The organism is Vibrio toranzoniae, from assembly GCF_024347655.1.
Taxonomy (GTDB): domain Bacteria; phylum Pseudomonadota; class Gammaproteobacteria; order Enterobacterales; family Vibrionaceae; genus Vibrio; species Vibrio toranzoniae.
On record NZ_AP025514.1, the window covers coordinates 2,883,020 to 2,940,690 of the forward strand.

Annotated in this window: 51 protein-coding genes (2 of these 51 running past the window's edge); 34 read left to right on the forward strand and 17 right to left on the reverse strand. The window is 45.3% G+C overall.

The window, feature by feature from the left end; genetic code table 11:
* From OCU50_RS13135 to argC, 3 genes are all read right to left on the reverse strand, one after another.
* Nucleotides 1–902 carry the 5' portion of an argininosuccinate synthase gene (locus tag OCU50_RS13135; RefSeq protein ID WP_060468751.1) on the reverse strand. Its footprint begins 310 nt before the window's first position, so only the first 902 of its 1,212 coding nucleotides appear in the window; the start codon lies at nt 900–902; its stop codon lies off the left edge, out of view.
* Between the two features lie 113 nt (nt 903–1,015).
* Entirely contained in the window at nt 1,016–1,804 is a 789-nt protein-coding gene (gene argB, locus OCU50_RS13140; protein WP_060468752.1) for an acetylglutamate kinase, read from the reverse strand.
* 12 nt (nt 1,805–1,816) lie between these two features.
* On the reverse strand, nt 1,817–2,821 hold the full coding sequence (argC, locus tag OCU50_RS13145) for an N-acetyl-gamma-glutamyl-phosphate reductase (protein ID WP_060468753.1): 1,005 nt from the start codon (nt 2,819–2,821) through the stop codon (nt 1,817–1,819).
* A gap of 153 nt (nt 2,822–2,974) precedes the next feature.
* Between argC and argE the strand changes: the two genes are divergently transcribed.
* From argE to OCU50_RS13160, 3 genes are all read left to right on the forward strand, one after another.
* Nucleotides 2,975–4,111: an acetylornithine deacetylase gene (gene argE / locus OCU50_RS13150; protein WP_060468754.1), complete on the forward strand. Its 1,137-nt coding sequence runs from the start codon at nt 2,975–2,977 to the stop codon at nt 4,109–4,111.
* A 252-nt stretch (nt 4,112–4,363) separates the two neighbouring features.
* On the forward strand, nt 4,364–7,000 hold the full coding sequence (gene ppc, locus OCU50_RS13155) for a phosphoenolpyruvate carboxylase (protein ID WP_201023953.1): 2,637 nt from the start codon (nt 4,364–4,366) through the stop codon (nt 6,998–7,000).
* A 350-nt stretch (nt 7,001–7,350) separates the two neighbouring features.
* Entirely contained in the window at nt 7,351–7,890 is a 540-nt protein-coding gene (locus tag OCU50_RS13160; RefSeq protein WP_017055849.1) for a PadR family transcriptional regulator, read from the forward strand.
* A gap of 135 nt (nt 7,891–8,025) precedes the next feature.
* Here the strand turns inward: OCU50_RS13160 and metF are convergent, their stop codons facing one another.
* The 3 genes from metF to OCU50_RS13175 all read right to left on the reverse strand — a co-directional run bounded on the left by metF (nt 8,026) and on the right by OCU50_RS13175 (nt 12,797).
* Nucleotides 8,026–8,925, reverse strand: coding sequence for a methylenetetrahydrofolate reductase (gene metF / locus OCU50_RS13165; protein WP_060468755.1), 900 nt, complete (start codon nt 8,923–8,925; stop codon nt 8,026–8,028).
* Between the two features lie 276 nt (nt 8,926–9,201).
* Complete coding sequence (locus OCU50_RS13170) at nt 9,202–11,613, reverse strand: bifunctional aspartate kinase/homoserine dehydrogenase II (RefSeq protein WP_060468756.1); 2,412 nt, start codon at nt 11,611–11,613, stop codon at nt 9,202–9,204.
* A gap of 2 nt (nt 11,614–11,615) precedes the next feature.
* Nucleotides 11,616–12,797: an O-succinylhomoserine (thiol)-lyase gene (locus OCU50_RS13175; protein WP_060468757.1), complete on the reverse strand. Its 1,182-nt coding sequence runs from the start codon at nt 12,795–12,797 to the stop codon at nt 11,616–11,618.
* 208 nt (nt 12,798–13,005) lie between these two features.
* Here OCU50_RS13175 and metJ point away from each other — a divergent pair, with 208 nt between their 5' ends.
* A complete protein-coding gene (gene metJ, locus OCU50_RS13180) occupies nt 13,006–13,323 on the forward strand; it encodes a met regulon transcriptional regulator MetJ (protein ID WP_017055853.1) in 318 nt (105 codons plus the stop codon).
* Between the two features lie 188 nt (nt 13,324–13,511).
* On the opposite strand, the gene OCU50_RS13185 is transcribed toward metJ, so the two are convergent.
* The gene (locus OCU50_RS13185; protein ID WP_060468758.1) at nt 13,512–14,801 is read right to left on the reverse strand and encodes a malic enzyme-like NAD(P)-binding protein; all 1,290 of its coding nucleotides are present in this window, start codon (nt 14,799–14,801) and stop codon (nt 13,512–13,514) included.
* 349 nt (nt 14,802–15,150) lie between these two features.
* The gene (rpmE, locus tag OCU50_RS13190; protein ID WP_017055855.1) at nt 15,151–15,369 is read right to left on the reverse strand and encodes a 50S ribosomal protein L31; all 219 of its coding nucleotides are present in this window, start codon (nt 15,367–15,369) and stop codon (nt 15,151–15,153) included.
* A gap of 342 nt (nt 15,370–15,711) precedes the next feature.
* Here rpmE and priA point away from each other — a divergent pair, with 342 nt between their 5' ends.
* The 7 genes from priA to rraA all read left to right on the forward strand — a co-directional run bounded on the left by priA (nt 15,712) and on the right by rraA (nt 23,681).
* Nucleotides 15,712–17,913, forward strand: a complete 2,202-nt coding sequence (gene priA / locus OCU50_RS13195) for a primosomal protein N' (RefSeq protein WP_060468759.1) — start codon at nt 15,712–15,714, stop codon at nt 17,911–17,913.
* Nucleotides 17,914–18,153: 240 nt separating this feature from the next.
* On the forward strand, nt 18,154–19,158 hold the full coding sequence (gene cytR, locus OCU50_RS13200; RefSeq protein ID WP_017055857.1) for a DNA-binding transcriptional regulator CytR: 1,005 nt from the start codon (nt 18,154–18,156) through the stop codon (nt 19,156–19,158).
* A 122-nt stretch (nt 19,159–19,280) separates the two neighbouring features.
* Nucleotides 19,281–19,814, forward strand: a complete 534-nt coding sequence (ftsN, locus tag OCU50_RS13205) for a cell division protein FtsN (RefSeq protein ID WP_060468760.1) — start codon at nt 19,281–19,283, stop codon at nt 19,812–19,814.
* A 223-nt stretch (nt 19,815–20,037) separates the two neighbouring features.
* Nucleotides 20,038–20,586 (forward strand): ATP-dependent protease subunit HslV, encoded by a 549-nt coding sequence (gene hslV, locus OCU50_RS13210; RefSeq protein ID WP_017055859.1) that lies wholly within the window; start codon nt 20,038–20,040, stop codon nt 20,584–20,586.
* Nucleotides 20,587–20,644: 58 nt separating this feature from the next.
* Nucleotides 20,645–21,985: an HslU--HslV peptidase ATPase subunit gene (hslU, locus tag OCU50_RS13215; RefSeq protein ID WP_060468761.1), complete on the forward strand. Its 1,341-nt coding sequence runs from the start codon at nt 20,645–20,647 to the stop codon at nt 21,983–21,985.
* Nucleotides 21,986–22,174: 189 nt separating this feature from the next.
* Complete coding sequence (locus OCU50_RS13220; RefSeq protein ID WP_060468762.1) at nt 22,175–23,092, forward strand: 1,4-dihydroxy-2-naphthoate polyprenyltransferase; 918 nt, start codon at nt 22,175–22,177, stop codon at nt 23,090–23,092.
* Between the two features lie 73 nt (nt 23,093–23,165).
* Nucleotides 23,166–23,681 (forward strand): ribonuclease E activity regulator RraA, encoded by a 516-nt coding sequence (gene rraA, locus OCU50_RS13225; protein ID WP_017055862.1) that lies wholly within the window; start codon nt 23,166–23,168, stop codon nt 23,679–23,681.
* A gap of 89 nt (nt 23,682–23,770) precedes the next feature.
* Here the strand turns inward: rraA and zapB are convergent, their stop codons facing one another.
* Nucleotides 23,771–24,013 carry a cell division protein ZapB gene (gene zapB / locus OCU50_RS13230; RefSeq protein ID WP_009848877.1) on the reverse strand — a complete coding sequence of 81 codons (243 nt, stop codon included), beginning with the start codon at nt 24,011–24,013 and terminating at the stop codon, nt 23,771–23,773.
* A gap of 325 nt (nt 24,014–24,338) precedes the next feature.
* Between zapB and glpX the strand changes: the two genes are divergently transcribed.
* The 3 genes from glpX to OCU50_RS13245 all read left to right on the forward strand — a co-directional run bounded on the left by glpX (nt 24,339) and on the right by OCU50_RS13245 (nt 26,631).
* On the forward strand, nt 24,339–25,346 hold the full coding sequence (gene glpX / locus OCU50_RS13235; protein WP_060468763.1) for a class II fructose-bisphosphatase: 1,008 nt from the start codon (nt 24,339–24,341) through the stop codon (nt 25,344–25,346).
* 174 nt (nt 25,347–25,520) lie between these two features.
* Nucleotides 25,521–26,147 (forward strand): helix-turn-helix transcriptional regulator, encoded by a 627-nt coding sequence (locus OCU50_RS13240; RefSeq protein WP_060468764.1) that lies wholly within the window; start codon nt 25,521–25,523, stop codon nt 26,145–26,147.
* 136 nt (nt 26,148–26,283) lie between these two features.
* A complete protein-coding gene (locus tag OCU50_RS13245) occupies nt 26,284–26,631 on the forward strand; it encodes a DUF3135 domain-containing protein (protein ID WP_060468765.1) in 348 nt (115 codons plus the stop codon).
* A 95-nt stretch (nt 26,632–26,726) separates the two neighbouring features.
* Here OCU50_RS13245 and OCU50_RS13250 read toward each other — a convergent pair whose 3' ends face one another.
* Both OCU50_RS13250 and OCU50_RS13255 read right to left on the reverse strand, forming a co-directional pair.
* Complete coding sequence (locus tag OCU50_RS13250) at nt 26,727–27,149, reverse strand: DUF805 domain-containing protein (protein WP_060468766.1); 423 nt, start codon at nt 27,147–27,149, stop codon at nt 26,727–26,729.
* A gap of 68 nt (nt 27,150–27,217) precedes the next feature.
* Nucleotides 27,218–27,565, reverse strand: a complete 348-nt coding sequence (locus OCU50_RS13255; protein WP_060468767.1) for a 5-carboxymethyl-2-hydroxymuconate Delta-isomerase — start codon at nt 27,563–27,565, stop codon at nt 27,218–27,220.
* A 249-nt stretch (nt 27,566–27,814) separates the two neighbouring features.
* Here OCU50_RS13255 and tpiA point away from each other — a divergent pair, with 249 nt between their 5' ends.
* Entirely contained in the window at nt 27,815–28,585 is a 771-nt protein-coding gene (gene tpiA / locus OCU50_RS13260; RefSeq protein ID WP_060468768.1) for a triose-phosphate isomerase, read from the forward strand.
* 159 nt (nt 28,586–28,744) lie between these two features.
* Here tpiA and pfkA read toward each other — a convergent pair whose 3' ends face one another.
* From pfkA to OCU50_RS13275, 3 genes are all read right to left on the reverse strand, one after another.
* Nucleotides 28,745–29,707: a 6-phosphofructokinase gene (gene pfkA / locus OCU50_RS13265; protein WP_060468769.1), complete on the reverse strand. Its 963-nt coding sequence runs from the start codon at nt 29,705–29,707 to the stop codon at nt 28,745–28,747.
* 315 nt (nt 29,708–30,022) lie between these two features.
* A complete protein-coding gene (gene fieF, locus OCU50_RS13270) occupies nt 30,023–30,931 on the reverse strand; it encodes a CDF family cation-efflux transporter FieF (RefSeq protein ID WP_060468770.1) in 909 nt (302 codons plus the stop codon).
* A gap of 164 nt (nt 30,932–31,095) precedes the next feature.
* Nucleotides 31,096–31,605 (reverse strand): CpxP family protein, encoded by a 510-nt coding sequence (locus tag OCU50_RS13275; RefSeq protein ID WP_060468771.1) that lies wholly within the window; start codon nt 31,603–31,605, stop codon nt 31,096–31,098.
* A 178-nt stretch (nt 31,606–31,783) separates the two neighbouring features.
* Between OCU50_RS13275 and OCU50_RS13280 the strand changes: the two genes are divergently transcribed.
* The 4 genes from OCU50_RS13280 (at nt 31,784) to trmL (ending at nt 35,106) form a co-directional block, all read left to right on the forward strand.
* A complete protein-coding gene (locus OCU50_RS13280) occupies nt 31,784–32,473 on the forward strand; it encodes a response regulator (RefSeq protein WP_060468772.1) in 690 nt (229 codons plus the stop codon).
* Nucleotides 32,473–33,855, forward strand: coding sequence for an envelope stress sensor histidine kinase CpxA (gene cpxA / locus OCU50_RS13285; protein ID WP_060468773.1), 1,383 nt, complete (start codon nt 32,473–32,475; stop codon nt 33,853–33,855). Before OCU50_RS13280 ends, cpxA begins: the two co-directional genes overlap by 1 nt.
* Nucleotides 33,856–33,931: 76 nt before the next feature.
* Nucleotides 33,932–34,549: a superoxide dismutase gene (locus tag OCU50_RS13290; RefSeq protein ID WP_060468774.1), complete on the forward strand. Its 618-nt coding sequence runs from the start codon at nt 33,932–33,934 to the stop codon at nt 34,547–34,549.
* A 77-nt stretch (nt 34,550–34,626) separates the two neighbouring features.
* A complete protein-coding gene (trmL, locus tag OCU50_RS13295) occupies nt 34,627–35,106 on the forward strand; it encodes a tRNA (uridine(34)/cytosine(34)/5-carboxymethylaminomethyluridine(34)-2'-O)-methyltransferase TrmL (RefSeq protein ID WP_009844716.1) in 480 nt (159 codons plus the stop codon).
* 159 nt (nt 35,107–35,265) lie between these two features.
* Here the strand turns inward: trmL and OCU50_RS13300 are convergent, their stop codons facing one another.
* Nucleotides 35,266–35,790, reverse strand: a complete 525-nt coding sequence (locus tag OCU50_RS13300) for an FxsA family protein (RefSeq protein ID WP_060468775.1) — start codon at nt 35,788–35,790, stop codon at nt 35,266–35,268.
* A gap of 284 nt (nt 35,791–36,074) precedes the next feature.
* Here OCU50_RS13300 and aspA point away from each other — a divergent pair, with 284 nt between their 5' ends.
* The 11 genes from aspA to OCU50_RS13355 all read left to right on the forward strand — a co-directional run bounded on the left by aspA (nt 36,075) and on the right by OCU50_RS13355 (nt 50,822).
* Nucleotides 36,075–37,526, forward strand: coding sequence for an aspartate ammonia-lyase (gene aspA / locus OCU50_RS13305; protein ID WP_060468776.1), 1,452 nt, complete (start codon nt 36,075–36,077; stop codon nt 37,524–37,526).
* An 86-nt stretch (nt 37,527–37,612) separates the two neighbouring features.
* The gene (locus tag OCU50_RS13310; RefSeq protein ID WP_060468777.1) at nt 37,613–38,926 is read left to right on the forward strand and encodes an anaerobic C4-dicarboxylate transporter family protein; all 1,314 of its coding nucleotides are present in this window, start codon (nt 37,613–37,615) and stop codon (nt 38,924–38,926) included.
* Nucleotides 38,927–39,542: 616 nt separating this feature from the next.
* Nucleotides 39,543–40,988: a YfcC family protein gene (locus tag OCU50_RS13315; RefSeq protein WP_060468778.1), complete on the forward strand. Its 1,446-nt coding sequence runs from the start codon at nt 39,543–39,545 to the stop codon at nt 40,986–40,988.
* Between the two features lie 810 nt (nt 40,989–41,798).
* Entirely contained in the window at nt 41,799–43,022 is a 1,224-nt protein-coding gene (gene arcA, locus OCU50_RS13320; protein WP_017055880.1) for an arginine deiminase, read from the forward strand.
* A gap of 83 nt (nt 43,023–43,105) precedes the next feature.
* Entirely contained in the window at nt 43,106–44,017 is a 912-nt protein-coding gene (gene arcC / locus OCU50_RS13325; RefSeq protein ID WP_017055881.1) for a carbamate kinase, read from the forward strand.
* A 195-nt stretch (nt 44,018–44,212) separates the two neighbouring features.
* Nucleotides 44,213–45,223 (forward strand): ornithine carbamoyltransferase, encoded by a 1,011-nt coding sequence (argF, locus tag OCU50_RS13330; protein ID WP_060468779.1) that lies wholly within the window; start codon nt 44,213–44,215, stop codon nt 45,221–45,223.
* Nucleotides 45,224–45,721: 498 nt separating this feature from the next.
* A complete protein-coding gene (gene pyrB, locus OCU50_RS13335) occupies nt 45,722–46,651 on the forward strand; it encodes an aspartate carbamoyltransferase (protein ID WP_060468780.1) in 930 nt (309 codons plus the stop codon).
* A 15-nt stretch (nt 46,652–46,666) separates the two neighbouring features.
* Nucleotides 46,667–47,131, forward strand: a complete 465-nt coding sequence (pyrI, locus tag OCU50_RS13340; protein ID WP_004729721.1) for an aspartate carbamoyltransferase regulatory subunit — start codon at nt 46,667–46,669, stop codon at nt 47,129–47,131.
* A gap of 329 nt (nt 47,132–47,460) precedes the next feature.
* Nucleotides 47,461–47,949: an arginine repressor gene (locus OCU50_RS13345; RefSeq protein WP_017055885.1), complete on the forward strand. Its 489-nt coding sequence runs from the start codon at nt 47,461–47,463 to the stop codon at nt 47,947–47,949.
* A 171-nt stretch (nt 47,950–48,120) separates the two neighbouring features.
* Nucleotides 48,121–49,980, forward strand: coding sequence for a protein-disulfide reductase DsbD (locus OCU50_RS13350; RefSeq protein WP_060468781.1), 1,860 nt, complete (start codon nt 48,121–48,123; stop codon nt 49,978–49,980).
* Nucleotides 49,981–50,192: 212 nt separating this feature from the next.
* A complete protein-coding gene (locus tag OCU50_RS13355; RefSeq protein WP_046225019.1) occupies nt 50,193–50,822 on the forward strand; it encodes a response regulator transcription factor in 630 nt (209 codons plus the stop codon).
* Here OCU50_RS13355 and OCU50_RS13360 read toward each other — a convergent pair.
* Nucleotides 50,819–52,570 carry a potassium/proton antiporter gene (locus OCU50_RS13360; RefSeq protein WP_060468782.1) on the reverse strand — a complete coding sequence of 584 codons (1,752 nt, stop codon included), beginning with the start codon at nt 52,568–52,570 and terminating at the stop codon, nt 50,819–50,821. The two genes, OCU50_RS13355 and OCU50_RS13360, sit on opposite strands and share 4 nt — an antisense overlap.
* A gap of 415 nt (nt 52,571–52,985) precedes the next feature.
* Between OCU50_RS13360 and OCU50_RS13365 the strand changes: the two genes are divergently transcribed.
* From OCU50_RS13365 to OCU50_RS13380, 4 genes are all read left to right on the forward strand, one after another.
* The gene (locus OCU50_RS13365; protein WP_017055889.1) at nt 52,986–53,252 is read left to right on the forward strand and encodes a DUF4212 domain-containing protein; all 267 of its coding nucleotides are present in this window, start codon (nt 52,986–52,988) and stop codon (nt 53,250–53,252) included.
* A 10-nt stretch (nt 53,253–53,262) separates the two neighbouring features.
* Nucleotides 53,263–54,966 (forward strand): sodium:solute symporter family protein, encoded by a 1,704-nt coding sequence (locus tag OCU50_RS13370; RefSeq protein ID WP_060468783.1) that lies wholly within the window; start codon nt 53,263–53,265, stop codon nt 54,964–54,966.
* A gap of 208 nt (nt 54,967–55,174) precedes the next feature.
* Nucleotides 55,175–55,561, forward strand: coding sequence for a hypothetical protein (locus tag OCU50_RS13375; RefSeq protein ID WP_082710361.1), 387 nt, complete (start codon nt 55,175–55,177; stop codon nt 55,559–55,561).
* A 12-nt stretch (nt 55,562–55,573) separates the two neighbouring features.
* The gene (locus OCU50_RS13380) at nt 55,574–56,959 is read left to right on the forward strand and encodes a class II fumarate hydratase (protein WP_060468784.1); all 1,386 of its coding nucleotides are present in this window, start codon (nt 55,574–55,576) and stop codon (nt 56,957–56,959) included.
* 98 nt (nt 56,960–57,057) lie between these two features.
* Here the strand turns inward: OCU50_RS13380 and OCU50_RS13385 are convergent, their stop codons facing one another.
* Nucleotides 57,058–57,671: the 3' portion of a hybrid sensor histidine kinase/response regulator gene (locus OCU50_RS13385; protein WP_167346766.1), read on the reverse strand. It continues 2,818 nt past the right edge of the window; the window shows 614 of its 3,432 coding nt (coding positions 2,819–3,432); its start codon lies beyond the right edge, outside the window — the gene reads right to left on this strand; it ends in the stop codon at nt 57,058–57,060.

A 57,671-nucleotide genomic window follows, 5' to 3' on the forward strand; every position in this document is an offset into this window, starting at 1 on the left:
GCTGCTTTATCAAGAACCAGTTGCTCGACTGCACGCAGTGCTTCCATCATGATTGTGCCACCTGGGGTTTCGTAACAACCACGAGACTTCATACCAACCAGACGGTTTTCTACGATATCGATACGACCAACACCGTGCTTCGCCCCCTTCTCGTTTAGGTAAACCAGCGCGTTGTATGGTGTCATTGCTTCGCCATCTACCGCTACCACTTCGCCTTTTTCAACTTTAAGCGTGACGGTTTCAGATTCGTTTGGCGCTTGCTCTGGATCTACCGTCCAAGCCCAGCAATCTTCATCAGGTGCGTTCCATGTATTTTCTAGAACGCCACCTTCTGTAGAGATGTGCCATGCGTTTGCATCACGCGAGTAAATCTTAGTAAGAGAGGCAGTACAAGGGATGTTACGCTCTGCTAGGTAATCTAGACACTCTTCACGGCTCACTAGATCCCACTCACGCCATGGTGCAATGACGTGTAGGTCTGGTGCTAGTGCTGCGAATGCACCTTCAAAACGAACTTGGTCATTACCTTTACCTGTACAGCCGTGACACAGTGCGTCTGCACCTACTTTACGTGCTACTTCAACCTGCGCTTTCGCGATGATTGGACGAGCCATAGAAGTACCTAGTAGGTATTTGCCTTCGTAGTAAGCGCCCGTTTTTAGCGTTGGGTAGATGTAATCTGCCACCATCTCTTCTTTAAGGTCAGCGATGTAACACTCAGAAGCACCAGAAGCTTTCGCTTTCTCTTCGATACCAATCAACTCTTCGTCGCCTTGACCAACATCCGCGACAAACGCAACCACTTCACAGTCATAGTTCTCTTTCAACCATGGGATGATTACTGATGTGTCTAGACCGCCAGAGTAGGCTACTACAACTTTCTTTACGTTAACTTTGCTCATTTTCTTTCTCCTAGTTTCCATACTGCACATGGCGGTCAGCGTTGGAAATGACTTCATAATTATATGTTTATTTAATTTGTCTAAATTCTTTAAGTAGTGACTCGTTGTGAGAACTACTGAGGTAAAAACTGTGTTCCTATGCTTTTACCTGAAAACAGTTGTGTTAGCTTTTCTGGGTATCGCCAAGTCGCCACTTCGATTGGTCGTCCGAGCTCGTTAGCGGCTTCTAGTGCGGCTTGAACCTTAACGATCATGCCATCAGTAATCACTTTGCCTGCAATAAGGTCATCGGCTTGTTGTTGATTAAGGCTTGGAATGAGGTGGCCTTTGCCATCCAACACACCACTTACATCAGAAAGAAGTACTAGCTCAGCATCAAGTGCGCCAGCAACGGCAACCGCAGCTTGGTCGGCATTGACGTTCATCAGTTGGCCTTGCTCAGTTAGACCAATCGAGCTAATGATTGGCAGTGCGCCAACATTAAGAATCGCTTGCAGGACGGTTGAGTCGCCCGGTTCCGCTTTTCCTACCGCACCCAGTTCAGGGTTCAGTTCGCTCACTTTGCATAAACCACCATCTGCTAGGCTCAAACCAACGGCATTGATACCGTCTTTAATCGCCTGACCTTGAAGTAATTTATTCGCCGTACCCGCTAGTGCACCTGCAATCACAGGGATCTGATCATAAGGAGTAACACGTAGCCCCTCTTTCTTAACCGTTTCGAGATTCAGATTGTTCATCAAATCATCAACTAGGTAACCACCGCCGTGAACAATCACGATTGGTCGCTGTGCCTGTTGTTGGTAGGTAGAGATAGCACCAAATAACTTGCTAAGTGTTTCACCACAAGATAGCGCAGCACCACCTAACTTTATGATTAATGGTTGATTATTAAGGCTCATATCTAGATTCCTTTACACTAATGCAGTTAATGGCGCAAAACCATAACGTAAATTTAAACACTGCATCGCTTGGCTAGATGCACCCTTTAATAAGTTATCGATCGCTGCAACAACGATGATATGTTGCCCCTGAACCTTCCAACCTAAATCGCAGAAAGGCGTCTGTTCTACATCTTGAATTCTTGGCAATGTCTCTTCGAGTAACCTCACGGCTGGCTTACCTTGATAAGCTTGCTCGAAGGCATCTTGTATCTGTTGCTCCGTCACACCTTCAGCCAGTTTCATGGTGATGGTCGCTAAAATACCACGCTTAAAATTGCCGAGGTGCGGTGTGAAAATCACGTCACGTCCGAGATGAGCAACCATTTCAGGTTGGTGGCGGTGACTGAACACACCATAAGCCTGCAAACTCACTTCACAGAAGCTGTTAACCATGCTTGCTTTGCGACCGGCACCAGTCACGCCACTGGTTGCGTTGATCACTGGCCATTGGGTTTCATCTAATAACTTGCTTTCAACTAAAGGCTTAATCGCCAATTGAGAAGCGGTTGGGTAACAACCCGCAACTGCCACCAGTTGAGCTTTTTTAATGTCTTGCTCATTCCACTCAGCTAAACCATAAGCGGCTTTATCAAGCCATTGTTCATGTTGATGTTCAAAACCGTAAAACTCTTGGTAAAAGTTTTCGCCCTTAACTCTAAAGGCACCGGATAGGTCGAACACTTGGCAATCGTTCTCAAGAAAGATTGGTGCTAGGTCATGACTGACCTCGTGTGCCGTGGCTAAGAAAATCACATCAGACTGTTTAGCCACTTGTTCTGGATTCGTTAATGGCTGTACTGGCATATCAATCAAGCCAGCTAACTTACCGTGCAGTGCCGCAATAGGTTTACCAGCGTCTACACTATTGGCGGAGACATATAAACCTGATAGCGTGAGATCAGGGTGTCTGTTTATCATTAGAGCCAGTTCTGCTCCTGTGTAGCCGCTTGCGCCAATGATCGTGGTTTTCAACATCTCAACACATCCATTTCTGAGGTAAGTTACATTTCAAATTTGACTATTCATACTTAATTTTTAGCTTTATTTGATTTCTTATGCATTAAATATGATTTAATATGTGTTTTACCGACTTATGGTTTTCCTGTCAATAGTAGAAGTGAAGTTATTATGCAATTACCGAGTTTTCTTGAGGTCTACAAAGGCCTAATTTCCACCGACTCCATTAGCTCAACCGATCCAAGCTGGGATCATGGCAACGAGAAAGTGATCGAAAAAATGGCTCAATGGTTTAAAGACTTGGGCTTTAATGTTGAAGTCGTGGAGGTCGAGCCCGGCAAGCATAATATGGTCGCAAAGATGGGCTCTGGAGAAGGAGGCTTATTACTTGCTGGACACAGCGATACGGTGCCATTTGATGAAGGGCGTTGGAACTTCGATCCTCACGCACTGACCGAACACAATAACCGCTTCTACGGATTAGGCACCGCCGATATGAAAGGCTTTTTTGCCTTCGTTTATGAAGCGGCAAAGAAGACGGATTGGAGCAAGCAGGCAAAACCACTTTATGTATTAGCAACCTGCGATGAAGAGACCACCATGCTTGGTGCTCGTCACTTCACGGAGAATGCACCATTTAAACCGGACTACTGCATCATTGGTGAGCCAACTAGCCTAGTGCCGATTCGAGGGCACAAGGGCCACGTGGCAAATGCGGTGCGCGTAACGGGTAAATCAGGTCACTCTTCCGATCCTGCCTTAGGCGTCAATGCTATCGAGATCATGCATGAAGTGTTGTTTGCTTTAATGCAGTTACGTGACAAATTAGTCAAAGAGTATCACCACCCAGGTTTTGCGATTCCAAGCCCGACCCTAAACCTTGGTCATATTCACGGTGGCGACAGTGCTAACCGTATCTGTGGTTGTTGTGAGCTGCACTACGATGTGCGTCCTTTACCGGGTATCAGCTTAGATGGCTTGAATAACATGCTGCGCAGCGCACTCAAAGAAGTGGAAGCAAAATGGCCGGACAGAATTGAAATTACGCCACTGCATGAGCCAATTCCGGGTTACGAGTGCCAACATGACCATCCATTTATTGGCGGTATGGAATCCGTTTGCGAAACTGAATCGCAAACTGTGAACTACTGTACCGAGGCGCCTTTCCTTCAAGAACTTTGCCCAACCTTAGTATTGGGCCCAGGTTCGATTGACCAAGCTCACCAACCGGATGAGTTCTTGAGCTTCGATTTTATCGATCCAACGATTGATGTTCTGAGGAAATCGATCCGTAAATACTGCTTCTAGCTATTACTACCCATTCGATATTTTCCAATAAAAGCCACCTTAAAACGTGGCTTTTATTCTGTTATCCCTGATTTGGACTCAATCTTGTAATTAAATTTCACTTTATTCCGAAGTATTGGAAAATTTACTTCTCCCGCATTTCGAAAGCTAATAATTGCAAACTTAGAATGCTTTATTTGACTAGATACAGCAGTTTTCGCTAGATTGTGTACTTAACAAGGAACAATGGATGTAATTTTTTTACGAGGCAGGATGACAATGAACGAGAAATACGCCGCTCTCAAGAGTAACGTAAGCATGCTGGGACGCTTGCTAGGTAACACAATCCAAGATGCACATGGTGACGTTATCTTAGAGAAAGTGGAAACTATCCGTAAACTTTCCAAATCCGCCCGCGCAGGTAACAAAGCTGACCGTGACAGCCTAGTTGAAGAGATCAAAAACCTGCCGAACGAACAACTCACTCCTGTTGCTCGTGCATTTAACCAATTTCTCAACCTCACCAACATGGCAGAGCAGTACCACACCATCTCTCGCCACTGTGAAGAGCATGTTTGCGAACCAGACGTTCTGCAATCTCTATTTTCCAAATTAAGCCAGAATAACATCAGTAAGCTAGACGCGGCTCAAGCCGTTCGCGACCTGAACATTGAACTCGTTCTGACCGCTCACCCAACAGAAATCACTCGTCGCACCATGATCAACAAACTGGTTAAGATCAACGAGTGTCTGTCTAAATTAGAGTTAAGCGACCTATCACACAAAGAACGCGTAAAAACAGAACGCCGCCTAGAGCAGCTTATCGCTCAAGGTTGGCACTCTGATGTGATTCGTCAGCAACGTCCAACACCACTTGATGAAGCTAAGTGGGGCTTTGCAGTTGTTGAAAACTCGCTATGGGAAGCGGTACCTGACTTCCTACGCGAAATGGATGGCCGACTTAAAAGCTACCTTGGCGAAGGCCTACCGATTGATGCACGCCCAGTGCATTTCTCATCTTGGATGGGTGGCGACCGTGATGGAAACCCTTTCGTCACGCACACCATCACTAAAGAAGTACTACGACTTTCTCGCTGGAAAGCCGCTGACCTTTATCTAGCTGACGTAAACGAGCTGATTACTGAACTGTCGATGACTAAGTGCAATGATCAGGTGCGTGAACTCGCGGGTGATGAACACGAAGCTTACCGCGCGATCCTCAAAAGCCTACGCACCCTGCTTGGAAACACACTAGAAGTCTTAGATGCTGAGCTCAAAGATGTAGAAGTCCCTAAGAAAGAAACACTACAGAACATCGATCAACTATGGACACCGCTTTATGCGTGTTACCAATCACTGCACGAATGTGGCATGGGCGTAATCGCAGACGGTTCTCTACTCGATACCCTGCGTCGCCTAAAAGCATTCGGTGTGCATTTGGTTCGTCTCGATGTTCGTCAAGAAAGTACTCGTCACTCGGATGTGCTATCTGAATTGACTCGCTACCTAGGCATTGGTGATTATGACCAGTGGAGTGAGCAAGACAAAATTGCTTTCTTAACCAATGAATTAAGCTCAAAACGCCCACTACTGCCACGCGACTGGGAGCCATCTGAACAGGTTAAAGAAGTTTTAGACACCTGTAAGGTCATTGCCGCTCAACCTCGTGAAGCCTTCGGCGCTTACGTGATTTCTATGGCTCGTACTGCGTCAGATGTACTGGCTGTTCACTTGCTTCTGCAAGAGTGTGGTTGCCCATACCGCATGGACGTTTGTCCATTGTTCGAAACACTAGACGATTTGAACAACTCAGAAGCAGTAATGAAGCAGCTAATGAGCATCGATTTGTACCGTGGCTTTATCCAGAACCACCAAATGGTGATGATTGGATACTCTGACTCAGCCAAAGATGCTGGCGTAATGTCTGCCGGCTGGGCTCAGTATGATGCGATGGACAAACTGGTTAAGGTTTGCGACGAAGAAGGCATTGAGCTGACCCTCTTCCACGGTCGTGGCGGTACCGTCGGTCGTGGTGGTGCGCCTGCACATGCTGCGCTTCTTTCTCAGCCACCTAAGAGCTTAAAAGGCGGTTTACGTGTAACTGAGCAAGGCGAGATGATCCGCTTTAAACTGGGCTTGCCAGATGTTGCGGTAAACAGCTTCAACCTTTACGCAAGTGCGATTCTAGAAGCGAACCTTCTACCGCCACCAGAGCCTAAACAAGAATGGCGCGACCTAATGGAAGTGCTGTCTCAAGTATCTTGTGAGGCTTACCGTAAGGTAGTTCGTGGTGAAGAGAAGTTTGTCCCTTACTTCCGTCAAGCGACGCCTGAACTAGAGCTAGGCAAACTGCCACTTGGCTCTCGCCCTGCGAAACGTAACCCGAACGGCGGCGTAGAAAGCCTACGTGCGATTCCATGGATTTTCTCTTGGAGCCAAAACCGCTTGGTACTTCCTGCATGGTTAGGCGCTGGTGAAGCGATTCAGTATTCAGTAGACCAAGGCCATCAAGCGCTACTTGAAGAGATGTGTCGCGAATGGCCATTCTTCTCAACCCGCTTGGGTATGTTGGAAATGGTGTACTCGAAATGCAACATGGAAATCGCTAAGTACTACGACCAGCGTCTTGTTGACGAAGAGCTACTACCGTTAGGTGAATTACTGCGTGAACAGCTGCAAAAAGACATCAAAGCAGTTCTTAATGTAGAAAACAACGAAAACTTGATGCAGAGCGACCCTTGGGGGCTTGAATCGATTCGTCTACGTAACATCTACGTTGAGCCATTGAACATGCTTCAAGCTGAACTACTTTACCGTACTCGTAAGAGTGAAACACCACCAGAAGAGCTAGAAGAAGCGCTCATGGTGACGATTGCGGGCATCGCGGCAGGTATGCGAAACACTGGATAACCAGTTATTAAAACCAAAAAAGGAACAAAAGGTCACTACAAGTGGCCTTTTTATTTTAATAAATCCAATTATTTTAGTTTTTTGTAAGTTTTTTGGGTTATTTTGTCCATGTATTCTACTTTATGCTTATTATTTAGATATACTACTGCTCCGCTGCAGAAATACTCCAACATAATAATCTGCAGCAGCTTGGCCAATATACTGGTCGACCTAGGTGATAAACGGCTTTATAAGGTGACATAACCAACGACTAAGTTGGTGCTACTTAAACATAACCAATATAACGTGCCACAAGAAGCACACTTGATGTTTAGGTATTTTGTTTACTGTTTACCATTTGGATCTCAGACATGTCATTACCACACGTAATTCTAACCGTTTTAAGTACACGCGATGCTACTGGTTACGATATCACAAAAGAATTCTCAGCAAGCATTGGTTACTTCTGGAAAGCTAGCCACCAACAAGTTTACCGCGAGCTAAATAAAATGGCTCAAAACGACCAGGTAACTTGTGTGCTTGAACCTCAAGAAGGCAAACCTGATCGTAAGGTTTATTCTATCACTGACGCTGGACGTAGCGCTCTAGGTGAATGGTTTGAACAACCAACTGCACACCCAACCGTTCGTGACGAGTTCTCAGCTAAACTAATGGCTTGTGCTGTACAACCTTGTGACGCATACCGTGTACAACTTGCCGAGTTAGTAGAAGAGTCTCGCAAACTGGTTTCTCATTACAAAGAAATCGAAGCGGCTTACTACGCAACGCCATCAACGCTAGACAAGCAAGCTCGTTTAGAACGTCTAACGCTTCGTCGTAACCTACTTCTTCGTGAAGCATGGATAGTGTGGGCTGAAGAGGTATTGTTAGAGCTTGGTACTATCGCTTAAGCTAAAAGCTAGAAGCTAGAAGCTAGAAGCTAGAAGCTAGAAAAGTAAAAGGCTTGAACTCTTAGAGTCCAAGCCTTTTTTGTATCTATAGGATTTGAGATTCTATCGCCGATGGCGTTTTATCAAGAGCTTCAACTACAGCGTAACCACTTGCGGGCGAACACCTAACGTATGGCAAAGTGCGTAGGTCATTTCTGCACGGTTTAGTGTGTAGAAGTGGAAGTCTTTCACACCTTCACGGCTCAGGGTGCGGACCATATCAATTGCTTGGCTAGCACCAACTAACTGACGAGTCGTTGGATCATCGTCCAAGCCTTCAAATTGCTTCGCCATCCAGCCCGGCACTTTAACGTTGTTCATTGCAGCAAAGCGAGACGCTTGCTTGAAATTAGAAACTGGTAAGATACCCGGTACAATCTCAACATCAACGCCCGCCGCCACACAGCGATCACGAAAGCGTAGGTAGCTTTCTACATCGAAGAAGAACTGAGTGATGGCACGGTTAGCACCGGCATCCACTTTACGTTTTAGATTAATAAGATCCGATTGAGCGCTTTTTGCTTCAGGGTGAACTTCTGGGAATGCCGCGACTGAGATATCAAAATCATGGCGCGATTTAAGCAGTTCAACTAGGTCAGAAGCATACATATCTGGCGCACCGCCGCCTGCTGGAATATCACCACGTAGAGCAACAATGCTCTCGATACCATTCGCCCAGTAATCGTCGGCGATTTGAATAAGTTCTTCACGGCTAGCATCAATGCACGTTAGGTGTGGCGCTGCTACTAAGCCTGTTTGGTTTTTGATTTCTTTAATGATTGAGTGGGTACGATCACGTTCACCCGAGTTTGCACCATAGGTTACCGATACAAATTTTGGTTGAAGTGTTTTAAGACGGTGGACAGAGTTCCACAGGGTCTCTTCCATCTTCTCACTGCTTGGCGGAAAAAATTCAAATGACACATTAATGTTGTCAGAAAGCTCTGCGATATTCTGATTTAAAGCGTCGATATGGCCTGCGTATGTGTATCCCATCTTACTCTCCCTGTGGCAAAAGCAACCACTAAAAACTCAAATCCCTAAACGACGTTTAGACGTCTATATGTCTGTAGGATGTATTGAATACGATTTAATGTCAACAGATCGATTATGAATTTTTCTCAAGTAGATCGTGAGTAAAACTCAAGTAGTTAGATGGGTCGCAAAGCAGAAATAAGGTAGAAAAAAGGCTGAAAAACACATCGTGCTTTCAGCCTTATCTATCTTAGTGGATAGTATGCTATTTAGACACTAAACCAACCGATCTGAGTATCAGAACAGGCTAGACATTCTGTTCAGGTCAGATTGAATTGCGCCCGCTGTTACTTCACGGCCCGCACCTGGACCACGAATAACTAGTGGATTATCTTTGTACCATTTGCTCTCAATCGCAAAGATGTTATCGCAAGGCAGCAAGTTCGCTAGAGCGTGTTCTTTAGATAGAGCTTCAACTCCTACGGTTGCCTTACCATTCTTCTCTAAACGCGCTACGTAACGCAGAACCTTTTGTTGCGAATGTGCTTTCTCTAAGCGCTCAGCCAACTCTTCGCTCAGCACTGAGGCCTTATCAAAGAAGTCATCCACCGACAGGTCTTGCAGTTCTACTGGCACCAGTGATTCCACTTTTACGCTTTCAGGTTCAATGTCTAAACCCGATTCACGCGCCAGAATGACCAACTTACGCATCACATCTGACCCATCTAGATCCGCACGAGGATCCGGTTCTGTGAGGCCTTGTTGCCATGCTAAGTCAACCAACTCGCTAAATGGTACTGTGCCATCGAACTGTTGGAACAACCAAGACAGTGTGCCCGAAAAGATACCTGACAATGCAATAATGTCATCGCCACTTTCACGCAGGTCACGTACCGTGTGGTTAATCGGTAAGCCTGCACCAACCGTCGCGTTGTACAACCAATGACGACTGATCTTAGCGAAAGCATCTTTGACTTGATGGTAATACTCACTTGATGCAGAACCTGCGACCTTGTTCGCCGAGATCAGGTGGATACCTTGCTGTGCGATTTGCAGATATTTTGCTGCAAGTACCGGGCTCGCAGTAACATCAAGAACAACCGCTTCGTCATAACCTTGAATAGAACCCAAACGCTCTAACCAGTCGTTACCATTATTGGCAATCGCTTCGTCATCAAAGCGCTTACCTACCGAAGTCGCATCAATACCTTGATCGTCGAACCAATAGGTTTGGCTATCAACCACCGCAACCAATTCAAAGTTCATTCCACGACGCTTTTCAAGTTCCGCTTTTTGCTCTGCGAACAGTCTTAACCAGCTTGAACCGATATTGCCTTTGCCACATAAAGCAATCGCAACACGCTTCTGTGCTTGGAACAGTTGGGAGTGAATGCCTTTCACTAGGCTTGAGGTTTCACTCTTACGAATGACAGCCACTAAGCTCAAGCCTGAGTTTGCTTCTGAGATGAACTCAACCGGCGAGCTCTTGAGTTGTTGATAGAAACCGTAGCAATGGTTCGGGTTCTTAGTCACACCCGCGCCCACCGCCGCGATCAGAGAGAACCCCTCTTTAAGTTTAATCTCAGCTTCAATCGCGTGATCTTGCAGATATTCTAGAGCGCCACCAGCAATCTCTTCGGTGTAAGCAAGGCGCAAACAGTGTTGATCGGGTTCAAGTTCATAAGCAAGTGGCTCGAGTTGAGCGCGCTTAAGCCCTTCAAGCACTTCACTCTCGAGACGGTCGAAATCATGGCCGTGACCAAACGTCAGCTGCACGATAAGCACTTCATCTAAAGAGGTAATAATTTTTGCGCCACGACCCGATGCCAGTACACGCTCAATCTGTGTGGAGCCCGCTTCTGGCTGATAGCTGCAGCGTAAACTTAAATCCATAGCACTTTGAGCCACCGGCTGTAGCGTTCGGCTGTGAAGCACTGGCGCCGCCAGACGAGCTAACTCACTTGCTTCATCAAGGCGAAGCAGAGGCAATAGACACGCATCCAAAACCAAACGAGGATCTGCGCTGTATACGCCTGCCACATCACTCCAAATCGTCACGCGTTCAACTTCAGCCAATGCACCAATCACGGTAGCTGAATAATCCGAACCATTCCGACCAAGCAATACGGTTTCGCCGTCGCTGTTCTGAGCCATAAAACCAGTAATCACCACGCGACAGTGTGCATGCTGCGCCAAGGCTTCTTTAATGAGAGGATAAGAACGTGCTCGGTCAACCTCAGGTTGAGCGCCCACTTCTGCACGCAAAAAGGCGCGCGCATCTTGAGCTACCGCTTGTAAATCATGTTGGCACAACAAAGCGGCTAGCAGACGCGAAGACCAAACCTCACCGTGTCCTAGCACCTGTGCTTTTTGCGCTTCGCTCAAGGGAGCAGTTAGCTCACCCAAAGCGGTAAATTCTTGTTGAATAGTGGCCGTAAGTTGCGCTGCCGACTCACCTTCAAGCAGCGCTTCAATCAGCTCAAGTTGAAACTGACGAAGGGTTTGTAGGCATTCATGAGCAATACGACCATCTTTGTCGAGCGCTTCAACAAATTCAATCAAACGGTTGGTTGTTTTACCCGCTGCCGATACCACAACCAAGTCAGTGGTAGATGAGTATTCTCTAAGAATGTTGACCACGCGCTGGTAGCACTCAGGGTTGGCTAAACTGCTACCACCAAATTTATGTAGCTGGCGAAAGGTTGCCATTATTAACCCTCCCCTTCTACGATAAAGTGTTGTGTTTTTTCAAACGCTTGCTTGAGGTCATCAATCAAATCTTCTGCATCTTCAAGGCCAACAGAAAGACGCAGTAACTGTTGCGAAACCCCCGCTTCTGCTAATGCTTCTTCACCCATGGCACGGTGAGTCATCGACGCAGGGTGACAAATCAAGCTTTCCACACCGCCTAGTGATTCCGCCAAAGAAAATAACTCTAACTTATCGACAAAATATTTAAGTGCTTCAAAAGAGCCCGAAAACTCAAAGCTCAGCATTGAGCCAAAGCCCGATTGCTGCTTCTTCGCGATATCATGCCCCGGATGCTTAGAAAGGCTTGGGTGGTAAATAGTGCCCACCAGATCTTGTTGTTGCAGAGAAGCCAGGATTTCACGTGAACTCTCTTCGTGAACTCGCATACGCGCACCTAGCGTACGAATGCCACGTAGAGTCATGTAGCTATCAAATGGTGTGCCGGTCGCACCAATACAGTTTCCCCACCATGCTAGTTCTTCAGCGTGCTCTTCTGTTTTTGTAACTATAACGCCACCAATAACGTCCGAGTGTCCGTTGATGTACTTAGTGGTAGAGTGAATAACAAAGTCAGCTCCCAGCTCTAAAGGCTTTTGGAATACAGGCGTCAAAAACGTGTTGTCGACAGCAACCATAGCGCCCACTTCTTTCGCTTTACGACAAGTTTCTGCAATATCAACCACGCGAACCAATGGATTCGATGGTGTTTCGATTAAGATCAACTTTGGCTTAAGCGCGATCGCCGCGTCCAGTGCCGATTGATCCGATTGATCAACAAACAGAACTTTGAAGTCACCTTTTAGCGAGCGTGTATTGAATAGACGATAAGTACCGCCGTAGCAGTCGTGTGGTGCGATAATAAGATCATCGCCGCCTAAGAAAGCAGAAACCCATAAGTTTAGCGCCGAGGTACCACAGTTGGTGACAACCGCGCCTTTGCCCGATTCAAGCTCAAACAGTGCCGTCTCTAATAAACCTCGATTGGGGTTACCTGAACGAGTGTAATCGTACTTTGGCACTTCACCAAAAGCGGGAAACCCATAATTAGTCGAAAGGTAAATAGGTGGGACAACGGCATGGTGTTGCGTGTCTGACTCGATACCAGTACGTACTGCAATTGTTGCTGGCTTCCGGCTGCTCATAGGTGCTTCCTTACAAGTTTTGCGTCTGAGAATCACAGCTGCTTGTCGGCATTTTTCGGCTGTGTTAGATATATGTAATTCACTTTACTTTCATAAACGTGAGACGTCAACACTTCTAGACGTCCGTATGTCTTTGCTTATGGCAGTAAATCCCGCTAAAATCACCACTATTAATTTATTCTAACAACTAAAGTGATGAAGGTACGCAATGGCCGACTGGAATGGTGAATACATAAGCCCATATGCTGAGCATGGAAAGAAAAGCGAACAAGTAAAGAAAATTACAGTTTCTATCCCTCTAAAAGTGTTAAAGGTTCTCACTGACGAGCGTACTCGCCGCCAGATTAATAACCTGCGCCATGCAACAAACAGTGAGCTACTGTGCGAAGCCTTTCTACATGCGTACACAGGCCAACCACTACCAACGGATGAAGATCTCCGTAAAGACCGTCCAGACGATATCCCTACTGAAGTAAAAAGGCTGATGACAGAGATGGGGATCGAATTCGAAGCGTTTGACGAATAATAAAAACAACTCAGTCACCGCCTTTACTACTGATTCGTTATAGCGGCCCCTATTCATAACATCACTCACTATACTGCTTGCGAGTGGGCTGTGAGTGATAGATATAAAAAAACCGACTCCTAATGAGTCGGTTTTTATTATTCTTGCCCATAGCGAAACCGCTACAGAGAATCCACCACAGCGGGCTATTACGCCATATAGTTAGCTGGCATATCAATACGCGCAACGCCAGATTCAACGGCCGCTTCCGCTACCGCTTTTGCTACTCGAGGAAGCAGACGCGGGTCCATTGGCTTAGGAATGATATAGCTCTTACCAAACTCCAGCGCCGTCTCACCTGCTGCCGCTAATACTTCAGCTGGCACTTCTTCTTTCGCCAGTTCACGAATAGCATGAACCGCCGCCAGTTTCATCTCATCATTAATTTCGCTCGCACGCACATCTAGCGCACCACGGAAAATGAATGGGAAACAAAGTACGTTGTTAACTTGGTTCGGGTAATCACTGCGGCCTGTACCCATAATAAGGTCTTTTCGAACTTCATGAGCAAGATCTGGTTTGATTTCTGGATCTGGGTTTGAACATGCAAACACAATCGGCTTATCAGCCATTAGTGTTAGTGCTTCAGCTGGTAGTAAGTTAGGGCCAGACACACCCAAGAATAGATCCGCATCTTCGATAACATCTTCAAGAGTACGTTTGTCAGTGTTGTTTGCGAATAGTTCTTTGTACTCATTAAGGTCATCACGACGAGTGTGGATTACCCCCTTACGGTCCAGCATGTAGATCTTCTCACGCTGGGCGCCACACTTAATCAGCAGTTCCATACAAGCAACCGCTGCTGCGCCTGCACCTAAACAAACGATCTTACATTCTTCTAGTTTCTTACCTTGAAGTTCAATTGCGTTCAGCATACCAGCTGCTGTTACAATCGCAGTACCGTGTTGGTCATCGTGGAATACTGGAACATCACAACGTTCAATCAGGCGACGTTCAATCTCAAAACAATCTGGTGCTTTGATGTCTTCTAGGTTAATACCACCGAATGTATCTGCGATATTGGCAACGGTATCTACAAACTCATCGATTGTGCGGTGTTTCACTTCAATATCAATAGAATCTAAACCTGCAAAGCGCTTAAACAGTAACGCTTTACCTTCCATTACCGGCTTAGAAGCAATAGGGCCAAGATTTCCAAGACCAAGAATCGCCGTACCGTTAGAGATAACTGCAACCATGTTGCCTTTACCCGTGTATTTATAAACGTTATCTACGTTTTGTGCGATTTCGCGAACAGGTTCAGCCACGCCAGGGCTGTATGCAAGTGCTAGATCTTCTGCAGAATCTGCAGGCTTTGTCAGTTCTACGGCAATTTTGCCTGGAATTGGGAACTCATGATAATCAAGAGCTTGCTGACGAAATTGTTCTTGAGGCGATAACTCTTGAGAGGATTGGTCTTGTCGGCTGTCTTCAGACATAGGTGTAGGTTCCTAGGTTATTATTATTTGGGGGTCTTGTTCATGTTAATGGATGTACTTCAAAGTTCCTAGGTAGTTAAAGCCTCTGTCTCATTAAAAAACGAGATTTAACTACTAATAAGACCAGTGAGCAGTGGAAATTACTATTGCCTGTTGAACTTTCAAGCGAATTTCTAAATAGAAGTAGCGGAACGACCGTTGTGGAAAATTCGGATCAACGACCTATCATTTGTATTAATTGCCTACCTATTGAATAACTAGATAGCAGAGCAGTATCCATCATTTACTCAAATTATAGGCAACAAAAAAGGACACCTAAGTGTCCTTTTTCATGTCTAAATAGCGAGAATTACTTCTTGCTAGAAAGAGCACCGAAACGCTTGTTAAAGCGATCTACACGGCCGCCTGTATCTACGATACGTTGCTTACCTGTGTAGAATGGGTGACATTTGTCACATACATCTAGGTGAATACCATCTTTACCTAGAGTAGAGTTGAATTCGAATGTGTTGCCGCAAGAACAAGTTGCTGTTACTGCTTTGTATTCTGGGTGGATTCCAGCTTTCATGGGATAACCTCAAGTAGGCCGTGTCGCTATACGATTCTAAGCCGCACACCACACGTAGTTTAAAAAAGAAATAAAGACACCGCATTCGTACAAAAAAGTGACGAAGCCATACCTTTAAGGCGCAGTATAGTAATGAATCTATAAGACAGGATCAACCGATTTGATACATTTTTCGCCAATAGTGTCTTTATTTCTTTTGTTAACTGGCATGTTGGTTGAAATTCAAGAGCTCTAGTGACCTTCATTCGTTAACTCACCTCTTTCACCTCAACTGCTCCTCGAATTTAACCGCCTTATCATTTAGACTGTTCGCTCTCCTCAACTCAGTAAAGCCGTCACTTTATGCGTCCAATGATTGCCCGTGTGGCCCTGCCTGTTCCACTCGACAAGCAGTTCGATTACAAGATTCCTAACCACCTCTTTCCGGTTATTGGTGGACGAGTTTCTGTGCCTTTTGGACGCCAAACCTTAACTGGGATTGTTACGGCTCTGGTTAACGAATCTGAATTCGAGCTAGACAAACTCAAGCCGATTAAAACCTTATTAGATAACCAACCCGTTTGGCCAGAGTCGGTCTACTCACTCTTGATGTGGTGTAGTCAATTCTATCAATACCCGCTTGGCGAAACCTTTGCTAACGCCCTACCGAGCGCCCTAAGAAAAGGCAAAGCCGCCGACTTCGCAACGCTTATCGAATGGCAGTTAACATCGTCAGGCAGAGATCAACTGATGCAAGGCTTTGGTCGCGCCATCAAACAAGCCAAAGTGATGCATATGCTTGAAAATGGCGCAGTTCCTCATCAAGAATTCATTGATGAAGAAGTGGGTAGCACAGTACTTAAGACACTGGAAGAGAAAGGTTGGATTGAATCGGTAGAGAAAAAACCGCAGCGCAAACCATGGCCAGTTGAACTCGAAAACGAACAAGACAAGCCAAAACTCAATGCAGAGCAAGCCATCGCAATCGCAACAGTCAATAGCCAGACCAACTTTGGCTGTTTTCTACTAGAGGGCGTTACCGGATCAGGTAAGACAGAAGTCTATCTGAATATGATCAAGCCGATTCTTGACCAGGGTAAACAGGCACTAGTTTTGGTGCCTGAAATAGGCCTCACTCCTCAAACCATTAACCGCTTTAAGCGACGCTTTAATGTGCCTGTTGAGGTTATCCACTCTGGTTTAAACGATTCAGAGCGACTGAATGCGTGGCTCTCTGCACGCGACAATATTGCAGGCATCGTAATTGGTACTCGTTCGGCTCTATTCACGCCTTTCGCTGATCTAGGCATTATCATTGTCGATGAAGAACATGACGCCTCCTATAAACAGCAAGACAGCCTGCGCTACCACGCACGTGATGTCGCCATTATGCGCGCTCATAAAGCGCAAGTTCCGGTCGTTCTTGGGTCAGCAACTCCGGCTTTTGAAACACTGCACAACGCTCAGATAGGCAAATACAGCTACCTTACCCTCACCTCACGTGCAGGTGTCGCATTGCCGACCACTAATAAAGTGTTGGATGTGAAAGGCGAATACCTGGAAAGCGGTTTGTCTGCGTCGTTAATTGCTGAGATGCAAAGACACCTGAAAGCGGGCAACCAAGTGATGTTGTTCCTCAACCGACGCGGGTTCTCTCCGGCATTAATGTGTCACGACTGTGGTTGGACTGCCGAGTGTAAGCGCTGTGATGCTTACTACACCTATCACCAATACAGCAATGAAATGCGTTGCCACCACTGTGGTTCACAACACCATATCGTTCACCATTGCCAAGGCTGCGGTTCAGCGAATTTAGTGACAGTGGGTGTCGGTACCGAACAGCTCGAAGCACAACTTGGTCAACTCTTTCCAGAATATAAAACCATTCGTATTGACCGCGACAGCACCCGTCGTAAGGGTAGCTTAGAAAGCGCATTAGAGTCGATTCGCCAGGGTGAATACCAAATTCTTATTGGCACCCAGATGCTGGCTAAAGGTCACCACTTCCCTGACGTGACACTTGTGGCGTTATTGGATGTGGATGGCTCTTTATATAGCAGTGACTTCCGAGCGCCTGAACGCCTTGCTCAGCTCTTTATCCAAGTCGCAGGGCGCGCAGGTCGTGCCAGTAAACCCGGCGAAGTGATCTTACAAACGCACCATCCAGAACATGGTTTGCTACAAGCATTGCTGCACAAAGACTATAACCACTTCGCTCAGACGGCCTTAGCCGAACGTAAACAGGCGATGTTGCCGCCTTACACCTTTATGACTCTGTTTAGAGCAGAAGCGAACGACACGCGCTTGGTGGAAGAGTTCTTACGTCAAGTTCGTCACACACTGGAGTCACATCCATTGTTTGACCAATATTGCATGGTGTTAGGACCAACGCCTGCACCACTAGCCAAACGTGCAGGCAAATCTCGCTGGCAATTGATCTTGCAAACCCAAACTCGTTCATTGATGCAGAAGCTATTAATGAGCGCCAAGCCGGCCATCAATATGTTACCTGCTGCGAAAAAAGTTCGCTGGTCACTCGATATTGAGCCGCAAGATTTAAGCTAAACCCACCTGGGTTAAAACTAATGATAAGTTTGTTCACAAATATTTCATATTTCTCGTGAGCAACATCACACTAGTCATGCGATTTTTGTTAATCTAGCCGTAACTTTACACGGATGAAACAAATAGAATATTGCAATAAAAAAAGTGTTAGCAACACTTTCATTATGTCTATTTGATTGTATTAATTATTCACGCCTTAGATACTTAGGCAACAAAGGAACTTAAAAGAGGGTTTAATTTATGGCGACAATGAAGGATGTTGCCCAGCTAGCAGGCGTCTCAACCGCAACGGTATCACGTGCATTGATGACCCCAGAAAAAGTCTCAGTTTCTACTCGCAAACGAGTAGAGGCAGCAGTACTTGAAGCTGGATACTCACCCAATACATTAGCTCGAAACTTACGTCGCAACGAATCAAAAACCATCATTACTATCGTTCCTGATATCTGTGACCCTTATTTCGCCGAAATCATTCGTGGTATCGAAGATGCAGCTGTAGAAAATGATTACCTAGTTCTGCTTGGCGACAGTGGTCAACAGAAGAAACGTGAATCATCATTTGTAAACTTGGTGTTCACCAAACAGGCTGATGGCATGCTACTGCTTGGCACCGACCACCCATTTGATGTCAGTAAATCTGAACAGAAGAACTTACCACCTATGGTGATGGCATGTGAGTTTGCACCTGAACTTGAGTTACCAACGGTACACATCGATAACTTGACGTCTGCATTTGAAGCCGTCAACTATCTAGCTCAGTTAGGTCACAAGCGCATCGCACAAATATCTGGCCCAACCTCCGCCACTCTATGTAAGTTCCGTCAACAAGGCTACCAACAGGCATTACGCCGAGCTGGTGTATCAATGAACCCAGCTTACAGTACTGTTGGTGATTTTACCTTTGAAGCTGGAACAAAAGCCGTTCGTCAATTATTAGCACTACCGGAACAACCAACCGCAATTTTCTGTCATAACGATTCAATGGCAATTGGCGCTATTCAAGAAGCAAAAAAATTAGGTTTGCGTGTTCCTCAAGACCTCTCCATTGTTGGTTTTGATGACATCCAATTCGCTCAATACTGCGATCCACCACTAACGACCATTTCTCAGCCTCGTTACGAAATCGGACGCCAAGCGATGCTGATGATGCTCGACCTACTTAAAGGTAACGATGTTCAAACAGGTTCACGTCTACTTGAAGCTAAACTCGTGGTTCGTGGCAGTACAGCGCCACCTCGAATTTAGACAAGGTAAATACCCAAACAAACCGGCGGCACATTTTGATGTGCCGCTTCAATTTCTGCACTATTATCCTCACGCAATCTGGATTACCATGAGAGCAGAACTATCAACTATTGAATTGTCTTGTGGCTAATAGAGATTATGTAAAGCGCGGTCGTGGCACAAAAAAAACGACCAACAAACAAGCCCCTCGCCGTAAACCTTGGCGCAGTGGTCTTTTGGCGATCCTCCTTGTTGGTGGTTTTGGTTACGGGCTTTACTTATTAAGTAATGATCCTGAGCCACCAGCGCCAGCTCCTGTGGTGAACAAGTCGAAACCTAAGCCAGCAAAAGTCATTCCGCCGCCTCCAACAGAGAAATGGGACTACGTCGAAACGCTGCCAAGTCGCGAGATTGAAATAAAAGCCAAAGAGCAACAGATCTCGAAAATCCCTTACATCATGCAATGTGGCGCTTACAAAACCTCAGCACAGGCAGAAACACGTAAGTTGGACATTGCCTTCCAAGGTATCTCGAGTGAGATCCGCAAGAAAGAAGGCAGTAGCTGGTACCGTGTGGTTCTAGGACCTTATAAATTTAAACGTGATGCCGAACGAGATCGCCACAAACTACAACGCGCAAAAATCGAACCTTGTGCTATTTGGAAAGACACCGAGTAGTGATAAGCGACAGCGCAGTTGTGTAACCGCTAGAGTCGCAGCAAAGACAAACCCGAAAGCCTCCCATTGTGGAGGTTTTCTTTTATTTAGTCCCCTTAACCAAATTTCCTTACCACTTCCACTAATAAGTTGCTCGACATCACTCATGGTTCCTTGAATTACCCGAGTGTCATCCTCATATACTTTTTATACCCAAGGATAAGAATATAAAGAGGCCCTACTCGTGACTACCATTGTATCTGTACGTCGTAATAATAAAGTCGTCATCGCGGGTGATGGACAAGTATCTCTAGGCAATACTGTAATGAAGGGTAATGCCCGCAAAGTACGTCGCCTATATAACAACAAAGTACTGGCAGGTTTTGCTGGCGGTACGGCTGACGCTTTCACGCTATTCGAAAAATTTGAAAGCAAACTGCAAATGCACCAAGGTCACCTAACCAAAGCGGCCGTTGAGCTGGCAAAGGATTGGCGTAGCGACCGTGCTCTACGTAAATTAGAAGCACTGCTTGCCGTAGCGGATGAAACCGCTTCACTGATCATCACTGGTAACGGTGACGTCGTTCAACCAGAGAATGACCTGATTGCTATTGGCTCTGGTGGTAACTTCGCTCAAGCAGCGGCAACGGCCCTACTAGAAAATACTGATTTAGATGCACGTGAAATCGCAGAAAAGTCGCTGAGCATTGCTGGCGATATCTGTGTCTTCACCAACCATCAACACACTGTTGAAGAGCTAGATAGCACCGTTGAACTGCCAAAACCAGAATAACGACCTCCTCTATCCATAACGTTGTATTCAACAGTGATTAAAGAATTAAGGAAAAAACATGTCTGAGATGACTCCTCGCGAAATTGTTCATGAACTCAATCGCCACATTATCGGCCAAGACAACGCTAAGCGTTCAGTAGCGATTGCATTGCGTAACCGCTGGCGTCGTATGCAGCTCGAAGAAAGCCTGCGTGTTGAAGTTTCGCCAAAAAACATCCTGATGATTGGCCCAACGGGTGTGGGTAAAACTGAAATAGCTCGTCGTCTAGCAAAACTCGCGAACGCGCCTTTCATCAAAGTGGAAGCAACCAAGTTCACTGAAGTGGGTTATGTAGGTAAAGAAGTTGAAACCATCATCCGTGATCTAACCGATGTTGCGATCAAGATGACACATCAACAAGCGATGGAAAAGGTGCAATACCGCGCTGAAGAGCAAGCCGAAGAACGTATTCTTGATGCCCTTCTGCCGCCAGCTCGTGATGCTTGGGGCCAGAATGAACAGACAACTGATGACACAACATCTTCGAATACTCGCCAGGTTTTCCGCAAAAAACTGCGCGAAGGTAAGATGGATGACAAAGAGATTGAAATTGATATTGCAGCACCACAAATGGGTGTTGAAATCATGGCTCCTCCTGGCATGGAAGAGATGACAAACCAGTTACAAGGTATGTTCCAAAACCTAGCTGGCGACACCAAGAAAAAGCGCAAGATTAAAATCAAGGATGCATTCAAAGCACTAACTGAAGAAGAAGCCGCTAAGCTTGTAAACCAAGAAGAGCTAAAAGAGAATGCGATCTTCAACGCTGAAAACAACGGTATCGTATTCATCGATGAGATCGACAAAATCTGTAAACGTGGCGACAGTTCAGGTCCAGATGTATCTCGTGAAGGTGTTCAACGTGATCTACTGCCTCTTATCGAAGGCAGCACAGTTTCAACCAAACATGGTATGGTTAGAACTGACCACATCTTGTTTATCACATCAGGCGCATTCCAAGTGGCTAAGCCATCTGACCTAATCCCTGAGCTGCAAGGTCGTTTGCCAATCCGCGTAGAGCTGGAAGCACTATCAGCGAACGACTTTAAACGTATCCTGACTGAGCCAAAAGCGTCTCTAACAGAGCAGTACATTGCTCTAATGAAAACAGAAGACGTCAGCATTGAGTTTACTGAAGATGGCATCAACCAAATAGCTGACGCGGCATGGCGTGTTAACGAAACCACTGAAAACATCGGTGCACGTCGTCTACACACAGTAATGGAGCGCTTAATGGATGAGATTTCATTCGACGCAACAGACAGAGCCGGCAGCAAACTAGTGATTGACGAAGCTTACGTAACATCAAAGTTAGGTGAATTCGTGGAAGACGAAGATCTGAGCCGCTTCATTCTGTAGCACATTAAACTCCAACTTATTGCTCTATCTCAAAGAAATAGCAGCTAATAGACGAATTCAAGGCCCACTATAAAGTGGGCTTTTTATTACCTAAAAAATGGGCGTATACTCGAATTACTGTATGACACGATATACCGACCACTAGCGTACTAACGACAAAAGTGCACTTACAATGAAAATAGACTTACGATGAAACAATCTTTACTGATCTGGCTTGATGCCGCGCGACCAAAAACTCTGCCCCTCGCACTTGTCTCCATTCTTACAGGGAGTAGTTTGGCGTTCGCTAGCAATCATTTTTCTTTATCGATAGCGCTGCTGGCTTTTTTAACCGCCACTCTATTACAGATTCTATCGAACCTAGCCAACGACTATGGCGATGCCGTCAAAGGCACCGACAACGAGAAGCGTTTAGGCCCAATACGCGCGATGCAGTCTGGTACAGTCAACGCGAAGACCATGAAGCAAGCTATCATCCTCAACATCGTATTGACGGTAATAGCTGGATTGGTTCTTATTTTTTATGCACTAAGCTCGATTGAGAGTATCTTGTCGTTCATCGCTCTTGGTGTTCTGGCGATTGCGGCTGCTATTGCATACACAGTTGGTAACAAGCCCTATGGTTATATCGGCCTTGGCGACTTATCAGTGTTTATCTTCTTTGGATTGCTAGGCGTGTCTGGAACGTACTTCTTGCATACTGGCCACGTTGAGCCTAGCCTATTTCTTCCCGCTTTAGGTTGTGGATTAATGGCAGTGGCAGTTCTCAATATCAACAACATGCGTGATATCGAAAACGATAGCGAATGTGGTAAGCGCACTATGGCCGTTCGCTTAGGGCAGCGCAAAGCCAAGCACTATCATTTCTTGTTACTTGGTTTCGCCCTTGCATCTTTCGCGCTATACCTACTGATTCAGGAGAAACCCGTTTGGATTAGCCTGCCATTCTTGTTCAGTATCATTGTTGTTTACAAGCATGGTAAAGCCGTATGGAAAACCGATAAACCAGCTCAGATTGCACCAATGATGCCCGTTATTGTGAAATGCTCCCTGGTCACTAACTTATTGTTTGCAGGGGTTGTCGTAGCTCAAACTCTATTGAGTTAATTGAGACTAATCATTGCAAAGGGATCAGGCACCGATATACTCAGAGTAAGTTCATTGTTCAAAAGGTAAACGAATGGAATACAACACTTCAGCACTGTGCGACATCTACATAGATCAAGTTGATGTCGTGGAGCCAATGTTCAGCAACTTCGGTGGACGAGCATCCTTCGCAGGACAGGTCACAACATTAAAGTGTTTTGAAGACAACGCTTTGATTCGCTCTGTATTGGAGCAAGATGGGTTAGGTCGAGTGCTGCTAATCGATGGTGGTGGCTCATTACGAAAAGCGCTGATCGATGCTGAAATCGCCCTGCTTGCCGAAGACAATGAGTGGGAAGGTATTGTGGTTTATGGCTGTGTACGTGAAGTCGATGAATTAGAAGATATGAACCTCGGCATTCAAGCTTTAGCATCCATTCCCGTCGGAGCTAGCCAAGAGAGCATTGGCGAGGTTGATGTTCCAGTCAATTTTGGCAGCGTGACTTTTTTACCTGAAGATTACCTTTACGCGGATAATACAGGCATCATTCTCTCTGCTGAGCCGTTAGATGTTGAACTCGACCTTGATGTCGAAGAAGAATCAGATTAAGTATCTCTAACAAAGCTCCAGCCAATTAGAACAACGAACAAAAACGCCCGCTACTCAGTAGCGGGCGTTTTTTTAATCTGAAGAGTCAATTACTCAACGTCATCCATTTTACCTAGAAGGTTACGGATGCGATCTTGCCATGCTGAATGCTCTTCCTGCATTTGCTGAGTTTTTTGCTCTAGCTCGTGACGGCTTGCTTTTAGCTCACCAGCTTCTGTCGCTAGTGCTTGTTTCTCTTCTTTAAGCTCTTCCACTTCCATTTGAAGAAGTGCAATTGTATCTACTGCTGTTTGAATTTTTGCTTCTAGCTGCTCTAGTACTTCAAAAGACATTCTGGCCTACCTTTAGTTATCCATTTAATGGTGAAGGTTCACTCCACTTATTTCCCCATTCTACTCAGCAGAGCAAGGATAAACACTCAATATATTCGATAATTTGCACCATTCGATGAAAAAAACAGCGCTTTTTACCGAATATTGACGCGAATGATTATCTCCACATCCACAGGCTGATTATTTTGATGAAGATTTATTGTTTTCTACTGCAAATTGATCGAGAGCAATCCCCAAAAACAAAAAGGCAAACGTTTTCTTTTGGATATGGTAAAATCCGCCGCAAAATTTATCTTCCCTCCCCTTTAAAAGTTTTGGAGTTCGCATGAAACGCGATTTAGCAATGTCATTTTCTCGTGTCACTGAAGGTGCAGCACTAGCTGGTTACAAATGGCTTGGCCGTGGCGATAAAAACGCTGCGGATGGCGCTGCTGTAGAAGTCATGCGTAGTCTACTAAACAAAACCGAAATCAGCGGTGAGATTGTTATTGGTGAAGGTGAAATTGATGATGCACCTATGCTCTACATCGGTGAGCAAGTAGGTGTGGGCGGTGATGCTGTCGACATTGCCGTTGACCCAATAGAAGGGACACGCATGACAGCAATGGGCCAATCAAACGCATTGGCGGTATTGGCGGCAGGCGAAAAAGGCAGCTTCCTTAAAGCGCCTGATATGTACATGGAAAAATTGGTTGTTGGCCCTGGCGCAAAAGGCGCGATTGACCTAGAACTACCATTGACAGAAAACCTAGAAAACATTGCGAAAGCACTAGGTAAAACGCTGGATACATTAGTTGTAACGACACTGGCTAAGCCACGTCACGATCAAGTCATCGCCGACATGCAAGCAATGGGCGTTCGCGTATTCGCAGTGCCAGACGGTGATGTTGCTGCTTCTATCCTAACTTGTATGCCCGACAGCGAAGTAGACGTCATGTACTGCATCGGTGGCGCGCCTGAAGGTGTCGTTTCTGCGGCGGTTATTCGCGCACTAGATGGTGACATGCACGGTCGTCTTCTCCCTCGTTACGAGGTGAAAGGCGATACCGCAGAAAACCGTAAGCACGGTGAGCTTGAGCTAGAACGTTGCGCTGAAATGGGCGTAACGGCGGGTATAGTGTTGAAGATGGAAGACATGGCGCGCAGCGACAACGTAGTATTCTCAGCAACCGGCATCACCAAAGGTGATTTGCTAGAAGGCATTACTCGTACAGGTAATATCGCAACCACAGAAACACTACTTATCCGTGGTCGCTGCCGCACGATTCGTCGCATCAAATCAATCCACTACCTAGAACGTAAAGACCCAGAAGTAATTGGTCACATTCTGTAAACCTAAGTTAAACAGAACAACAAAGGCTGATACCACGTATCAGCCTTTTGTTTTATTGGCCTGTGCCAAGCACACCATATGCTAGCAATAGCGTGAACGGCGGCCAATATAGTAAATGGTTTGCTTTATAAACACCTTGCCTCATAATAGTAAGGTTCATGAGGTAGGGATAATATGAAAACAAGCGACAAAATCTTACAAACCATTAAGCGCCAAGGAGCGGTAACCGCGAAGCAACTGTCAGAAGAATTTGACATGACGACAATGGGGGCAAGGCAACATCTGCAAAGCCTGGAAGATGACGGTATTCTTGCGTTTCATGACGTTAAAGTAAAAGTGGGACGTCCTACCCGCCATTGGTCACTGACTCAACAAGGCCATAGCCAATTCTCAGACCGACACGGTGAGCTGACGATTCAAGTGATTGATGCCGTAGAGAACCTATTTGGCCCAGAGGGGCTAGCTAAGGTTGCTGCCGAGCGTGAACAACATACTTTAAAGCAGTATCAAACCGCTCTATCTGGCTGTGATAACCTGATCAGTAAACTTGAAAAGCTCACTCAACTTCGTGAAGAAGAAGGTTACATGGCAGAGCTTCAAGAGCATGACGATCATTACATCTTGATAGAGAACCACTGCCCTATCTGTAAGGCTGCGACTCGTTGCCCTAGCCTATGCCAGTCAGAACTCAATGTTTTCACCGAACTGCTCAAAGGCGAGTGCCATGTAAGCCGTACTGAACACATTATTGCTGGCGAGCGACGTTGCACTTACACCCTAACACCCACACCTTCATCGTAATACTCAGTGCTTGAGCTTTGCGCCAAACGACTGGTCTCGTCTCAATATTGAGAAAACCACAATAGAACAAAATTTGTACAGAATTCTTTCTTAAGCTTAAAGCATATGAAACATACTTAATGCTAAGGAAGGAATGATGGCACATCCACAACCCGACCAAAAACTGCCACCCTTTGATGAACTGGCCCAACTCGCGAAAAGCGATCCTAAAGCATTCAATCAATTCAAACGCGAGATGTGTGAGCAAATGATCTGTTCTGCCTCTCAAGTGATGCAAGACAGGCTTCGAGCTCAGCAAAGTCACATCGATTTAGTCGTTAGCCGCTGCAAAAACCCTCACCATACCAATGTCGTACTGATGCAAGAGTTGCGCTGTCAGGTTTGTAAATTCCAAGACGCCCTCGAAGGTCGCTGTCCCCTTGCTGAACCAAAGTCCGAGAATGTCGTCCCTTTTAGACCAAATACGGAGCCGAAAATGTATTAAAGCGAATATAAGTTAACAGCAGACACACATGAAAATCAGACTGTTATAATACAAAAAAGGGAGCGCAAGGCTCCCTTCTTATATCCATTCAATTGTTATACTGGATCTTCACCGTAGTCGTTACGCCCTTCTGTGCCTTTCAACAAGCCACATTCAATCAAAATCCATAGCCCACACACTAATGCCGCAGCGGTAGCCACCATATGAATTGGCGATACCGACTCTGTCGTAGTTGCTGCCATTGGCGAGGCTAAACGTCCCAGAACGAGAGGCACATTTAACAATAACCAGTAGTTCGACTTATTACGGTCATGCCAACGCTTAGCCGTTACCGCAAGATCTGGAATAACCAGCACCAGTAAGAAAATTGGCAGTAGAATATAAGTGTATGCGGGGAACAAAACCGAGATACCCGAAGCAAAACCAGTAATCGCCACATAGTAGAAAATATTCCACATCCAATAAGTCTTACGACCAATTCTCCCCTTGAAAGAGAGCAGTAAATCTTTCATCGACATCTTAAAGTACTCAAAAATTAATACGCTACCAAAAAGTTAGCAGCAAATAGCCCGTTAATCACTTTTAATTAGTTAATCACTTTCTGAAAGCAATCTTTATCCATATCTCTTATGTTCACCGTAAGGCTGCGGATATGACTTGCCTGTTCTTGTAGGGCTTGCATTAGCAAACGTGACAACTCTCTTTTCTGTTCTTCGGTACGTCCTGAAAGTAACTCGAAGCTGATGTGAATAAAATCCACACTGTCCTCTTCGTCACCGACTAGCCAGTTATGACAACGCAGTGAACGCGACTTCACAGAAGGCACATCAAACAAGCCACAGTTTAATGCAACTTGATGAAGATCTTCTAGTAAACCTTGGATATTCACTCGCTCGTCCACTGAATTTGAGTACTCTAAAACTAGATTCGGCATTATTACTTCCTATTGTTAACGCAATCGTTTGTCTCTTAATAGCAACTAACGGTGAAAAATCCGAGAAGTTAGCGATTATTCTGTCTGTCGGATCACTGATATATGCACAAAATCTACTCTTACCATTGAGTAAGATCCAAGAAAGTCATGACCACAGTCATGATCTGTTGATATTAATCTGTTATATTATTTCGTAATAAAGTTTACTTTTTCACATTCGATTTATTTAAATACTTTGGAGATATTCCTATGCGTCATCCTGTAGTTATGGGTAACTGGAAACTAAACGGCAGCAAAGAAATGGTTGTTGATCTACTAAACGGTCTTAACGCTGAACTTGAAGGCGTAACAGGCGTAGACGTAGCAGTTGCTCCACCAGCACTTTTCGTTGATCTAGCAGAGCGTACGCTTACTGAAGCGGGCAGCGCGATCATCCTAGGTGCTCAAAACTCTGACCTAAACAACAGCGGTGCATTCACTGGCGACATGTCTCCAGCAATGCTTAAAGAGTTCGGCGCATCTCACATCATCATCGGTCACTCTGAGCGCCGTGAATACCACAACGAATCAGACGAGTTCGTAGCTAAGAAATTCGCATTCCTAAAAGAGAACGGCCTAACTCCAGTGCTTTGTATCGGTGAATCTGAAGCACAAAACGAAGCAGGCGAAACGGTTGCTGTATGTGCTCGTCAGCTTGATGCTGTTATCAACACTCAAGGTGTTGAAGCTCTTGAAGACGCAATCATCGCTTACGAACCAATCTGGGCTATCGGTACTGGTAAAGCAGCAACAGCTGAAGATGCACAACGCATCCACGCTCAAATCCGTGCACACATCGCAGAGAAATCTGAAGACGTTGCTAAGAAAGTTGTTATCCAATACGGCGGTTCTGTTAAGCCAGACAACGCAGCAGCTTACTTCGCACAGCCAGACATCGACGGTGCTCTAGTTGGCGGCGCAGCTCTAGACGCGAAAAGCTTCGCAGCTATCGCTAAAGCAGCAGCTGAAGCAAAAGCTTAATTTAAACTTCACCGTTTAAATTGAATGAAAGGTCAACTTAGGTTGGCCTTTTTTATTGTCTGTCGTTTGGGATTCAAGCTTCAAACTCAAATGACAGGCACAAAAAAACCGCTAATAAATCAGCGGTTTTTAAAATATTTAAGTTAACGCTAAGCGTACTTAGAACAACTCTTCGGCAACGCGGAACAGCTCAGAACGGTCAGGGTTCTGCATGTTCTCGATACAATCGATGATGTCGTGGTGAACAAGTTCTTCTTTCTCGATACCAACACAACGTCCACCGTGACCTTCTTGAAGAAGGTGAACAGCGTAGTTACCCATACGAGAAGCCAGTACACGGTCAAATGCAGTAGGACGACCACCACGTTGGATATGACCAAGAACCGTTGCACGAGTCTCACGACCTGTTGCCGTTTCGATCTCCTTCGCTAGCTCGTTCGCATCCATCATAAGCTCGGTTAGAGCGATGATTGCGTGCTTCTTACCTTTAGCAATGCCATCTTGAATATTGCTAATTAATTGATCTTTATCTAGGCCAGTCTCTGGCGTAATGATGTACTCACAACCACCCGCGATCGCAGACATAAGCGTAAGGTCACCACAGTGACGGCCCATGATTTCAACAATAGAAATACGTTGGTGAGAAGAAGACGTGTCGCGCAGACGGTCGATTGAATCGATAACCGTGTTAAGCGCAGTTAGGTAGCCAACTGTGTAATCAGTGCCTGCGATATCATTATCGATCGTACCTGGAAGGCCGATACATGGGTAACCCATTTCAGTCAGTTTTTTCGCTCCCATATAAGAGCCATCGCCACCAATAACAACCAGCGCTTCGATACCGTGCTTCTTAAGGTTCTCGATGCCTTTCTCGCGAACTTTAACATCTTTGAATTCAGGGAAACGTGCAGAACCAAGGAAAGTTCCGCCACGGTTGATTACGTCAGATACGCTTGAACGGTCAAGCTTTTCGATACGGTCTTCAACAAGGCCTTGGTAGCCATCGTGAATGCCGTAAACTTCAATGCCAACTGATAGCGCGGTACGAACTACACCGCGAATTGCTGCGTTCATGCCTGGAGCGTCACCACCACTGGTCAAAACACCGATCTTCTTAATCATGCTCACCCTCGATTTTTGGGAATCTATTATTCAATTCTTTTGCTTGCTGATCGTATATCAACAAGATTTTAAATCTATATTTGTGCTTTATGTTACATTTCCTCAATAGGAATAGCACTTAAATCGCGTAAATTTATGTAACATTTCTACTTCTGTAAGAGTATTACAGTTTTAACTAATAACTTTGTTGATTCACATCAGAATCAACATTAATTGTTATACGGTGGTTTTTGTATCACCAAAGAATTAGCAATTTTTACTCACTTTAGTTCAAAAGCCATACACTTACCATTTGCTCGCCATTTTTCCGGTCTATTACCAAGAATGAAATTTCTGCTGCTTCTCGGGTCCAAATACGACCGAATACGGGTCTTGATGGATTAATACATCAGCATCAGGGAACACGGAGATAAGCTTAGCCTCTACTTCGTCAGAAATGCGATGCGCTTCAATAAGTGGGATAGTATCTTCAAGCTCTAAATGCAATTGAATGAATCGAATTGGCCCTGAACGGCGCGTTCTTAGCTGGTGCACACCGAGTACGCCTTCCACACTCAACGATGTTTCTTTTATCTGTTCCAGCTCTTCATCGGGCAGTTTCCTATCCAGTAAAGATTGAATGGCTTCCATCGCCATTTGATAAGCACTATAAAGAATGTAGATACCGATACCAATCGCGAACACCGAATCCGCTTGCCCAATGCCAAACCAGCTCAATGCAAGCGCCAACATAATGGCCGCATTCATGTAAAGATCAGACTGATAGTGCAGTGAATCCGCCGCAATAGCTTGGCTACCGGTTTTTTTCACCACGTGCTTTTGAAATCTGACTAAACCATAGGTCATCACTATTGCGAACAAGCTGACGTAGATACCGATTTCCGGGGAATTCAATTCGTGTGGCCTAAAAAAGCGTTCAATACCATTAAGAATAAGGAAGCAGGCCGAGCCTGAAATAAACATCGCTTGTGCTAATGCGGCAAGAGATTCAGCTTTACCATGACCAAAGGTATGTTCTTTGTCGGCGGGCTGTAAAGAGTAACGAACCACAATAAGATTGACGACAGAAGCGGCGATATCCAACATTGAATCCACCACCGAAGCCAACAGACTCACTGAACCTGTCACCCACCACGCTGCGACTTTCACTATCAATAAAACAGTAGCGATGGTGGTGGCTGCCCAAGCGGCGAGCGTAACTAAACGTGCGTATTCTTGTTTCATAATTTGGCTATAAAGTGACTGATAGCACAAAGTATAACCTGCAAACAATCAATTGAATATGACAGCTAGGATGTAAAACATTCATTTTTAGGGATCAAAAAAAGCGACACTTGGCCGCTTCTTTCTCAACACTTTCATTCAATCCGGCTTTTTCAAGCCATGAATTACTTGTTTTTGTTCATGCGTTTTTCCATTTTGTCAGCACACTTAGTCATGCGCTCTTGTTGGATTTCTTTCAGTTGCGTTTTTTGCTCAGCCGTTAGTACACTCATCATTTCGTGTTGCTTCTTCAGCATTACCACGCGACGCTCAGTTTGCTTTTCAACCATTTCTCTTGCTAAGTCGTTCGCTGCGGCTTCATCGAAGTTGTCAGCCAATACCAAGGCTTGAACTTTTTCGTGGTGCGCTTTCATTTGCGCCACTCTATCGGCTTTGTTGCCAACGCGTTTTGCTTTCATCTCTGCACGATTTGCTTCGCGCATCTCTTTCAATTCTGTTTTTTGTGCGTCAGTGAGATCGAGTTGGCGCATCACTTTCTTATCGAAGCCGCCGCATTTGCCGTGCATGCCTTTGTGGTCGCCTTTATCACCGCCACCGTATGCATACGCAGTGGTTGCACCGAACATAAGTGGAAGTGCCGCCGCTACTAGTACAAGTTTCTTAGTCATTTTCATAATCTTTGCCTCAATTCGGTATAATAAGTTATGTGGTACGTCTGTTTTTCAGCGCTTAGATATAGATTAGTTCCTCCCTCGTAAAGTGACGTTTAGAAAGCGTAAAGAATCGTAAAGAGTGAAAGCTGGCGAATAATTAGCAGTATTATTAACCTAACTAACCGATTAAGGCTCCCTGATGGCGAACATTCTTCTGATTGATGACGACACCGAATTAACCTGTTTACTTAAAGATATTCTGAGCTTTGAGGGCTTTACAGTTTCCGAAGCCAATGATGGCTATACGGGGCTTGAGGCTATCAATGAGGAGATTGATCTAATTCTTTTGGATGTAATGATGCCACGCCTTAATGGTATGGAAACACTAAAGAAGCTGAGAGAAAATTGGGAAACACCCGTGCTGATGCTGACCGCAAAAGGCGAAGAAATCGATCGTGTGATTGGCCTTGAACTTGGAGCTGATGATTATTTACCAAAACCATTCAGTGACCGAGAGCTGCTCGCGCGTATTCGCGCCATTCTGCGCCGAACACAAACCAACACCGCGCCTAAGGCAGCCAGTGACACCATTCAATACCAAGACATCGAGATCTTCCCAGGCAAACAAGAAGCCTACTGCAATGGACAAATCATCGACCTTACAACCACAGAATTCGTCTTACTTAGCCATTTAATCCAGAATCCGGGGCAAGTGATCACCAAAGAAGCCTTGAGCTTAGATGTATTGGGTAAAAGACTCGCCGCTTTTGATCGCGCGATTGATATGCATATCTCTAATCTCCGTAAGAAGATTCCAGAGCGCCACGACGGTAAATCTCGTATCAAAACTTTACGCGGCCGTGGCTATTTATTGATAGAGGAAGATTAATGCGCATACCTAAAATCACCAGCTTATATGGGCGTATCTTTGCTATCTTTTGGTTCACCATGTTATTGGTGCTTTTATCGGTCCTATCGCTTCCCCATTTAGACCCTAGAGTTGCGCGTGATGTCCCAGAAGAACACTTCACGAAACTCAGCCGTATTGCAAAGAGTATCGAAAAGCGATTCGCCAAAGAAAATAACTTGGGCAAGATTGTCTTCCAATTGGAAGGCCCACCACGCAGCCGGAAAGACACACGCCCTCGCATCTACTTAACCGATCTTGAAGGCTCGGTATTAACAACTAAAAAGCATTCAGATTACAAAGTAAAAGCCATTCGTAACTTCGTGACGACAATTGATAACCCTAAAGTGCCAAAACAAAAGCTGTATGGACATTACATGGTAGCAGGCCCAATACCAGTCGCACTTGCCGGTGAGAACCTGATGATGTATATCGGAGTTAAGTGGGATCAGCCGCCGCCGTTCTTGTTACGCCTATTTGATAGACCTCTACAACTTTTACTTGCCGTCATGTTAGCGAGTACCCCGCTATTACTTTGGTTAGCTTGGGCATTGAGTCAACCTGCTCGCAGACTAGAACGCGCCGCAAAACGTGTAGCGAAAGGACAATTTGAGGTCGACCCTCAATTAGAAAAAGGTACCTCAGAATTCAGACAAGCTGGTGAAAGCTTTAACCAAATGGTCGAAGCGGTAAACCAGATGATCTCAGGGCAACAGCGTCTGCTCTCTGATATCTCACACGAGCTACGCTCTCCATTGACCCGCCTACGCATGGCAAATGCATTGGCGATTCGTAAACAAGGTGAGAGCCAAGAACTCGAGCGTATCGATACCGAAGCGCAACGTTTAGAACAGATGATCAGTGAACTACTGACGTTATCTCGTATGCAGGTCAACAGCCATATTACTCGTGAGGTTCAGCCCATCTCGAGCTTATGGGAAGAAATTATAAAAGACGCACAGTTTGAAGCCGAACAGATGGGCAAACAGCTGACGTTTTCGGAGATCCCAGAGCGTTCTATCTCAGGCAACCCCAAGCTATTGATGAGTGCGTTAGACAATATTACACGTAACGCAATCTATTACGGTAAGGACCGCGTCGATGTGCAATTCAGTGTTCAACAAGATCTACTCACAATTTGTGTAAATGATAACGGTGATGGCGTGCCTGAAGATGAATTAGATTCTATTTTCAGGCCTTTCTATCGTGTTTCAACCGCCCGTGATCGTAACTCTGGCGGTACAGGTCTTGGGTTAACCATTACTGAAAGTGCGATTCGCCAACACAGCGGAACCATCACCGCCAGCCGCAGCCAGCTAGGTGGATTACAACTCGAAATCACTCTACCTATCTTACCGGTGTAATACCCCCACAAAGATCGCAGTTGATAATGATTGTTATTATCATTATGGTAAATCCTCTAATTACGGAGGATTTACCATGTTGCACACTTTTCCTGCTCTACCCTACGCTTACGATGCTCTAGAACCTTACATTGATGCTAAAACGATGGAAGTGCATTACAGCAAGCACCACAAAACCTATTACGATAAGTTTGTTAATGCTATCGCGGGTAGTGAACTAGAACAGCAATCGCTGACCGAGATCTTCGCTAATATCTCGCAGCATAGTCCTGCCGTTCGCAACAATGGTGGCGGCTACTACAACCATATTTTGTATTGGAACTGTATGTCTCAAGACGGCGGTGGTGAACCGGCTGGCGAACTTGGCGACGCTATCAAGAGCACATTCGGAGATTTCGAAACATTCCAAGAACAGTTCGCTCAAGCGGCGATCAATACCTTCGGGTCAGGCTTTGCTTGGTTAGTGGTAGAAGAGGGACAGCTAAAGATCATCTCAACCTCAAACCAAGATAACCCTTGGATGGATACCATCGCCAGCAACGGTGAGCCAATTCTTGCACTGGATGTTTGGGAACACGCCTACTACATCAGTTACCAAAACCGTCGCCCTGATTACATCAACGCATGGTGGAATGTGGTGAATTGGAATGCGGTTGCTGAAAACTACGCACAAGCACTCGCGAATCAAGCGTAAGCGAATGGTGGTGAACTGTACTCACTCAGCTTGCCACCGTATACTCTGGCTATCTTTGATTATTCTTGTGAGCCAACATGTTTGATATCGCTCTATACGAACCTGAAATTGCACCCAATACGGGTAACATCATCCGCCTATGTGCTAATTGTGGCGCGAACTTACACCTCATTGAACCGCTTGGTTTTGATTTTGAAGAGAAGAAAGTACGCCGCGCTGGTTTGGATTATCACGACCTAGCGCGTGTTAAGCGTCACAAGAACCTAGAAGCCTTCCTTGAGTATCTAGAGAATGAACGTGAAGGTGACTTTCGTATTTTTGCTTGCACAACCAAAACTACAGGTCACCACGTGGATGCGAAATTCCAACAAGGTGATGTGTTGATGTTTGGCCCAGAAACACGCGGCCTGCCTGCTGAGTTCATCGAAAGCATGCCAATGGAGCAACGTATTCGTATTCCAATGATGCCAGACGCGCGTAGCCTAAACTTGTCTAACGCGGTTGCTATCATTGCATTTGAAGCGTGGCGACAAATGGGCTTTGAAGGCGCGGTATAACCGAACGCTCACTCGTCTGTTGCCTGTTGCCAATAATAGCTAACAGGCAATAAAAAAGGCTCTTACCGTTATCTCTTTCTTGCGAAGGATAAAGGTAAGAGCCTTTTCTGTTTCGTACTTTTGTCTTTCTATAGTAAAGAAAGGGGTAAAGCGACGGGCTTAGTTTAAGCGATTACGATCGTTGTCGTCGTCTTTCTTCTCAAACTCCCCCTCAAAGGTGTTGCCGTCTTTTGGTTGCTCAGATGGGTCGCGATTGAATGGGTCTTGGCCAAATGGACTCTGACCAAAACCAGCCTGTCCACCCGCATGAAAGCCGCCAGACATATTGGTCACCACCATTTTTTCCATCATTTTCTTGGCAATTATTGCTCTTGGTGCTGGCAGCAATACCAACATACCAAGTGCGTCCGTCATAAAACCCGGAGTCAACAGCAATACACCTGCAACCGCAAGCATCACGCCTTCAAGAATCTGTTGTGCTGGCATTTCACCTTGCTGTAATCGACCTTGAACAGACATTAATGTCTGTATACCTTGGCTACGAACAAGCGATGCACCCGCAAATGCAGTAATCAAAACCAACGCAATAGTTGGCCACAATCCTAAGAAGCCACCAACTTGAATAAATAGCCCAATCTCAATGATGGGTACGAAGATAAAGAGTAATAGTAAGATAGGAAACACACGCCCTCCTTTGTTACTTCCAGTTTACGCTGAAAGCCTTATCAACCTCAAATTTATCCTGTAAATAAACGTGTTTATTGACCGGGAATAAGTTTGCAAAGTATTGACTAAACAAAAGCGAAAAAGGTGATCAACTTACTATTTTTATGCGCTAGGTACAGTATCATGTGCCACATAAGTCAGGACGGATTTATCAGCCTAATATTCTAGCGAACGGAGTATTTGCACACAGAATAGGCTAATAACTAACTATATAATCAGAATAATTCTCTAAGGATCCTGTTATGGCTACTCTATCAGAAGCACAAGTTGATGCTCCTCACGCTACTCGTCTCGAAGAAGATCTTTTAGGTCAACGTCATGTTCCCGCTGATGCTTACTACGGCATCCACACTCTACGCGCAGTTGAAAACTTCAACATTTCAAAGGTAACGATCTCAGATGTACCTGAATTCGTTCGCGGTATGGTGATGACAAAGAAAGCAGCGGCTTTAGCAAACAAAGAGTTAGGTGTAATTCCAAGCGAAGTAGCTAAATACATCATTCAAGCTTGTGACCTAATTCTAGACACTGGCAAATGCATGGATCAGTTCCCATCGGACGTTTTCCAAGGTGGTGCTGGTACTTCTGTAAACATGAACGCGAACGAAGTGGTTGCTAACGTCGCACTGGAACTTATGGGCAAAGAAAAAGGCCAATATGAGTTCATCAACCCAAACGACCATGTAAACCGCAGCCAATCTACAAACTGTGCTTACCCAACGGGCTTCCGTATCTCTGTTTACAACAGCGTACTAAAACTGATCGACGCAATTGAATACCTAAAAGGTGCATTCGAGCTTAAGAGCCAAGAATTCAACACGATTTTGAAGATGGGTCGTACTCAACTTCAAGATGCAGTTCCAATGACGGTTGGCCAAGAGTTCCATGCTTGGGCTGTAACCATCAACGAAGAAATCAAAAACCTAGAATACACTTCAAAACTACTGCTTGAAGTAAACCTAGGCGCAACAGCTATCGGTACTGGTCTAAACGCAGCACCTGGCTACCAAGGCCTAGCAGTTAAGCACTTAGCAGAAGTTACGGGCCTAGAGTGTGTAGCCGCTGAAGACTTAATCGAAGCAACGTCTGACTGTGGTGCATACGTCATGACGCACGGCGCACTTAAGCGTCTAGCCGTTAAATTGTCTAAGATTTGTAATGACTTGCGTCTGCTTTCTTCTGGTCCACGTACTGGCTTGAACGAACTAAACCTACCAGAACTACAAGCAGGCTCTTCAATCATGCCAGCTAAAGTAAACCCAGTGGTTCCTGAAGTAGTAAACCAAGTTTGCTTTAAAGTTCTAGGTAACGACAACACGGTTTCTTTCGCGGCGGAAGGTGGCCAACTTCAACTGAACGTAATGGAACCCGTTATTGCACAAAGCATGTTTGAGTCTCTGGACATTCTAACAAACGCATGTGTGAACCTACGCGACAAGTGCGTAGACGGCATTACTGTAAACAAAGAAGTATGTGAAGCGCACGTCTTCAACTCTATCGGAATCGTAACCTACCTTAACCCATACATTGGCCACCACGAAGGTGACATTGTTGGCAAGATCTGTGCTGAAACAGGTAAGAGTGTTCGCAATGTGGTTCTAGAACGCGGTTTATTAACCGAAGAAGAGCTTGATGATATTTTCTCTGTTGAAAACTTGATGCACCCTCAGTACAAAGCAAAACGCTACGAGTAACGAATGAACAAATAAAGGCTCTGTTTCCAGAGCCTTTTTTCTTGCTTAATAAAATTATTAATAACTATATATTTTAGGAGTCACTCATGTTTTTACTTGAGCTATTCGTCGTATTGGGATGTATCCTGATCGGTGCTCGTATCGGGGGGATAGGCCTCGGCGTTATGGGCGGTGTTGGCCTTGCAGTACTCAGTTTCATTTTCGGGATTCAACCAACCAGCCCACCAATCAACGTAATGTTAATGATAATGGCGGTTGTGGCAGCCGCAGCCGCAATGCAAGCTTCTGGTGGTCTGGATTACATGATCAAGATTGCCTCTGGGATTTTGCGTAAAAACCCTCGCCACATCACTTTCATTGCTCCTTTAGTAACCTATTTTTTCACAATGATGGCAGGTACTGGCCACGTTGCTTACTCGGTTCTTCCAGTTATTGCAGAAGTGAGCCGTCGTAGTGGTATTCGCCCAGCGCGCCCACTAGGTATGGCCGTTATCGCATCACAATTTGCGATTGTTGCAAGCCCAATTGCGGCAGCGGTTGTCGCTTTGGTTGCCTTCTTGGAACCACAAGGCATCACGCTAGCTGATGTTCTTTCCGTCACTATCCCAAGTACTTTCCTTGGCCTTGCTTGTGCTTGTGTCATTGTCAACAAACTCGGTAAAGAGCTCAAAGACGATCCTGAATACCAACGCCGCATGCAAGATCCTGAATTCCGTAAAGAGATGAAACAAGAGGAAGCGGTTGAAAATATTACCATCACACCACAAGCGAAAAAATCAGTTGGTATGTTCCTATTTGGTGCGCTGACGGTTGTTGTCATGGGGGCATTCCCATCACTTCGCCCTCAGTTTGATGGCTCACCGATGGGTATGGCACACACTATTGAAATCGTCATGCTAACGGTTGCAGCTCTTATTATTTTAATCTGTAAACCAGACGGAAATGCAATTAGCCAAGGTTCTGTATTCCACGCCGGTATGCGTGCGATTGTTGCTATTTTCGGGATTGCTTGGTTAGGAGATACCTTCATTGGTGGCCATGCTGCAATGGTCAAAGAAGCGGTATCGGGTCTAGTAGAAGTTGCACCATGGACATTTGCATTCGCACTATTTGCTCTATCAGTAATGGTAAACAGCCAAGGTGCAACCACTGCAGTTCTTGTACCTGTGGCGATTGCTTTAGGGCTTCCGCCAGCAATTATTATTGCAACCTTCGTTGCGGTTAATGGTTACTTCTTTATTCCAAACTACGGCCCTATCATCGCGTCAATTGACTTTGATCGAACGGGTACCACGAATATAGGTAAGTACATCTTCAACCACAGCTTTATGCTCCCAGGCTTACTAAGTATGGTATTTAGCATTGCGTTTGGTCTGCTACTATCGAATGTCATGATCTAATCGAATAGACTTTCGTTCTGGATAAAGAGAAGTGACACCACTTCTCTTTTTATTCTCCTCAAAAATATCGCTTTTTCCTCTTCTAACCCCCATCATATCCGCAACTTAATGTTAACCATTTAATTTACAGCCCCCCATCCTTTATCCTTATTTGATATAAATCAAATATTATTTAATTAATCCATAAACATTATAAAATTTCATTTTGCATAAAATTCCACACATTTATTCGCTACACACTCTAGATAACCTAAAATAAAAGAATCGTAGATAAACCACCAGCATAGATAACCACTTTAATCACACTAATACCCTGATAATTTTCAGTGTAATTATTGAGCAATAAATTAGTACAATAAAAATGTGAACAGTCGCTAGGTTAGAGTTAAAAATGAGATTTAAAATACCCAACAGATAAATAAAAGCTCAAGTCTAATATCTGATTTAATTTAAAAATCAAAAATATAAACGTTTGTTTTAATTAATTATTAAATTAACTGATCAATTCGAATTTTATTACATTTATTGATTTACCTTTTTTAGGATCAGCTATTTATTTTTGACTCGCGAATTCACACTGATCTGCCTGAGGGCATTGACGTGAAAGGAGATGGCTATGACGACCGAAACGATTAACAAGGCAGAAAAAGGCGGCTTCTTTGCCAACTTTAAGTTCCCTTCCGCCTACACCATTTTATTTATTCTTATTGCGCTAGTGGCTCTGTTCACATGGATTATTCCAGCAGGCCAATACGACCGAGCAATGAATGAAGAATTAGGCCGAGAAGTACCGGTTACCGGCACCTATCAAACGGTAGAAGGTAACCCTCAAGGTGTGATTGATGTACTACTAGCACCGATTGACGGCTTCTACGACCACAATAGCTATGAAGCTGCGGCAATCGACGTTTCGCTGTTCATTCTAATCATTGGGGGCTTCTTAGGGCTAGTCACTAAAACCGGTGCGATTGATGCCGGTATCGAACGCGTCACCGCCCGCTTAGAAGGGCGAGAAGAGTTGATGATACCAATACTGATGGCACTGTTTGCCGCGGGCGGTACTGTCTACGGCATGGCAGAAGAATCACTGCCCTTCTATACCTTGTTAGTCCCTGTGATGATGGCTGCTCGCTTTGATCCTCTTGTGGCTGCTGCAACGGTACTGCTTGGTGCGGGCATTGGCGTACTAGGCTCAACCATTAACCCATTCGCGACCGTTATCGCTGCCAACGCCTCTGGTATTCCATTTACCGACGGCATCGTGCTGCGTGTTGGCATGCTGATTGTTGGTTGGGGTATCTGTGTTGCTTACGTCATGCGTTACGCAAGAATGGTGCAAGCCGACCCAAGCAAATCAATAGTGTACGACAAATACGAAGAGAACAAAGCGCACTTTCTTGGCAACGCAAGTGGCGAAAAACTTGAATTCACTGCGACTCGTAAACTGATTCTGGCCATTTTTGGCGGCTCATTCGCGGTAATGATTTACGGTGTATCCGTTGCTGGGTGGTGGATGGCCGAGATCTCAGCCATGTTCTTAGCGGCGACCATCATCGTTGGTATTGTGGCCCGCATGAGTGAAGAGGAGTTTACTTCGAGTTTCATTGATGGTGCCCGAGACCTACTGGGCGTGGCGCTTATCATCGGTATTGCGCGTGGTATTGTGGTGGTAATGGACCGCGGTATGATCACCGACACCATTCTCTTCTCTGCAGAACAAATGGTCACCGGGCTGTCTTCGGTTATCTTTATTAACGTGATGTTCTTCTTAGAGATTCTATTGTCATTCTTAGTACCGTCAACATCAGGTTTAGCGGTGCTCACCATGCCAATCATGGCACCACTGGCCGACTTTGCTGGCGTAGGTCGCGACCTTGTAATCACCGCTTATCAATCGGCCTCTGGCTTGGTGAACTTAATCACACCGACCTCTGCAGTGGTAATGGGTGGCTTAGCGATTGCTCGTGTCCCTTACGTGCGCTGGGTTAAGTGGGTAATGCCATTAATCGGTATCTTGATGGTGTTCTGCATCATTGTTCTAAGTATTGGTGCGCTTATCTAAAACCAACACACCTCACTTTCTCACTCAAAGCCGCTTTCTAGCGGCTTTTTTATCACTATCGATACCAACAAGACTCTTCCATCGAAACATCCTCACAAGCTACACACGCATCATTTAAAGCCTCTCTCAACCTATCTATCTAAACAGCAAAACGTAAACGAGTTGAAGACACTTGCTAGGAAGCCAAACTCACCTTTAAACATCGATGCTAAGATTAAATAAAAAGCAACTATTCATCGCTACTATATTTTGAGAAATACTTAGTCACTTATTAGCGTTAATTATATTTAAAGTAATTTACGCTGTAATAATCAAAGGACGAGTATTGGCTATTTTCATAGAAAACCGGCTTAAAACACCCAATTATAAAGTGTGACCACAACAGCTTTATTAGCATTTACTTTGTTAACAAATAATTAATTCCACATCCAAAATTAAATATCTAAATAAAAACACTGCATACTTCCAAGCTAAGCACACTCTTATCAATAAAAATATTCTGCATATATTCCCTCGTAAATTAGATTCCAGTAAGTTTCGTCAAAAAAACGTGCATAAAGTTCCCCAACAGCTAATTATTTAGAATGTATTAGCCGTGACTAAAAGTGCATAAAGTTTGTTAAAACCCTTAATTTTAAAGGGCTGCGAGAGAAAAAACGATTTGTGATAGATCTCTAAGAATACCTGACTAGCAGGCGTAATATTAATTCCAGACAAGAGATATGAATAAATAATTCATTCTTCTCAATTGAAAATAAATAATTACTCTTAGCGATAAAAGTAATTCAAATATATAAGAGAGAGACGATCATGAGTAAGTTCTATGTAGGTTCTGAAATAGGTCAATTACGCCGCGTTCTAGTTCACCGTCCAAGACGCGCACTGACTCACCTAACACCCTCTAACTGTCACGATTTGCTATTTGATGACGTACTGGCTGTTGAGCGCGCAGGTAAAGAGCATGACGCATTTACTCAAACGCTACGTGATCAAGGTGTTGAAGTTCTTCTTCTTACTGACTTGCTAGCAGACACACTAGCCGTGCCAGAAGCGAAAGATTGGCTACTAAACTGCCAAGTATCTGATTACCGTTTGGGTAAAACATTCGCCAATGATGTGCGCTGCTACTTAAGCGACTTACCAAACCTAGAGCTAGCAAAAATTCTAACGGGCGGTCTGTCTTACGCTGAGATGCCAATGAAATCGTCTTCAATGATGCAAGGCATGCACGCACCAACCGACTTTATTATCGAACCTCTACCAAACCACCTATTTACTCGCGACACGTCTTGCTGGGTATACGGCGGTGTCTCTATCAACCCGATGGCGAAACCTGCTCGTCAACGTGAAACCAACCACGTGCGCGCTATTTATCGCTGGCACCCAACATTCGCGGGCCAAGACTTTATTAAATACTTCGGCGATGAAGAAAATATCAGCTACGACAACTCAACGATTGAAGGTGGTGACGTTCTTGTTATCGGTCGTGGCACAGTGCTTATCGGTATGTCTGAACGTACCACAGCACAAGGTGTTGAGCACTTAGCATCGAGCCTATTCAAACACGGTCAAGCGAAACAAGTTATCGCCATGCAGCTACCAAAACATCGCTCTTGCATGCACTTAGACACGGTAATGACTCACATGAACGAGGATACATTCTCTGTTTACCCTGAGGTGGTTAGTCAAGACGTGCAGTGCTGGAGCCTAACTGGCGATGAATCAGGCACTGTGAATGTGAAAGAAGAAGGCTACTTCGTAACAGCTATCGAAAAAGCACTTGGCGTAGACAAGCTAAATCTTATCACGACAGGTGGTGACAACTTCCATGCAGAACGTGAACAGTGGAACGATGCGAACAATGTGCTGACAGTTAAACCAGGCGTCGTTATTGGTTACGAAGGCAACACCTACACCAACGAAAAATACGACAAAGCAGGCATCACGGTTCTTTCTATCCCTGGAGACGAACTTGGCCGCGGTCGCGGTGGCGCACGCTGCATGAGCTGCCCAATTGAGCGTGATGGTATCTAATCACTAAGACGAAACGGCCAAGCTAAGCAATTTTACAAGCTTACGTAAAATCAATAGCTTGGCCAAAATGAGAGAACACAATTATGACTAAGCAAACTGTTGTTGTTGCACTCGGCGGTAACGCCCTACTTCGTCGCGGTGAGCCGTTAGAAGCCGATGTTCAACGCCGTAATATTGAAACAGCGGTTAAAACCATCTCTGAAATCGCGAAAGTGTACAACGTGGTTCTAGTGCACGGTAATGGCCCACAAGTTGGCTTACTTGCTCTACAAGGTTTGGAATACAAAAAAGTAAACCCGTATCCGCTGGATGTCTTGGGCAGTGAGACTCAAGGCATGATCGGCTACATGCTGATGCAAGAGTTCAAAAACTACCTGCCTAACCGAAACATCTCGTGCATGTTGACGCAAATGACGGTTGATCCAAACGATCCTGCGTTTGCCGATCCAACCAAGCCGATTGGCCCGATCTACGAAGAAGCAGAAGCGCGTGAACTAGCGGAGAAGTTCCACTGGATCGTAAAACCCGACGGCCAACATTTCCGCCGCGTTGTACCAAGCCCACGCCCTACCGGCATTGTTGAGCACGAAGCGATCACACAACTTATCGATGCGGGTCACCTCGTGATTTGTACTGGTGGCGGTGGCATCCCAGTGAAAAAAGAAAACGGCAAATTAGTCGGTGTCGAAGCCGTTATCGACAAAGACATGTCAGCGGCTTTCTTAGCGAAACAACTGGATGCGGACGCGCTGCTTATTTTGACTGATGCCGACGCTGTTTACCTTGATTGGGGCAAGCCAACTCAACACGCACTGCGCAGCACCACACCAAGCGAACTGGCGAAATTCGAATTTGATGCGGGCTCAATGGGGCCAAAAATTGAAGCATCGTGCGAATTCATTCAGCAAGGCGGCAAAGTGGTGGGTATCGGCGCACTCGAAGATGGTTTGCAGATCCTGCAAGGCCAAGCGGGCACCAATATCACCAAAGGTTAACGCGCTAACGGGCTTTATTATCTTGAAAAACTTAAAGCTTTATAAGCTTAAACCTTGAGAGCTTTTAAAGCTTGTAAAAACAGAATTAAACGAAACAAACAGAACCGAATAAATTGACTAAAAAATTAAATCGCGCTTTCTTGAATTTTCTTTCCCTGTAGCAAGAAAGCGCCTAAATCTAAAAAGGAATACATCATGGCTTTTAACCTACGCAATCGTAACTTCCTAAAACTACTAGATTTCACTCCACGCGAGATTCAACACTTGTTAGATCTTTCAATGGAGCTTAAAAAAGCGAAGTACAACGGTTACGAACAGCCAACACTGACTGGCAAAAACATTGCGCTTATCTTTGAAAAAACCTCCACTCGTACTCGTTGTGCATTCGAAGTTGCCGCATTCGACCAAGGTGCTCGAGTGTCTTACTTAGGCCCATCTGGCTCTCAAATTGGCCACAAAGAATCAATGAAAGATACCGCTCGCGTTCTTGGCCGTATGTACGACGGCATCGAATACCGCGGCTTCGGCCAAGAAATCGTCGAAGAGTTAGGCGCTTATGCTGGCGTACCAGTGTGGAATGGTCTGACTGACGAATTCCACCCAACACAAATACTTGCAGACTTCCTAACCATGACGGAATTCGGCCGTGGTAAACAGCTACACGAAATCAGCTTTGCTTACCTAGGCGATGCTCGCAACAACATGGGCAACTCTTTGATGGTTGGCGCTGCGAAAATGGGCATGGACATTCGCCTTGTCGCGCCAAAACAGTTCTGGCCACAAGAAGAGCTTTTAGCTCAATGTCGTGAAATCGCAGAGCACACTGGCGGCAACATCACACTGACTGAAGATGTTCAAGAAGGCGTGCAAGGCTGTGACTTCCTATACACCGATGTTTGGGTATCAATGGGCGAAGCAAAAGAAGCGTGGGCTGAGCGTATTAACTTAATGATGCCTTACCAAGTCAACATGGAAATGATTAAAGCGACGGGTAACCCACATGTGAAATTCATGCACTGCCTACCGGCTTTCCATGGCGAAGATACCACAGTCGGCAAACAACTTGCCGCTGAATACCCGCAACTAAAAGACGGCGTTGAAGTAACCGATGAAGTGGTTGAGTCTGAATACTCTATCGTGTTCGATGAAGCTGAAAACCGTATGCACACCATCAAAGCCGTGATGGTTGCAACATTAGGCAATTGATAAGCTAATCAATTAAGAATCTAAGCAACTAATGATCTAAATAGCTAAGCACGCACTTGTTGGCAAGACATTGACAAGTTAAGTGCAATAACAGGGAAATGCGGGTGGCGTTCTTGGGAATTTGACCTTGAATAAAGCCCGCATTTTTTTTCATGAACTTGAAGAAAACCTTCCCTAAAAAAAGCCTAAGATTTTCTGTTTCAACAAGGGTTTAAACAAAAGCAAAATGCAGACGTTATTTCGCATAAAAATCCATTAAATGAATACTTTACAGAAAGTATTGCATGGTATTTTTATCTGAGTATAATCCTCCGCAATTTGTCTTAAGAGAGCAAAAAATGAACTGCAATTCTGTCGCACATGATTGTCAAACTACACGCCAAAGAGTGGCGTTGGTGTCATTTTTATTTTGCTCTATTGATCGTTTCGAAGCCTCCTATTGTTAGGGGGCTTTTTTTTGTCCGCAATTTGACTGTATGCATAGAAGGAAGACCCGTTATGGCGCATTCGTTATTTAACAAGCACATCATCTCCATACCTGAGCTCACTCGTAATGAACTGGAGCTTATCGTCGACACAGCAGCAAGACTCAAGGCCGAGCCAAACCCTGAGCTGCTAAAAAATAAAGTCGTTGCGAGCTGCTTCTTTGAGCCTTCAACTCGAACTCGCCTTTCATTCGAAACCGCCGTTCAGCGCCTTGGTGGCACGGTCATCGGCTTTGATAATGGCGGTAACACATCGCTGGCGAAGAAAGGCGAAACGCTTGCCGATTCAGTGCAGGTTATTTCCTCTTACGTCGATGCCTTTGTAATGCGTCACCCACAAGAAGGCGCCGCACGTTTAGCCTCTGAATTTTCTAACGGTGTTCCGATCGTCAATGGTGGCGACGGCGCAAACCAACACCCTACACAGACCTTGCTGGATCTGTTCTCGATTTACGAAACACAAGGCACGCTTGATAACCTTAATGTAGCTTTCGTCGGCGACTTAAAATATGGCCGCACTGTGCACTCATTGACGCAAGCGCTCTCAAAATTCAATAACGTGCGTTTCTTCTTTATCGCGCCAGAAGTATTAGAGATGCCCGATTATATCTGTGAAGAATTAGAAGAGATGGGCATCCAATACAGCACACACACCAGCATTGAAGAAGTGGTGCCTGAACTGGATGTTCTGTATATGACTCGCGTACAGAAAGAGCGCTTTGATGCATCGGAATACGCGCACATGAAGTCGGCTTACATTCTTACTGCCGAGACACTGAAAGACGCGCGCAAAAATATGAAAGTGCTACACCCACTGCCACGCGTTGACGAAATCACTACCGACGTCGATAAAACGCCGCACGCTTACTACTTCGAACAAGCTGAGAATGGTGTATACGCTCGCGAAGCCCTATTGGCCCTAGTTCTTAACGACACTTTATAAGCAGGAGAAACAGTCATGGTTAAACAAACTCAGCTACAAGTAGAAGCGATCCGTAACGGCAGCGTCATTGACCACATCCCTGCTCACCTTGGTATAAAAATCCTTAAACTGTTTAAGCTGCATAAAACAGAACAACGCATCACCATGGGGTTAAACCTGCCATCATCAGCACTCGGTAACAAAGACCTGATCAAGATTGAGAACATCTTTCTGACCAAGGAACAAGCCAACCAATTGGCTCTGTATGCGCCGCAAGCCACAGTCAACCAAATTGAAGAGTACAAAGTAGTCAACAAGCTAACCCTTGTGCTGCCAGAGCAAATCAACAGTGTGTTCGCTTGCCCAAATAGCAACTGTATTTCACACGGTGAACCGGTCGAAAGTAGCTTTAAAGTGCAGCTAAAACACGAAAACGTACAGCTAAAATGTCACTATTGTGAAAAAGTATTCTCTCGCGAGATCATGAGCGAAATTCGCTAACCCTTAGCGCTATTACCTTTGCTACAAAAAACCACTTAATCCTAATGGATATTTATTCTCAACCTGGAATAAATATCCATTCAACCAAAGAATAAACAACCAAAATAAAAGCATTTAACCAGAATATTGTTTGGTGATCACCTTCAAAAAGATAACTATCCTTTAGTGTTAGACTTAGTGAATAGATGATCATACATCTCGCATACCCTCCCATCTTTACTTCGGGATTCATCGGTAAGCCCTAATTAATCATCGTACTCTACGGCTTTGGGAGTGCGTTCGACGCTATGGACAAGCGATATCCACACGTTGACCTTAAGGAGTTGTTCATGAACGAAATCACTGAGCACGGTTGCTTGTATTCAGCTGAAGATAAAACACTGACTGCAGCGTGCAAACGCTTGCTACAACAACAAAGCTTTTCGACCCAGAATCAACTGAGAGAGAAACTCGTCGACATTGGCTATATAGGTATTAGTCAATCGACCGTATCTCGCATTTTGTCACAACTCGGCGTTGTAAAAGTTCAAAACGCCTGTGGTAAGAAGGTCTACTGCATAACCGTTGAGAGTGCACCGGTACGTGTCGACGCATCCATCTCCTCGCAAATCGAATTAATTACTCACAACCAAGCCATGGTGATAGTAAAGACTCACCCGGGTTGTGCACAGCTGGTCGCAAGATTAGTCGATATCGACCCACACACTGAAATTATCGGTACCGTTGGCGGCAATGACACGGTGTTAATTATTCCAAAAGACACGATGAACATTGATGCTTGCGAACAAGTAGTAAAAGCACGTTTGGGCGTCGCCTAAGCGTCTCACTTGCACAAAACTAAGCACTTAAATCCATAACTCCCCTTAGATACGGCAAGCCAATGCTTCACTTCTCCAAGGGGATATTTATTTGTCGATGAAACTAATCACAAACTATTACGGTCTGATTGAGTTAAGATACCTTCAACTCCATTTTGATGACTAAATAGTATGCGACGACTTGCCACATTACTTTTTGTTTGTATTTCCCTATTCACCCAGCCTGCGTGGGCGCTTTTTGGAAATGACAACGCCGAGCCAAGCTTCGGAGGCAATAACAACGGTTTTGTCCCTGTAGACCAAGCTTTCCCTTTCAATTACTACCAGCAAGACGGCAAGGTGCTTCTCGACTGGCAAGTAAAAGAAGGCTACTACCTCTACCAACATAGCCTCTCTTTCAGCGGTCAAAATCTCGCGATCGGTAATGTTGAAATAGAAGATGGCCAACCACACCAAGATGAATTTTTTGGTGAGGTGAGCATTTATACTCAACCGTTGTTCGTGCAAGTTCCGCTACAGAGTTACCAAGATGGCTCACAGCTGATCGTTAAATACCAAGGGTGTGCGGACGCAGGGTTCTGCTATCCACCCGAAACTCGAATCATCGACATTGAGCCATTTACGGCTACAGGTTCAGGTTCAAGCGACTCTCAAGCTAATGCCGTGTCGCAAGACTCATCGGCTGCTAGCAATGAGACCGATGCTTCAACACAACAAGCTTCTCCAAAAGCAGACGTTGCAAGTAACACCACTTCACAATCCAGTGCACCCGTTTCAAAAGACGCAGGCTTAGCCGATAAGCTCGGTGACAGTTGGTGGACACCATTACTATTCTTAGCGCTCGGTGTTGGTTTAGCCTTTACGCCGTGTGTTCTGCCTATGTATCCAATTCTAACGGGTATCGTTTTAGGTGGTGGCAAGCTCAGCCAAGGTCGTGCGCTGATGCTGTCGTTCATTTATGTGCAAGGCATGGCGTTAACCTACACCTTATTGGGTTTAGTGGTTGCCTCTGCGGGTATGCAGTTCCAAGCTGCGATGCAACATCCTTACGTATTAATTGCGTTGAGCGTTCTGTTCGTGGCGTTAGCCATGTCGATGTTTGGCGTTTATAACCTGCAACTGCCGAGCAGCATCCAAACTTGGCTCAACAACCAAAGTAACAAGCAACAAGGTGGCAATACCTTGGGGGTGTTCGCGATGGGTGCGATCTCTGGCTTGGTGTGTTCACCTTGTACCACTGCGCCACTGTCGGGTGCGCTGTTGTACGTGGCTCAAAGTGGCGACCTATTTACCGGTGCTATTGCTCTGTACGCCTTAGCAATGGGTATGGGTATCCCGCTGATCTTGGTTGCGGTATTTGGTAATAAACTTCTGCCGAAAGCAGGCAGTTGGATGGACAAGGTGAAGATCGTATTTGGCTTTATCTTGCTGGCAGCGCCTATCTTCTTACTAGAGCGCATTATCCCTGAGTTATGGGCAACCGTGCTTTGGTCTGGCCTTGGCTTCATCGCCTTTGGTTGGCTGTACCACAGCAAGAATGCACTGCCATTCGGCGGTTGGAAGCAGAGCGCTGTGGGCATCATCGCGATGCTTGGCCTGTTCGCTTCGGCACAGCCTGCATTGAACTATTGGTTTGCGGAGAAGAGCATAACGGTAGAGCAACAGCATATCCAATTTGCACGCATCAATACCGTTGAAGAGCTCGAAATCCAACTCATCGAAGCGAAAAAACTGGGTAAACCTGTGATGCTCGATTTCTACGCCGATTGGTGTGTGGCGTGTAAAGAGTTTGAGAAGTACACCTTCCATCAGGCCGATGTCGAAAACAAACTATCTGACTTCGTACTGCTGCAGGCTGACGTAACGAGAAACATGCCTCAAGACATTGAACTGCTTAAACAATTACAGGTACTCGGCTTGCCAACCATTGAGTTCTGGGATGGCGAGGGTAACCATGTTCCAAATGCTCGTGTCACTGGTTTTATGCCTGCCGATGTATTCTTAAAACACATGCAAGACCACCAGCTATAACGACGACATTCGTCTAAAGCAAAGCCCAAACGAAAGCCGCACTGCCCCTCGGTAACGAGATGACAGTGCGGCTTTTTTATTATTCAGAGTAACACTTTCTTATTCTGGGGATAAAAGTCGATATGGTTCAGACTTTTCATGCATAGATATTGTCCACATACTCAATCAGGATGATAATAAATCTTAACTAAATTGTTAAAAGTATGAACGTCATGGACTCGACCTATACCATCATCATTGCTGATGACCACCCTCTCTTCCGCAACGCCCTGTTTCAGTCAGTTCATATGGCGATCAGTGGCGCGAATCTTCTTGAAGCCGATTCTCTGGATGCCTTGCTGACTTTACTAAAGAAAGAAGATGAGCCCGACCTCTTATTACTCGACCTTAAAATGCCAGGTGCAAATGGGATGTCAGGTTTAATTCAGCTGCGCGCTGAATACCCAGATTTACCGATTGTCGTGATCTCAGCGAGCGAAGATGCCAGCGTGGTCAGCCAAGTTAAAAGTCATGGCGCTTTTGGCTTTATTCCTAAGTCGAGTGATATGCGTGAACTCTTGAGTGCACTCAACCAAGTTCTCAACGGTGATCCATTCTTCCCTGAAGGCCTCATCACTAACAATGCGGCTTGTAGCGACCTTGCAGAAAAACTCTCCACACTGACCCCTCAACAATATAAGGTCTTGGGAATGCTATCTGATGGTCTACTTAACAAGCAAATTGCCTATGAACTGAATGTATCAGAAGCGACCATAAAAGCACATATGACCGCTATCTTCCGCAAACTGGACGTGAAAAACAGAACTCAAGCCGTTATCTTGCTACAAGAAGTCCACAATTAGGCTTCGCTAATATCCTTTTCTAAAGTCGTCTTTGGTAAACATAAGCCCAGCTTGACGACTTGATAATCATTGACCTCAGCGACCACCCAATTAATGTCATGCCACTCAAAGCTGTCACCCAATACTGGATATACACCAAGCTCTTGTTCTACTAACTGTTTTAGCGTCATTTCTCGCTCTTCTTCCGAGCCAAGCTCAATACCATACCAGTCACTTACCGCAGTAATTGATAAGCTAACATCCAGGAAGAAATCACCAAAAAATCGTGCCGTTTCTTCGGCTAACGGAGCTTCACTGAATAGCTGGCTTAAACTACCTAAGTCTTTATCTTGGCCCAATACGCACAGAATATCATTGGCCTCTAATACTGTACTGCCCGATGGGTGAAGCAAGACATCTTGTCGAAATAGTGCGGTAATTCGCGTCCCTTCAGGCATAGACAAACGCTTTAGAGGTTCGCCAATACACCACTTTTCGTCTTTCAGCTTGTAAACAAACATCTCCCACTCACTGGTAGGGTAGATCTCAATACCCGTACGAGAGATAGGTGTCGGCGTTGGTGGTAGCGTCACCTGAGCTAATCGAGCAACTTTCATCAAGCTACCACCTTGAACAATCAACGAAACCATCACCACGAAGAAGGCGATATTGAAATACAGCTGCGCATTTGGCAGACCAGCCATCATCGGGAAAACCGCTAAAATGATCGGGACTGCGCCACGTAAACCAACCCAAGAAACAAACCAACGCTCTTTGGTGGTAAAGTTTCTGAACGGCAATAAACCCAACCAAACAGACACTGGACGAGCAAACAAAATCATACCGAAAGCAAGCACAAGTGCCGGTACTGCTATGTCCATCAACGTCGATGGTGTCACTAATAAACCCAACACCAAGAACATCACGATCTGGCTTAACCACGTCATTCCATCAAGAACATTGAGAATAGAATGTCGAGAGCGAGTCGGGCGATTTCCGATGAACAGACCTACGAGGTAAATCGATAAAATCCCGCTGCCGCCGAGCATGTTAGAGAATGCAAACAGAGCAATGCCACCACTGAGCACTAAAATAGAATAAAGACCATCAGCCAGTTGCACTCGATTAATTGATTTCCACAGAACCCAACCACCGCCAACTCCGACAATAATGCCTATACCAAACTGCATTACAAAACTTTTGAGTAGGAAAGCTCCCCCCATATCGGCATCTGGGTTGCCCAACAGTGCGATTAAAGTCACCGTCAGAAAGACCGCCATTGGATCGTTAGTGCCGGATTCGATCTCTAGTGTTGAACCCACACGCTCATTGAGACTCTGCCCTTTCAACAAAGAAAATACCGCAGCAGCATCGGTTGAACCGACAATCGCTCCGACCAAAATCCCCTGCATAAACGAAAGGTCAAATAACCAAGCTGCCATTAGACCCGTTAAGGTTGCAGTACATGCTACCCCTACGGTTGCCAACGAGAGTGATGGCCAAAAAGCCACTTTGAAACTCGCAACTTTGGTTCTCATACCGCCATCAAGAAGAATTACGGCAAGCGCAAGGTTACTCACCAAGTATGTCAGTGAATAATCATCGAACTTAATGCCACCGAGTCCATCTTCACCCGCTAACATACCAACAAACAGAAATATCAAAAGAATAGGAATGCCCAATCGAGAGGACACTGGTGAGAAAAGCACACTGATGGAGATTAATACTGCACCAGTTAAAAACAAGTGGTTGATAGTTATTGCGTCCAATTCGTTCCCCTAAAGAATACAACACCGTGCTTTAAGCATGTCAAACGTTTGCCGTAAAGCAATGCACGGTCGGTGAACATGCCTTTTTACTATAACAAAATTATATCGTTGTTCATGACATATACGGGTTCAGAGACAATTTATCTGTCATTTCATTGTTAAATTTTATGACCAACGCACTAATTCAGACTTTTTTGTTAGACCTTTGGCTAATTTAACAACATTGCAACATCACACTTTTTTGCGCTTATGGCTTCTCAGTCCCAAATTTCAGTACATTAGCGTTAATAGTGTCCCGACTAAAGTTGCACAGATCCCTTGACTTATCCTTGCTACATTCTAAATCGTAACATTGCATTAACATATCAATTTATACAGACATGGTTTCTACGAAAACGGAATAAAGGAGAAGGCAATGGCGTTCGAATCTACGGAACATGCTCAAGCCTACTGGAAGGAAAACTTGGGGATTATGGGAACACTGCTCGCGACCTGGTTCGCAGTGTCTTACGGCGCTGGCATCTTATTTGTGGATGCCCTTAACACCGTTCAGTTTGGCGGGTTCAAGCTCGGCTTTTGGTTCGCTCAACAAGGTTCGATATACACCTTCGTTGCGCTGATATTTATTTACGTTGTCCGCATGAACGCGCTCGACAAAAAATACAACGTACAGGAAGACTAGAGGCTAGAACATGGATATTCAAACGTGGACGTTTATTCTCGTCGGTATTACTTTTGCAGTATATATCGGCATCGCAATCTGGGCTCGTGCAGGGTCAACCAGTGAATTCTACGTTGCTGGCGGTGGTGTACACCCGGTAGCAAACGGCATGGCAACTGCCGCTGACTGGATGTCGGCAGCATCATTCATCTCAATGGCAGGTATCATCTCATTCGTTGGCTACGACGGTGCGGTTTACCTAATGGGTTGGACAGGTGGTTATGTACTACTGGCGCTATGTTTAGCACCTTACCTACGTAAGTTCGGTCAGTTTACGGTTCCTGATTTTATCGGTGAACGTTACTACTCGAAAACAGCGCGTATGGTTGCGGTATTCTGTGCAATCTTCGTATCGTTTACGTACGTTGCAGGCCAAATGCGTGGTGTGGGCGTTGTATTCTCTCGTTTCCTAGAAGTCGACATTAACCTAGGTATCATCATTGGTATGGGTATTGTGTTCTTCTACGCAGTACTGGGTGGCATGAAAGGCATCACTTATACGCAGGTAGCTCAATTCTGTGTCCTCATTTTCGCCTTCCTTGTCCCTGCTATCTTTACTTCAATCATGATGACGGGTAACCCGCTACCACAAGTTGGCATGGGTTCGACGATCACAGGTACTGATGTTTACCTACTTGATAAACTGGATGGCCTCACCGAAGAGCTCGGATTTACCGCCTATACCGAAGGTAACAAGAGCACTGTCGACGTCTTCTTCATCTGTGCGGCTCTAATGGTTGGTACAGCCGGTCTTCCACACGTAATCATTCGTTTCTTCACGGTACCAAAAGTACGTGATGCACGTATCTCAGCGGGTTGGGCTCTACTGTTCATCTCATTGTTATACACAACAGCACCAGGCGTTGCAGCCTTCGCTCGTGTAAACATGATCGAGACAATCAACGGCCCAGACATGCAAGGTGTCACCGCAGTAGACGCGCCAAGCTGGTATAAAAACTGGGAAAGCACTGGCCTAGTGGGCTGGGAAGACAAGAATGGCGATGGCAAAATGTTCTACTCGGGCGATGAACGAAACGAGATGAATATTAACCGTGACATCATTGTACTGGCTTCTCCAGAGCTAGCAAAACTACCAAACTGGGTTGTAGCACTACTGGCCGCTGGTGGCCTAGCAGCCGCACTATCAACAGCCGCTGGTCTACTATTGGTAATCTCAACGTCGATTTCACATGACTTGTTGAAGAAAGGCTTCAGACCAAACATGACCGACAAGCAGGAGCTGTTAGCCGCTCGTTTGGCCGCCATGGTCGCGATTGTGGGTGCCGGTTACTTAGGCATTAATCCACCAGGCTTCGTAGCTCAGGTAGTAGCATTTGCCTTCGGCCTTGCCGCCGCATCTTTCTTCCCTGCCATCATCCTAGGTATCTTCTACAAGAAGATGAACAAGGAAGGCGCGATTGCGGGTATGTTGACGGGTATCGCCTTTACGGCAAGCTACATCATCTACTTCAAGTTCATTAACCCTACAGCAAGCACACCTGAAAATTGGTGGTTTGGTATCAGCCCTGAAGGCATCGGTACGCTAGGTATGTGTCTAAACTTCGTCGTATCAATTGCAGTGAATAAAGTGACAGCTGAAGTTCCTGAAGATGTACAAGAGATGGTTGAGTCTATCCGCTACCCTAAAGGTGCTGGTGAAGCTCACGACCACTAAACAGAAATGCTTAGAAAAAAATGAATCAGCACTTACATTGTAGGGATTAGGTACTGAATCTCAGAAAGCCGATACTTCATGTATCGGCTTTTTCTTTTCCCCTTGCATTTTATAAAGAGGCAAACAAATTATAAAAAGACAAACAAAGGGTTGTTTTTAAAATTTCATTTGATAATAATTATCATTAACATCCAATAAAGAGATGCAAATGATGATGAAAGAACAGCAGGGTCTCTATTCGAGGTTTTACAAAGCACAAGATCGCTTTGCTTCATTAGAACAAGTTCAAGGCCACGAGCCGTTTGTGATTCGAGACTACATCGAGTGTGCGCTTACGCTTTCTACTTATTATGAAAGGCATGCCACCCAAGAAAATACCTTGCTATGTGAACTGTACCTGCGCCAAGTGTTCTTCCATTTAATTGAAGCAATCGAATCACCAGGTCGCAGTTTCACCTTTCGTCATATCTGCCTAGACTCTATTCACGCGCCACTATTTTATTTAAAACGCCATTATTGCCAGCAACCACAGGGCCAAGCGCGTTTTTTGAATCTCAGCCAAATACTACAACAAGTCCAAGCGCCACTTGGCTAATAAGGATAGAAGATGACCCAAAAATTTCGGATTGAAAAAGACAGCATGGGCGAAGTTAAAGTCCCTGCTGATGCGCTATACCAAGCACAGACTCAACGTGCTGCGGATAACTTCGCTTTTAGCTCACACAAGATGCCAACCAGCTTTATTCAAGCACTGGCATTCATTAAGCAGGCCGCCGCTGACACCAGCGCTCAGTTAGGTTTATTGGAAGGTGATATTGCCAACGCGATAGCCGAAGCCAGCCAAGAGATCATCGAGGGTAAACACCTCGAGCAATTTCCTATTGATGTCTATCAGACGGGCTCTGGCACCAGCTCCAACATGAATGCCAATGAAGTGATTGCGACACTCGCTTCAAGAAGCCTGCAAGGCGACGTGAACCCCAATGATCACGTAAACATGGGGCAAAGCAGTAATGACGTGGTGCCAACCGCAATCCAAGTCAGTGTCGCTCTGATGGCAGAAAATAAGTTGTTGCCGGCATTAACCCACCTTTCTGCAGCGCTTGCTGTAAAACAACATGAGCTTGCTAAGGTAGTCAAAACTGGCCGTACCCACCTAATGGATGCGATGCCGATAACCTTTGCTCAAGAGCTTGGTGGTTGGAAGTATCAGATAGAACACGCCAAGCAAGCGATTGAAAGCAGCTTGCCAGCAATCAAGGCACTTGCTCAAGGTGGCACAGCGGTAGGTACAGGGATCAATGCTGAGCCACGCTTTGCCGATAAGTTTGCGATCAATCTTTCTCAATCGACAAAGATCAGTTTTACCTCAAGTGAAAACTTCTTTTTTAACCTCAGCAGCCAAGATGCGATCGTAGCATTCTCTGGTCAGCTTAAAACGGCAGCCGTTGCGATCATGAAGATCTCAAACGATCTTCGCTGGATGAACTCAGGGCCACTGGCCGGCTTGGGTGAAATTGAATTGCAGGCACTACAGCCGGGCTCATCTATCATGCCGGGTAAAGTGAACCCTGTGATTCCAGAAGCCGCAGCAATGGCGGCGGCGCAAGTGATTGGTAACGACACCACCATCACTGTCGCAGGCCAATCGGGCAACTTCCAACTGAATGTGATGCTGCCTGTGATTGCTCATAACGTATTAGAAAGTATTGAGCTGCTAGCAAACAGTTCCGTCGCATTAGCTGATAAAGCGATTGCAACCTTCACGGTACGACAAGACAACCTTGATTTAGCGCTTTCAAAGAACCCAATTCTCGTCACGGCACTTAACCCTGTGATTGGTTACTTGAAGGCGGCTGATATTGCTAAAAAGGCTTACAAAGAAGGATTACCGATCCTTGATGTCGCCGAAAGAGAAACTGATCTTAGCCGAGAAGAACTCAGCAAGCTGCTTGACCCAACCACACTGACGCAGGGTGGTATTGCCGGCTAGTTAGCAAGCTGACAGGCATTTGCTGAAACTCGCTTAAATAGCAGAGACAAAAAAAGGCCTCATACGAGGCCTTTTTCACATCTTGGATGTTAATTTCATTAACTCACACGATTCAATACCGCTCTGAGTTTGAGCGGCTTCACAGGCTTAGCGATAAAACTAAAGCTGTTAGCCTTTATGGCTGCCAACATATCATCGGTTCTATCGGCACTGATGATGACGCCTTCAAAAGAATCTCCAAGGCGTAGACGACACTGTTGCAACACTTCCAGACCCGTTCGATCATTATCGAGACGATAATCCGAGAAGATCACATCTGGCTGCCAATCATTCTCTAGGCACTTCAAACTTTCGACTAAGTCGACAGCGGTCTTCACTTCACACCCCCAACGGCCTATCAAGTTCTCCATGCCAACTAAGATTTCTCGTTCATTATCGACACATAGTATTTTTAGGTGTTCGATATCGCTAGTGGCCATTGGCGCTGAAACTTGAATAGCCGGAGCCACCTTTTCTGCTCTCGCTAAGGTAATAGAAAAAACGCTGCCTTGCCCCGGCCATGAGCGCATCGATATTTGATGGCCGAGTACTTGAGCAATACCTTTAGAGATAGCTAACCCTAAACCCAAACCTTGATCGGCGCGCACTTGGCTACCACGAGTAAACTCTTCAAAGATTTCTTGCTGTTTATCTTCATCAATACCGGTTCCAT

Excerpts from the sequence above, each read along its gene's own strand:
- pfkA (WP_060468769.1), bottom strand. The coding sequence starts at position 29,707 with ATGATTAAGAAGATCGGTGTTTTGACCAGTGGTGGTGACGCTCCAGGC.
- argB (WP_060468752.1), bottom strand. The coding sequence starts at position 1,804 with ATGAGCCTTAATAATCAACCATTAATCATAAAGTTAGGTGGTGCTGCG.
- OCU50_RS13175 (WP_060468757.1), bottom strand. The coding sequence starts at position 12,797 with ATGAGCAGCCGGAAGCCAGCAACAATTGCAGTACGTACTGGTATCGAG.
- OCU50_RS13315 (WP_060468778.1), top strand. The coding sequence starts at position 39,543 with ATGACGACCGAAACGATTAACAAGGCAGAAAAAGGCGGCTTCTTTGCC.
- aspA (WP_060468776.1), top strand. The coding sequence starts at position 36,075 with ATGGCTACTCTATCAGAAGCACAAGTTGATGCTCCTCACGCTACTCGT.
- OCU50_RS13345 (WP_017055885.1), top strand. The coding sequence starts at position 47,461 with ATGAACGAAATCACTGAGCACGGTTGCTTGTATTCAGCTGAAGATAAA.
- OCU50_RS13280 (WP_060468772.1), top strand. The coding sequence starts at position 31,784 with ATGGCGAACATTCTTCTGATTGATGACGACACCGAATTAACCTGTTTA.
- cpxA (WP_060468773.1), top strand. The coding sequence starts at position 32,473 with ATGCGCATACCTAAAATCACCAGCTTATATGGGCGTATCTTTGCTATC.
- arcC (WP_017055881.1), top strand. The coding sequence starts at position 43,106 with ATGACTAAGCAAACTGTTGTTGTTGCACTCGGCGGTAACGCCCTACTT.
- argF (WP_060468779.1), top strand. The coding sequence starts at position 44,213 with ATGGCTTTTAACCTACGCAATCGTAACTTCCTAAAACTACTAGATTTC.
- OCU50_RS13275 (WP_060468771.1), bottom strand. The coding sequence starts at position 31,605 with ATGAAAATGACTAAGAAACTTGTACTAGTAGCGGCGGCACTTCCACTT.
- fieF (WP_060468770.1), bottom strand. The coding sequence starts at position 30,931 with ATGAAACAAGAATACGCACGTTTAGTTACGCTCGCCGCTTGGGCAGCC.
- pyrI (WP_004729721.1), top strand. The coding sequence starts at position 46,667 with ATGGTTAAACAAACTCAGCTACAAGTAGAAGCGATCCGTAACGGCAGC.
- argC (WP_060468753.1), bottom strand. The coding sequence starts at position 2,821 with ATGTTGAAAACCACGATCATTGGCGCAAGCGGCTACACAGGAGCAGAA.
- priA (WP_060468759.1), top strand. The coding sequence starts at position 15,712 with ATGCGTCCAATGATTGCCCGTGTGGCCCTGCCTGTTCCACTCGACAAG.
- OCU50_RS13255 (WP_060468767.1), bottom strand. The coding sequence starts at position 27,565 with ATGCCGAATCTAGTTTTAGAGTACTCAAATTCAGTGGACGAGCGAGTG.
- OCU50_RS13365 (WP_017055889.1), top strand. The coding sequence starts at position 52,986 with ATGGCGTTCGAATCTACGGAACATGCTCAAGCCTACTGGAAGGAAAAC.
- OCU50_RS13375 (WP_082710361.1), top strand. The coding sequence starts at position 55,175 with ATGATGATGAAAGAACAGCAGGGTCTCTATTCGAGGTTTTACAAAGCA.
- OCU50_RS13170 (WP_060468756.1), bottom strand. The coding sequence starts at position 11,613 with ATGGCAACCTTTCGCCAGCTACATAAATTTGGTGGTAGCAGTTTAGCC.
- tpiA (WP_060468768.1), top strand. The coding sequence starts at position 27,815 with ATGCGTCATCCTGTAGTTATGGGTAACTGGAAACTAAACGGCAGCAAA.
- hslU (WP_060468761.1), top strand. The coding sequence starts at position 20,645 with ATGTCTGAGATGACTCCTCGCGAAATTGTTCATGAACTCAATCGCCAC.
- arcA (WP_017055880.1), top strand. The coding sequence starts at position 41,799 with ATGAGTAAGTTCTATGTAGGTTCTGAAATAGGTCAATTACGCCGCGTT.
- OCU50_RS13290 (WP_060468774.1), top strand. The coding sequence starts at position 33,932 with ATGTTGCACACTTTTCCTGCTCTACCCTACGCTTACGATGCTCTAGAA.
- OCU50_RS13370 (WP_060468783.1), top strand. The coding sequence starts at position 53,263 with ATGGATATTCAAACGTGGACGTTTATTCTCGTCGGTATTACTTTTGCA.
- metF (WP_060468755.1), bottom strand. The coding sequence starts at position 8,925 with ATGGGATACACATACGCAGGCCATATCGACGCTTTAAATCAGAATATC.
- OCU50_RS13245 (WP_060468765.1), top strand. The coding sequence starts at position 26,284 with ATGGCACATCCACAACCCGACCAAAAACTGCCACCCTTTGATGAACTG.
- metJ (WP_017055853.1), top strand. The coding sequence starts at position 13,006 with ATGGCCGACTGGAATGGTGAATACATAAGCCCATATGCTGAGCATGGA.
- argE (WP_060468754.1), top strand. The coding sequence starts at position 2,975 with ATGCAATTACCGAGTTTTCTTGAGGTCTACAAAGGCCTAATTTCCACC.
- trmL (WP_009844716.1), top strand. The coding sequence starts at position 34,627 with ATGTTTGATATCGCTCTATACGAACCTGAAATTGCACCCAATACGGGT.
- cytR (WP_017055857.1), top strand. The coding sequence starts at position 18,154 with ATGGCGACAATGAAGGATGTTGCCCAGCTAGCAGGCGTCTCAACCGCA.
- rraA (WP_017055862.1), top strand. The coding sequence starts at position 23,166 with ATGGAATACAACACTTCAGCACTGTGCGACATCTACATAGATCAAGTT.
- OCU50_RS13350 (WP_060468781.1), top strand. The coding sequence starts at position 48,121 with ATGCGACGACTTGCCACATTACTTTTTGTTTGTATTTCCCTATTCACC.
- OCU50_RS13310 (WP_060468777.1), top strand. The coding sequence starts at position 37,613 with ATGTTTTTACTTGAGCTATTCGTCGTATTGGGATGTATCCTGATCGGT.
- zapB (WP_009848877.1), bottom strand. The coding sequence starts at position 24,013 with ATGTCTTTTGAAGTACTAGAGCAGCTAGAAGCAAAAATTCAAACAGCA.
- OCU50_RS13160 (WP_017055849.1), top strand. The coding sequence starts at position 7,351 with ATGTCATTACCACACGTAATTCTAACCGTTTTAAGTACACGCGATGCT.
- OCU50_RS13240 (WP_060468764.1), top strand. The coding sequence starts at position 25,521 with ATGAAAACAAGCGACAAAATCTTACAAACCATTAAGCGCCAAGGAGCG.
- rpmE (WP_017055855.1), bottom strand. The coding sequence starts at position 15,369 with ATGAAAGCTGGAATCCACCCAGAATACAAAGCAGTAACAGCAACTTGT.
- OCU50_RS13380 (WP_060468784.1), top strand. The coding sequence starts at position 55,574 with ATGACCCAAAAATTTCGGATTGAAAAAGACAGCATGGGCGAAGTTAAA.
- ppc (WP_201023953.1), top strand. The coding sequence starts at position 4,364 with ATGACAATGAACGAGAAATACGCCGCTCTCAAGAGTAACGTAAGCATG.
- OCU50_RS13220 (WP_060468762.1), top strand. The coding sequence starts at position 22,175 with ATGAAACAATCTTTACTGATCTGGCTTGATGCCGCGCGACCAAAAACT.
- OCU50_RS13250 (WP_060468766.1), bottom strand. The coding sequence starts at position 27,149 with ATGTCGATGAAAGATTTACTGCTCTCTTTCAAGGGGAGAATTGGTCGT.
- OCU50_RS13355 (WP_046225019.1), top strand. The coding sequence starts at position 50,193 with ATGGACTCGACCTATACCATCATCATTGCTGATGACCACCCTCTCTTC.
- pyrB (WP_060468780.1), top strand. The coding sequence starts at position 45,722 with ATGGCGCATTCGTTATTTAACAAGCACATCATCTCCATACCTGAGCTC.
- OCU50_RS13185 (WP_060468758.1), bottom strand. The coding sequence starts at position 14,801 with ATGTCTGAAGACAGCCGACAAGACCAATCCTCTCAAGAGTTATCGCCT.
- glpX (WP_060468763.1), top strand. The coding sequence starts at position 24,339 with ATGAAACGCGATTTAGCAATGTCATTTTCTCGTGTCACTGAAGGTGCA.